This is a genomic window from Streptomyces sp. NPDC005728 (assembly GCF_040630895.1).
Lineage (GTDB): Bacteria > Actinomycetota > Actinomycetes > Streptomycetales > Streptomycetaceae > Streptomyces.
In genome coordinates, this window is sequence record NZ_JBEXYL010000030.1 from 1 (window position 1) to 57,671 (window position 57,671).

A 57,671-nucleotide genomic window follows, 5' to 3' on the forward strand; every position below is an offset into this window, starting at 1 on the left:
CTGGGGGGGGGCGGACGGTACGCGGTGCTGAATCCCACGCAGTTCGCCGAGCGGGAGGTTGATGTGACGACGGTCCAAGTGCATGACCCATGTGCAACCCCTTGACTCCACTGGTCCGGACCTTTAACTTCACGCCTTAAATAAAGACTCCGGATGCACTCAACACCCCGCTGTCACTTCCGTGTTGGGCCCGCGCTCCGGCCACCCCCACGCGAAAGGCCGCCCCGCACATGGCCAGACCACTCCCCGCAGCCGTCTCGCTCGCCGCCCTGTCCCTCGCCACCGGCCTGCTCACCGCCACCCCCGCCGCGGCCGCCACCGGCACCGTCACCGGCCTCGCCGGAAAGTGCCTCGACGTCGCCGGCGCCAACTCCGCCGACGGCACGGCCGTCCAGATCTACGACTGCAACGGCACGTCCGCCCAGCAGTGGACCGTCGGCAGTGACGGCACCATCCGTGCGCTCGGCAAGTGCCTGGACGTGACCGGCAACTCGACCACCGACGGCGCCAAGGTGCAGCTGTGGAGCTGTACCGGCGGTGCGAACCAGAAGTGGACGGTCACCGCCGCCCACGACATCGTCAACCCGCAGGCGAACAAGTGCCTGGACGTCACCGGCAACACCTCCGCCAACGGCACCCGGAGCCAGATCTGGAGCTGCGGCGGCGGCGCCAACCAGAAGTGGAACGCGCCCGCGGCGGACGGCGGCACCACCCCCTCCGCACCGATGGCCGTGGCGCCCTACCTCTACAACGGCTGGGGCAGCCCGCCCAGCCCCGCCACGATCACCAACGCCACCGGGGTCAAGTACTTCACCCTCGCCTTCGTCCTCAGCAACGGCTACTGCAACCCCCAGTGGGACGGCAGCCGCCCGCTGACCGGCGGCGTCGACCAGCAGACCGTCAACACCGTCCGGGCGGGCGGCGGTGACGTCATCCCGTCCTTCGGCGGCTACAGCGGCAACAAGCTGGAGAGCTCCTGCTCCAGCGCGGGCGAACTCGCCGCCGCCTACCAGAAGGTGATCAACACCTACGGCCTCAAGGCGATCGACATCGACCTCGAGGCCGACGCCTACAGCAACCCCACCGTGCAGCAGCGCACGGTGGACGCACTCAAGAGCGTGAAGGCCGACAACCCCGGCCTGAAGGTGTACATCACCATCGGCACCGGGCAGAGCGGACCCGACACCGGCCTCATCAACCGGGCCGCCTCCTCCGGCCTGACCGCCGACGCCTGGGCGATCATGCCGTTCGACTTCGGCGGCGCCGGACAGAACATGGGCAACCTCACCGCGCAGGCCGCCGAAGGCCTGAAGAACGCGCTGAAGAACGCGTATCACTACAGCGACGACCAGGCCTACCGGGACATGGGCATCTCGTCCATGAACGGCATCACCGACAACAACGAGACCGTCACGGTGAACGACTTCCGGACCATCCTGGCCTACGCCCAGCAGCACCACCTGGCCCGGCTCACCTTCTGGTCGGCCAACCGCGACCGGCCCTGCACAGGCGGCCCCGCCGACAGCTGCTCGGGTGTCTCCCAGTCCGACTGGGACTACACCCGCGTCTTCGCCGGCTACACCGGCTGACCCCCCCACACTCCCGGTACCCCTGCAAGGAGAACCCGTGCCTCGCCTCTCCCGCCGCGGCAGATCCACCGCGGCCGCGCTGGTCGCCGTAGCGGCCGCGTCCCTGCTCACCGGCGCACCCGTGCGCGCCGCGACCTCCGCCCTGCCCACCGGCCTCGCCACCGTCATGAACGCCGCGAGCGGCAGGTGCCTGGACGCCAAGGCGGCCGGCACCGCCAACGGCACCGTCGTGCAGCAGTACGCCTGCAACGGCACCACGGCACAGCAGTGGAGCCTCACCGCGACCAGCGACGGTTACGTCCGTATCGGCAACGGCAACAGCACCGATCAGGTCGTGGACGTCGCCGACGTCTCCACCGCCGACAACGCCCAGGTCCACCTGTGGACCTACGGCGGCGGCGCCAACCAGCAGTGGCTGCCCGTGGACGACGGCGGCGGCGCCTACCACCTCGTCAACCGGGGCAGCGGCAAGTGCCTGGACGATCCGGGCGCCTCGCTCGCGGACAGCGTGCAGTTCGTGCAGTACACCTGCAACGGCTCCGCCGCCCAGCGCTTCCAGGTGGTCCCGGTGACCCAGTCCACGAGCGACCCCGACCTCGGCCCCGACGTCGTCGTGTTCGATCCGTCGATGTCGCCCTCGACCATCCGGAGCAGACTGAACTCGATCTTCCAGCAGCAGGAGACCAACCAGTTCGGCTCCCAGCGCTACGCCGTGCTGTTCAAGCCCGGCTCCTACAGCGCGGACGTCAACGTCGGCTTCTACACCCAGGTCGCGGGTCTCGGCCTGACCCCGGACGCGGTGACGGTCAACGGTGCGGTGCACGCGGAGGCCGACTGGTTCCAGGGCAACGCGACGCAGAACTTCTGGCGCGGCGCCGAGAACCTGTCGGTCAACCCCACGGGCGGCAGCGACCGCTGGGCGGTCTCGCAGGCGGCGGCGTACCGTCGGATGCATCTGCGCGGCAACCTCGCCCTGGACGACGGCGGCTGGTCCAGCGGCGGTCTCCTCGCCGACAGCAGGATCGACGGGCAGGTCAACTCCGGCAGCCAGCAGCAGTGGCTGACCCGCAACTCGCAGCTCGGCAGCTGGACCGGCTCCAACTGGAACATGGTCTTCGCCGGCAGCCAGGGCGTCCCGGGCACCAGCTTCCCCAACCCGCCCTACACGACGGTCGCCCGGACCCCGGTCAGCCGGGAGAAGCCGTTCCTGTACGTCGACGGCTCGGGCGCCTACCAGGTGTTCGTGCCGTCCCTGCGCTCCGACTCCAGCGGCACCAGCTGGGCGAACGGGGTCTCGGGCAGCTCGCTGCCGCTGAGCCGGTTCTACGTCGTGAAGCCGGGTGCCACCGCCGCGCAGATCAACGCGGCGCTGGCCGCGGGCCAGAACCTGCTGGTCACGCCGGGCGTCTACCATCTCGACCAGACGCTGAACGTGAACCGGGCCGACACCGTCGTCCTCGGTCTGGGCCTCGCCACGTTCGTCCCGGACAACGGCATCACCGCCATGAAGGTGGCCGACGTCGACGGAGTCAAGATCGCCGGCCTGCTCTTCGACGCCGGCACGACCAACTCCACCACCCTGGTGGAGGTCGGCCCCGGCAGCTCCTCCGCCTCCCACGCCTCGGACCCGACCTCCCTGCACGACGTGTACTTCCGCGTCGGCGGCGCGGGCGTCGGAAAGGCGACCACCAGCCTCGTCGTCAACAGCGACAACGTCATCGGCGACCACATGTGGATCTGGCGCGCCGACCACGGCAGCGGCGTCGGCTGGACCAGCAACACCGCGGACACCGGACTCGTCGTCAACGGCGACAACGTCACCATGTACGGCCTGTTCGTGGAGCACTTCCAGAAGTACCAGACCATCTGGAACGGCAACGGCGGCCGCACGTACTTCTACCAGAACGAGATGCCGTACGACCCGCCCAACCAGTCGGCCTGGATGAACGGCTCCACCCAGGGCTACGCCGCCTACAAGGTCGCCGACTCCGTCACCAGCCACCAGGCCTACGGCCTCGGCAGCTACTGCTACTTCAACGTCAACCCGGGCGTGACCGCCGCGCACGCCGTCGAGGCACCGAACAACGCGAACGTCCGCTTCACCAGCATGCTGACCGTCTCCCTCGGCGGCACCGGAACGATCAGCCACGTCATCAACAACACCGGAGGACCCTCGAACTCGTCCACCAACGTGGCCAACCTCGTCAGCTACCCCTGAGCGGAGCGACGGGCGGGGACACGACGTCCCCGTCCGTCGTCCCCCTCCGCAGGCCGATCTCCCGACATCGGGGCAGACTGGACCGAGGAGGACGGGAGGCCGCACCGGTGACGGGTCTGCTGTGGGAGTACGACGGATACGACCCTGCGGAGGAGCGCCTGCGGGAGTCCCTGTGCACCCTGGGCAACGGCTGCTTCGCCTCCCGCGGAGCGCTGCCCGAGTGCACCGCGGACGCCGTGCACTACCCCGGCACCTATGCGGCCGGCTGCTACAACCGGCTCACCTCCGAGATCGCCGGGCGCCGGGTCGAGAACGAGGACATGGTCAACCTCCCCGACTGGCTGCCGCTCCGCTTCCGCCCCGCGGGCCACGACTGGCTCACCCCCGACACCGCCCCGGTCACCGAGCACCACCTGGCCCTCCACCTGGACCCGGGCGTCCTGGAACGCCGCACCCGTTACCGGCTAGGCAACGGCGGCACGCTCCTCGTCCGCCAGCTCCGCCTCGTCCACATGGCCGACCCGCATCTCGCCGCGCTGCGCACCGACTTCACCACCGAGGGCGCCGGCGCCGAGCTGGACGTCGAGGCCGCGCTCGACGGGCGCGTCACCAACTCGGGGGTGGCCCGGTACCGGGACCTGGACGGACGGCACCTCACCCACGTCGAGACGGGCGGCGCCGCACCCGGCACGGCATGGCTGCGCTGCCGTACCCGTACCTCCGACATCGTCGTCGGGCTCGCCTCGCGGCTCACCGCCGGCGCCCCGGTGTCCGACGCGCACGAGGCGCAGCGGGCCGTACAGCGCCTTCGTCTCTCCCTGACGCCGGGCCGCACGGCGACCGTCGACAAGACCGTCGCCCTGCACACCTCCCACGACCCCGCCATCAGCGACCCGCTGTGCGCGGCCGTCGACCGCGTCACCGACGCGCCCGGCTTCGACGACCTGCTCGCCTCGCACGTCACGGCCTGGGAGCAGCTGTGGCGGCGGGCCGAACTCGACGTCCCCGGAGATCCCGGCCGCATCCTGCGCCTGCACCTCTTCCACGTGCTGCAGACCCTGTCCCCGCACACGGCGGACCTCGACGTCGGCGTGCCCGCGCGCGGACTGCACGGCGAGGCGTACCGGGGACACGTCTTCTGGGACGAGCTGTTCGTCCTGCCCTACCTCAACCTCCACCTGCCCGAGGTCTCCCGCGCCCTGCTCCACTACCGCCACCGCCGCCTGGACGCGGCCCGGCACGCCGCCCGCGAGGCCGGCCGGCGCGGTGCCCTGTACCCGTGGCAGAGCGGCAGCGACGGCCGCGAGGAGACCCAGGAACTGCACCTCAACCCCCGCTCGGGCCGCTGGCTGCCCGACCACTCGCGGCTCCAGCGGCACGTCGGCTCGGCGGTGGCGTACAACGTGTGGCAGTACTGCGAGGCCGGCGGCGACACCGACTTCCTGCACACCGAGGGCGCCGAGATGCTGCTGGAGATCGCCCGCTTCTGGGCCGACTCGGCCGGCTACGACGAGCATCTCGGCCGGCACCGCATCCGGGGCGTGGTCGGGCCCGACGAGTACCACGACGGCTACCCCGACGCGCCCGGACCCGGACTGGACGACAACGCGTACACCAACGTCACCGCCGCCTGGGTGCTCACTCGCACCCTCGGCCTGCTGCGCACCCTGCCCGAGCCGCGCCGGCGCGAACTCACCGAGAGCACGGGCCTCACGGAGGACGAGCTCGCCCGCTGGGAGGAGGTCTCCCGCACCCTCCACGTGCCCTTCCACGACGGCGTGATCAGCCAGTTCGAGGGGTACGGCGATCTCGCCGAGCTGGACTGGCACGGCTACCGCGAGCGGTACGGCGACATCCGCCGCCTGGACCGGATCCTGGAGGCGGAGGGCGACACCGTCAACCGCTACAAGGCGTCCAAACAGGCCGACGTCCTGATGCTCGGCTACCTCTTCTCACCGGCCGAACTCCACGCGCTCTTCGCCCGGTTGGGCCACCGCCTCGACGAGGACACGTGGACCGCGACGGTCGACCACTACCTGCACCGCACCACCCACGGTTCCACCCTCAGCGGCCTGGTCCACGGCTGGATCCTGGCCCGCGCCCGCCGCGCCGACGCCTGGACCTTCGTCCAGGAGGCCCTGCGCGGTGACATCGCCGACGTCCAGGGCGGCACCACCGGCGAGGGCATCCACCTCGGCGCCATGGCCGGCACCCTCGACCTCGTCCAGCGCTGCCTCACCGGCCTGGAGACCCGCGAGGGCGAGCTGTGGCTCGACCCGGTCCCGCTCCCGGAACTCTCCTCCTACGGCTTCTCCCTGCGCTACCAGGGCCACTGGGGCGTACGCCTGCGCCTGCGCTCCGGCCAGCTGGAGGCCGCCATGCCGAAGGCCTCCGGCCCCACGCCCATCGACATCCGGCTGCCGGACCGCGTGGTACGCGTCGGGCCGGGCGAGAGGGTACGCATGCGGCTGCCGGACTGACACCCTGGGTGTGCGCAGGAAAGCGGAGACGAGGAGTTTGCCGGAGATGTTGCGCGTACTGGCGGTGGACGACGAGGAACCCGCGCTCGAGGAACTGCTGTACCTCCTGGGCGAGGACCCGCGGGTCGGCACCGTCGTGCCCGCCCTGGACGCCACGGAGGCGCTGCGCCTGCTCGAACGGGCCGGGGCGGCGGGGCCGGACGGGCCCGAGGCCTTCGACGTCGTCTTCCTCGACATCAACATGCCCGGCCCCGGCGGCCTCGGCATGGCGGAGCTGCTCGGCCGCTTCGCCGCACCGCCGCTGATCGTCTTCGTCACCGCCCACGAGGACTTCGCGCTCCGCGCGTTCGACCTCAAGGCCGTGGACTACCTGCTCAAGCCCCTGCGCAAGGAGCGCTTCTCGGAGGCCGTACGGCGCGTCGCCGAGCTGACCCGGGCCGTGCAGGGCCCGGCCCATGCCCTCGGTGACCAGGTCCCCGTGGAACTGGGCGGCGTGACACGGTTCGTCCCCATCGCCGACATCACCTATGTCGAGGCGCAGGGTGACTACGCGCGCCTGCACACCCCGCACGGCAGTCACCTGGTGCGGATCCCGCTGTCCGCCCTGGAGGAACAGTGGCGCTCGCGCGGGTTCGTCCGTATCCACCGCAGCCGTCTCGTCGCCCTCGGCCGCATCGAGGAACTGCGCCTGGACGGTGGCAACCTGACCGTCCGGATCGGCGACCGGATCCTCACCGTGAGCCGCCGCAACGCCCGGGAACTACGGGATCTGCTGGCCCGGCAGGCCCAGGGCGCGGTGGGGCGGTCGCGCTGACCGGAGGCGGCCGTGGTGAGCGGGTGCCGAACCTCGTCCGCCGTCTACCTCACCGATCGTGCGCTGCGTACACTCGCCGCAACAAGGTGATCACCGCGGCCTCGGGGAGTGCGTCATGGGTGCGGAATCCGTCCCTCGCAGAGAGGTGGTCACCGGACGGCCCCGCACCGACCTCGCCGGCCTCCCGCAGCCCCGCCCGGCGAGCGCCCCCGGCACCGACGACACCGCCGTGACCGCGCTGATGCGCCGTCAGCTGCGCGCCGCCCTCACGGCGACGGCCCTGCTCGCGGTCTCGCTCGGCCTGCTCCCCGTGCTCCTGCGCGTCCTTCCGCTCGCGCGCACCTGGCCGAGCGTCCCGCTCGCCGTCTGGCTCGTCCTGGGCGTCGCACCGTATCCGGCCCTGCTGTGCACGGGAGCCTGGTACGTCCGCCGCGCCGAGCGCAACGAGGGTGACGTGACCGCGCGTTGAACCAGACGTACGGAATAGCCGGTGTGTCGGCCGTGGTCCTCGCCACGGTGCTCGTCGGCGCGCTGGGCCTGCGCGTCTCCCGGACCACCTCCGACTTCTACGTCGCCTCGCGCAGCGTTCCGCCGCGGCTCAACGCGTTCGCGGTCAGCGGCGAGTACCTGTCCGCCGCCTCCTTCCTCGGCGTCGCCGGCCTCGTCCTCGCCCAGGGCGTCGACATGCTGTGGTTCCCCATCGGCTACACCGCCGGGTTCCTCGTCCTGCTGGCCTTCGTCGCCGCCCCGCTGCGCCGGTCCGGCGCCTACACCCTGCCCGACTTCGCCGAGGCACGACTGGAGTCGCGGGCCGTCCGGCGGATCGCGAGCGTGCTCGTCGTCGGCGTCGGCTGGCTCTACCTGCTGCCCCAGCTGCGCGGTGCCGGACTGACGCTGCGGCTGCTCACCGGCGCGCCCAGCTGGTTCGGCGGCCTGGTCGTCGCGGGCGTGGTGACCTTGGCGGTGGCCGCCGGAGGCATGCGCAGCATCACCTTCGTCCAGGCGTTCCAGTACTGGCTGAAGCTCACCGCCCTGCTGGTGCCCGCCGTGTTCCTGCTGCTCGCCTGGCGCGCGGACCACACACCGGCCCCGGCCTGGGACGAACGGCCCGTCTTCCAGCGCTCCACCCAGGTGCGCGTCGACAGCCCGCTCACCGTCACCGTGCACGAACCGGTCCGCGTCACCGCGACCGGAACGGTCGACGGACAGGACCTGCGCGGCGGCCCGTTCACCCTGGACACCGGCACCCACCGGATCGGCGCCGACACCACCGTGCGCTTCCCGCCCGGCGCCCGCGTACCCGTACCCCACGAGGGCGGCCACCACACGGCCCCGTCGAGCTGGGCCAAGCCCCTGTCGGCCGGCCGCGAACAGCACAGCCTGTACTCCACCTACGGGCTGATCCTCGCCACCTTCCTCGGCACCATGGGGCTGCCGCACGTCGTCGTGCGCTTCTACACCAACCCCGACGGACGCGCCGCCCGCCGCACCACCGTCGTCGTACTCGGCCTGCTCGGCGCCTTCTACCTGCTGATCCCCCTCTACGGCGCGCTCGGTCGGCTCTACGCCCCCGACCTGCTGCTCACCGGCGACACGGACGCGGCGGTCCTCGTCCTGCCGCAGCGGCTGATCGGCGGAGCCGGCGGCGACCTGCTCGGCGCCCTGGTCGCGGGCGGTGCCTGCGCGGCGTTCCTGTCCACCGTCTCCGGACTCACCATGTCCGTCGCCGGCGTTCTCGCCCAGGATGTGCTGCCGACCCTCGGCGTGCGGCACTTCAGATGGGCGACGCTGCCGGCGATCGCGGTGCCCACCGCCGCCAACACCGTCGTCAGCAACCTGCCCGTGGCCGACGCGGTCGGCCTCGCCTTCGCCGTGTCCGCCTCCTCGTTCTGCCCGCTGCTCCTCCTCGGCATCTGGTGGCGCGGCCTCACGCCGCCCGGCGCGGTCGCCGGCCTGCTCCTCGGCGGCGGCTCGGCGCTCACCGCGGTGACGGTGACCATCGCGGGCGGGGCCCGCTCCGGCCGGCTGCACACCCTGCTGGCCTGGCCCGCGGTCTGGTCGGTGCCGGTGGGCTTCGCCGCGATGGTGCTGATCTCCCTGGCCACCCGGGACCGCGTCCCCGCGAGCGCCGCCGCCACGATGGCCCGGCTCCATCTGCCCGAGGCGCTGCCCGGCGGGGCCGCGCCGCAGGCCACGGGCCTGGAGCGAGCCCGGGAGCGCCGCCCGTGACCGCACTCGGCACCGTGGTCCTGGCTGTCGCCGCGCTCGCCCTGTTCGCTCTCGGCGCCGCCCTCGGACATGCCGGCGCCCGCCGGCAGCAGGAGAACCCGGCCGGGCCCGGCACGCCCGTCGAACGGGCCACCTTCCACACCCTGCACACGGCCTCGCTCGCCGCCCCGCCCCTGCGGGCGGGCCTCACCCCCGACACGGCCCGCAAGGCGGCCCGGCGGCTGCGCCCCCTGCTCGGCACGGTCGCCCTCGCCCTCACCGACGAGGAGTCCGTGCTCGCCTGGGACGGTGTCGGCGACCACCACCGAGCCGAGGCCGAGGCACAGCTCGCCCACGCCCTGCGCACCGGCCGCACCCGGACCTTCACGCTGACCTGCGGCAACGACACCTGTCCGGTGCGCTGGGGGGTCGCGGCACCGCTCGGCGTCGACGGCCGGACCCCCGGCACGCTCGCCGCGTTCGGCGACCAGGAGTCCGCCGGTGTGGTGCGGGCCGCCGAAGAGGTGGCCCGGTGGGTGACCGTGCAGCTCGAACTGGCCGAGCTGGACCGGGCCCGCTCCAGCGTGATCGAGGCCGAGATCCGGGCCCTGCGCGCCCAGATCTCCCCGCACTTCGTCTACAACTCGCTGGCCAGCATCGCCTCGTTCGTCCGCACCGACCCCGAGCGGGCCCGCGAACTCCTCCTGGAGTTCGCCGACTTCACCCGCTACTCGTTCCGGCGGGGCGGCGACTTCACCACCCTGGCCGAGGAGCTGCGCTCCATCGAGCAGTACCTCGAACTCGCCCGCGCCCGTTTCGGCAGACGCCTCGAGGTGACCCTGCGGATCGCCCCCGAGGTGCTGCCGGTCACCCTGCCCTTCCTCTGCCTCCAGCCGCTCGTGGAGAACGCGCTCAAACACGGTCTGGAGGAGTCCGTCGAGCGCAGCCGCATCACGATCATCGCCGAGGACGAGGGCACCGAGGCCCGGGTCGTCGTCGAGGACAACGGCGTCGGCATGGACCCGCAGCGGCTGCGCGACCTCCTGCGCGGCAGCGGCGGCCCGTCCGCCGGCATCGGGCTGAGCAACGTGGACATGCGACTGCGCCAGGTCTACGGCGACAAACACGGCCTGGTGATCGAGACCGGCGTCGGGGCGGGTACGAAGATCACCGTGCGCGTCCCCAAGTTCCGCCCCGGCATCCCGCCGGCATGAAACGAAGCGAGGCCGGTCTGTGGCGACGTGACGCCGGCCCGAAACGACGTGAAAGGACGAAGCACCGCATGGACCCGAACACCGAGCCTGCGTCCCGCGCCGCCGACCGCGCGGTGGCCCTCCTGCGGGAGCTGGGCGCCGACGGCATCACGCACCCCGGCGGGACCCTGCTCGCCCACCTGGGCCGCGTGAGGGACCGGCTCGCGCTGTGGCGGGCGCGCCCCGCCCTCCAGCTCGCCGGTCTCTGCCACGCGTTCTACGGCACCGACGGCTTCCCCACCGGACTGCTGCCCCTGGACCGCCGTACGGACCTGGCGGCGGTGATCGGTGCCGAGGCCGAGGAGATCGTCTACGCGTACGCCTCCTGCGACCGGACGGCCACCTACCCGGACCTCGCCCGGCCCGACGCCCCCTTCCACGACCGCTTCACCGGCCGCTCCCGCGTTCCGGAACCACGACTGCGCCGCGACTTCGCCGAACTGTCGGCCGCGAACGAACTCGACCTCGCCCGCATCGACCCCGCCTTCCGCGACCGGTGGGGCCCCGAACTCCTCTCCCTGTTCACCCGCGTCCAGGACCTGCTGACCACCGACGCATGGCTGGACTGCCGTACGGTCCTCGCTGCGCCCGCGGGGTGACCCCCTGTCTTGCCGCCGCCGCGCGCCCGGCGCACGCTGGTCGTATGGCCGCTCCGGAGGGCCCCACGCTCATCACGTCCGTGCAGCGGGCTTTCCGCCTGCTGGAGGCGGTGAGCGCGCACGAGAACGGCGCGCCGGCGAAGCAGCTGGCACGCGAGACCGGGCTGCCCCTGGCCACCGCCTACCACCTGCTGCGGACGCTGGTCCACGACGGCTATCTGCGCAAACTGGACGACGGCGGCTTCGTCCTGGGCGACAAACTGCGGTCGCTGCACGCGGCGGGCAACGTGCAGACGCTGCTCAGCCGCGTCCGCCCGACACTCGCCGCGCTGCGGGACGAGCTGGGCGGCGCCGCCTACCTCACCTTCTACGAGGAGGGCGAGATCAGGGTCGCCGAGATCGTCGACAGCCCCCGGACGCCACGGGTGGACCTCTGGGTGGGGATGGAGGACGCCGGACATGCCACCGCGCTGGGCAAGTCCGTGCTGCGCGAACTGGACGTCGAGTCCCGCCGGGACTACCTGTCCAGGCACCACCTGGCCGATCTCACGCCACGGACCATCACCAGCACCCCGGAACTGCTCCGCAGACTGGAGGAGTCCCCGCTGGCACCGGCCGTCACGGACCTGGAGGAGTACTCGCTCGGTACGGTGTGCGTCGCCGTGCCCGTCTACTGCGGGGACATGCTCGGCTCGCTCGGCGTCTCGCTGCCGGTGGAGCGGCGGTCCCGGCTCGAGGAGGTCCGGGAGCGCCTGCTCCCGACCGCGAGCCGTGTGACCAGGGGCCTCTCGCTCACTATCTGAAAATCCGCTCCTTGTGGCCGCCTACGAGCAGCCCGTTTCCTAGATGAAACGGACATTCCGGGTGTGTATCCCCTGACAGGCGAGGAGTGCGGACGACACATGATCCAGGCCCGAGACTGCCGGCAGACGCGGCTGTTCAGTGACCGAGTGGTCCGTCCGTGGGCCTCGGCCCCCCGGCGTGCCGCCGGGCAGTTGGCCGCCGCCATGCCGGTGCTGGTCGTCGTGGGCATCGTCCTCGTCGACGTCGCCGGGGTGTCGGGGATGATCTGTCTGCCGCTGCTGGCGGCCGCACCCGCACTGGCCGCCGCCACCAACGGGTCGCGTGGCGTGCTCTGCGTCGGCCTCCTGGCCGCCGTGCTGGGCGCGGTGCTGGGCACCGGCGAGGGGGTTCCCGCTCGCGAGCTGGCGGCCGTGCTGTGCGCCCTGCTGGCCGTCACCGCGGCGAGCGCCCTGGCCAGTGCGCTGCGGAGCCGTCGGGAGCGGGTCCTCGCGGCCGTCCGCTCGGTCGCCGAGGCCGCCCAGCACGCCCTTCTCCAGCCCGTACCGGAGACCGTCGGCCCGTTCCAGGTCGCCGTCCGCTACAGCGCAGCCGCGGCAGAGGCCCGTATCGGCGGGGATCTCTACGCCCTGGTGTCCACCCCGCACGGTGTCCGGCTGATCGTCGGCGACGTGCGCGGCAAGGGCCTGCCGGCCGTGAGCACCGCCGCACTCGTGCTCGGTGTCTTCCGCGAGGCCGCCTACGACGAACCCGACCTCCTCGCCGTCGTCGGCCGGATCGAGCGGAGCCTGGCCCGCAACCTCGGCAGCGACGACTTCGTCACCGCCGTGGTCGCCGGATACCCGCGGCCCGGGCTCCTGGAGGTGGTCAACTGCGGGCACGCCCCTCCGCTGCTGATATCCGCGTCCGGCGACGTCGTCGCCGTGGAGCCGACCCATCCCGCTCCGCCCCTCGGACTGCGCGCCCTGTCGGGCCAGACCCCGCGCCTGCAGCCTCTTCCCTTCGCCGACGGAGACCAGCTGCTGCTCTACACCGACGGGGTCACCGAGGCCCGCGATCACACGCGAGCGTTCTATCCGCTGGCGGAGGGGGTCGCCCGCCACGTGTCGGACGATCCGGCGCACACGCTCACCGCGCTCCACGACGAACTGCTGGCCCATGTGGGCGGCCGGCTGCACGACGACGCCGCGTTGCTCCTGGTGCGCAAGCAGGATGTGGACGAGCCGGTCGCCGTGGCGCCCCGGTCAACGCTCCCGGGTCACAGCGTGACGAGGTCGGCCCACCGGGTGACCCCGCCGGAGTGCACCCGTATGCCGTGACGGTCTGCGAGGGCGTGCACGATCATCTCGCCCCGGCCGTGCTCGCACGGGTCGATCCCCACACGGGACGCTCCGGCCGGGAGCGCGGATCCCGCGTCGGTGACCTCGATGTGCAGGGTGCAGCGGTCCTCGACCCGGACCCACGACAGCCGCAGCATCGCCGGCGGCAGGGCGTGCACGATCGCGTTGGTGACCAGCTCCGACACCATCAGCAGTGCGTCCTCGACGATCTCCGGGGACACCTGCCAGTCGGCGAGGGTCGCCCGCACCCGTCGGCGTACGGCGGGGACGGCGCCGGCGACAGGAGGCAGCGGGCACACGTGCTCGTATGCCTCCCGAAGCAGCGTGTTGAGCTGTGCCGCCATGTTCTCTCCTCCCACGTGCCTGCCGACGGGCGCCCTTTCCGGGGCGCTTCCCGGCCTCGGAAAGACGTTAAGGAGACAAACGGGGCAGGTCAATGAACATCGGTCGGCATTACCGAACGGTCGGGCTCCGTCCGAGGCCGGAGCCCCTGCCCGCCCGTGGAGCGAAGCATCCCCGGCGGTAATAGGCTCGCCTCATGGCCGGCCCAGTCCAGTCGATCGAACGGGCGGCGGCGATCCTGCGGCTGCTCGCCGCCGGGCCCCGTCGGCTCGGGCTCGGCGAGGTGGCCGCCTCGCTCGGACTGGCGAAGGGCACCGCCCACGGCATCCTGCGCACCCTCCAGCACGTGGACTTCGTGGAGCAGGACGCGGCGACCGGGAAGTACCAGCTCGGGGCCGCTCTGCTGCACCTCGGCACGAGCTACCTGGACGTCAACGAGTTGCGGTCGCGCTCCCTCAACTGGGCCGATGCCCTGGCCGCCCGCAGCGGGGAATCGGTGCGCCTGGGCACCCCCCTGGAGGGCATGGTGCTCGTCGTCCACCACGTGTTCCGGCCGGACGACACGTTCCAGACTCTGGACGTGGGCTCGCTGCTGCCGCTGCACGCCTCCTCGCTGGGCAAGGTGCTGCTGGCCTACGGGGCCGCGTCCCCGGAGCCGGCCCGGCAGGAGGGCCTGGAGGCGTACACGCGGCACACCCTGGTCGAGCCCGAGCAGCTCTCCCGGGCACTCGCCGAGGTCCGGGAACTCGGCTGGGCCGCCGAGATCCAGGAAATGAGCATGGGAGAGGCCGGCATCGCCGCGCCGATCCGGGGGCACGGCGGTCTCGTCGTCGGCGCTGTCGGTCTCTCCGGGCCGATCGAGCGGATCTGTGACAGCCAGGGCCACCCCCGCCCCAGTCTGATCACCCTGATCCGTGAGGCCTCGCGGGCGATCTCCAGAGACCTGGGCGCCACGCGCTGGTAGGTCACCGGTCCCCGAACCGTCGGAAGGCAGACCCGGTCATGGCTGAACGGTACGTAATGTCCATCGATCAGGGCACCAACTCCACCCGATGCATTCTGTTCGACCACCGAGGACGGTTGGTGTCGGTCGCACAGAGGGAGCACCAGCAGCACTTCCCCAGGCCCGGCTGGGTCGAGCACGACGCCGTCGAGATCTGGCACAACCTGCAGCGCATCGTCCCCGAGGCCCTGTCCGACGTGGGCCTGGACGCGGCACAGATCGCTGCCGTCGGCCTGGCGAACCAGCGGGAGACGACGGTGCTCTGGGACCGACGGACGGGCGCGCCGCTGGGCCGGGCGATCGTCTGGCAGGACACCCGCACGGCGCCGATGGTGGAGGAGTTCGGGCAGCGGCCCGGCGAGGAGTTCTTCCTCGAACGGTGCGGTCTGCCGCCCTCGACCTACTTCTCGGCGCTGCGGATCCGCTGGCTGTTCGACCACGTCAAGGGGCTGGAACAGCGCGCGAGGGACGGAGAGGTGCTGTTCGGGACGATGGAGAGCTGGCTGATCTGGAACCTCACCGGAGGCGCCGACGGCGGCCTGCACATCACCGACGCCACCAACGCCAGCCGCACGATGTTGATGAACATCCGCTCGCTCACCTGGGACGAGGAACTGCTCGCCTTCTTCGGTGTGCCCCGCACGATGCTGCCCGAGATCAGATCGTCCGCCGAGCCGTACGACGACGCCCGCGCGCTCCTGCCGGGGGTCCGCATCACGGCCGCCCTGGGCGACCAGCAGGCCGCCCTCTTCGGCCAGACGTGCTTCTCTCCGGGCGAGGCGAAGTGCACGTACGGAACGGGCAGCTTCCTGCTGCTCAACACCGGCACCGACCTCGTACGCTCCCGGCACGGACTCCTGACGACCGTCGCCTACAAGATCGGGGACCAGCAGCCGGTCTACGCCCTGGAAGGCTCGATCGCCGTCACCGGCGCACTCGTCCAGTGGTTCCGCGACCGCCTGGGACTGATCAGCACCGCCCCGGAGATCGAGACCCTCGCGCGGTCGGTGGAGGACAACGGCGGCTGCTACATCGTTCCCGCCTTCTCGGGACTGTTCGCACCCCGCTGGCGCAGCGACGCACGCGGTGTCATCGTCGGCCTCACCTCGTACATCACCCGCGGCCACCTGGCGCGTGCCGTGCTGGAGGCCACCGGCTGGCAGACACGCGAGGTCGTCGACGCCATGAACGCCGACTCCTCGGTGGCCCTCACCCAGCTCAAGGTGGACGGCGGCATGACGGCGGACAACCTGCTCATGCAGTTCGTGGCCGACGTGCTCGACGTGCCCGTGGTGCGGCCCATGGTTGCCGAGACCGTCTCCCTCGGCGCCGCCTACGCGGCCGGACTCGCCGCCGGCTACTGGCCCGACCTGGAGGTCCTGCGCCGCAACTGGCACCGGGCCGGCCAGTGGCTGCCCGACATGGACCCCGGACACCGGGAGGCGGAGTACGAGAACTGGCAGCGGGCCGTCGAACGCTCCCTGGGGTGGGTCAGACCGCCGCACGGGTAGGCGCACGGTCGTGGGAGAGGCCGGGCGATCACCGACCTCGGCAAGCGATCGCACCCGCCTGCCTGCTCACCGGCAGGAAAGGCCGTGGGCAGGGAGGGGTTGTTCCGCCCAGATGACCTTTCCCTCGCGGCTGTGCCGCGTGCCCCAGCGCTCGGTGAGCTGGGCGACCAGCAGCAGCCCGCGGCCGCCCTCGTCGAAGACCCGGGCCCGGCGCAGGTGCGGAGCCGTGCTGCTGGCGTCGAAAACCTCGCAGGTCAGATTGGACTGGAGGATCATCCGCAGCTGGATGGGGCTCTTGCCGTAGCGGATCGCGTTCGTCACCAGTTCGCTGACCACGATCTCCGTGGTGAAGGCCAGTTCTTCCAGTCCCCAAGCGGCCAACGTGTCGGATGCGTAGCCGCGGGCCCCGGAGACGGCCGCCGGGTCGGAGGGGAGGTCGAGCGTGGCGACGTGGCCGGGGTCGAGCGCCCGGGTGCGCGCCACCAGAAGGGCGACGTCGTCGGAAGGACGGCCGGGCAGGAGCGCGGCCAGCAGACGGTCGCAGATCTCGTCCGGCGACTGCGGAGCCAGGGCGAGGACGTCGCACAGCAACGCGCGGGCGGTGTCCACGTCACGCGTGCGGCTCTCGATGAGTCCGTCGGTGTAAAAGGTCAGAAAACTGCCCTCCGGCAGTTCGAACTGGGCGGTTTCGAAGGGGAGTCCGCCCAGACCCAGGGGTGGGCCGATCGGCAGCTGGAGGAAGTCGACCACGCGGGCGGCCGTGGCGTCGCCGTCGGCGGCCGAGGGCGTCGCCACGGCCGGCAGGACATGTCCGGCGCTGGCCAGGGTGCACAGGCGGTGGACGGGGTCGTAGACCGCGTACAGGCAGGTGGCGCTGATCTCGCCCCCGTCCTGCATCTCCTCGCGCTGCAGGCGGATGACCGCGTCGTCCAGATGCGTGAGCAGCTCGTCGGGCATGAGATCGATGTCGGCGAAGGCGCGGACGGCCGTCCGCAGGCGGCCCATGGTGGCGGAGGCGTGGAGGCCGCGGCCGACGACGTCGCCCACGACGAGGGCGACGCGGGCTCCGGAGAGCGGTATCACGTCGTACCAGTCACCGCCCACGCCCGCGCGGGATCCCGCGGGCAGGTACCGGGCGGCCGTCTCCACGGCGGACTGTGCCACCGCACGCTGCGGCAGCAGACTGCGCTGGAGGGTCAGCGCGATGGAACGCTCGTGGGTGTAACAGCGGGCGTTGTCGATGTACACCGCTGCTCTGGCCGCGATCTCCCGAGCCAGGAGAAGGTCGTCCTCGTCGAAAGGGGCTGCGGTTCGATGACGGAAGAACTGGGCGAGGCCCAGGGTGATTCCGCGGGCCTGCAGAGGCACCAGCAGCATCGAGTGGAAGCCATGGACGGGCAGGGCGCTTCTGCTGTCCGGGGACGGCCCCCACCACGCGGGCACGTCGGAGGCCGTGATGCGGTGCAGGAAGGACTGCCCCGTGACCAGTGCGCGAGCAGGCTCCGACCCCGCAGGGTATGTGTGCGTGTCACCGGTGGCGACCAGGCGGTCCGGACATCCGTCCAGGACCGAGCGCTGGGCTATGCGGCGCAGCACCGGTGCACTGGCCGGCGGATACGTGCCCTCTTCGCGGAGAACGGAGTCGAGTAGGTCGACGGTGACGAGGTCGGCGAAGTCGTCGGTGCCGACGTCTGCCAGTTCCTGAGCGGTGCGGGCGGTGTCGAGGGTGGTCCCGATGCGCCTGCTCGCCTCGTTGGTCACCATGAGCCGCCGCTGCAACCGGCGGTCGCGCTCCTCCTGGTAGGCGGCCACGACTTGTTCCGAACCGCGGTCGACGTACGCGAAGGCCGTCGCGATGAGTCTGGTCGTCGCCTCGTTGACGAGGAGCGGGTCGCTGGTGAGACGGGCGGCCTCTTGCTGTATCAGCTGGAGCAGGCTCATGTGGCCGAGCCGGTAGGCACGCAGGAGGCTGCCGATCGGTACCCCTCTTCGAGCGAACCTGCGTCCGACCTCCAGTGCCTCAGAAGGTGCCCTGACCTCGGTCAGGTCGAGGCCGTGCTCCAGCACATCCAGGAAGGTGGCGACGTGCAGGGCTGTCTCCTGCACCGCCAGAGCGGCGATGTCCTCGTACTGCCACAGCTCGGGAAGTTCGCTGCGCATGCGCTGCAGCAACACGTCGACCGACTGGCTCGCCCGTGGCCTGAGCTGTTGAGCCAGACGGCGAAGGAACACATCGACATCGGTTCCCATAGGGGGATCTTACGGAAGGACCCGTACGTCTGCCTGCGCGCGGCCCCCTGTCAGGTGCACCGCGGGCTGCGCTCATCGGGGCAGCCCGCCCGGACCCCGCAGCAACGGGTTCCTACGGTAGGGCCAGCTCGGCCCAGATCGTCTTCCCGGACGCGGTGTACCGCGTGCCCCAGCGCTGGGACATCTGGGCGACGAGGAACAGGCCGCGGCCTCCCTCGTCGTCCCGACGCGCCCGCCGCAGGTGGGGTGCGGTGTGCGCGTTGTCGGAGACCTCGCACAGCAGGCAGCGGTCCCTGATCAGCCTCAGCATGACGGGCCCGCTGGCGTACCGGATGCCGTTGGTGACCAGCTCGCTCACCACGAGTGCGGCGGTGAACGACAGGTCGGACAGGTCCCAGGTCGCCAACTGGCGCTCGGTGACGGTGCGGGCGTGAGCCACCATGGTGGGGTCGGGCGGCAGCTCCAGGTCCGCCACCTGGTCGGCGTCGAGCCGCCGGGTGCGGACGAGCATCAGCGTGGCATCGTCCGCCTGTGGTCCGGGCGGCAACGCCGAAAGCGCCCGGTCGCACAGCTCCTCCAGCGGGCATCGTTGCCAGGTGAGCACCTGGGCCAGACGGTCGATACCGCTGTCGATGTCGGTACGCCGGTCCTCCACGACCCCGTCGGTGAAGAACGCCACCACGCTGCTGCTGGACAGGTTCAGATCGACGTTCTCGTAGGGCAGGCCCCCCAGCCCCAGGGGCGGCCCCGGCGCCAGCGCGGACAAGGCCACCGAGCCGTTCGCATCGGCCACGATCGGCGGGGGATGGCCCGCGCTCGCCCAGACACACCGGCCGCTGACCGGGTCGTAGATCGCGTACAGGCAGGTCACCCCGAGCGCCTCGTCGATCGGCCCGTCATCCGCCTGGGATTCCGAGTCCTGCGCGACCAGGTCGTCCAGCCGGGTGAGCAGCTCGGCCGGATCCAGGTCCAGCAGGGCCAGGGTCCGTACGGTGGCGCGGAGCCGGCCCATGGTCGCGGCCGCGTGCACACCGTGGCCCACCACGTCGCCGACGGTCAGGCCCACTCTGGCACCGGACAGCGGGATGACGTCGAACCAGTCGCCACCCACGCCCACGCGGCTGTCGGCAGGCAGGTAGCGGTACGCCACGTCGACCGCGCTCTGCTCGGGCAGGTGCTGCGGCAGCAGGCTTCGCTGCAGTACGAGGGCTGCCGCGTGCTGGCTGGTGTAGCGGCGGGCGTTGTCGATGCCGACGGCGGCTCGCTCGGCCAGTTCGACGGCGAGCGTCTGCTCCTCGGGGCCGAAGGGGTCGGGGTTGCTGCTGCGCCGGAAGGTGGCAAGGCCCAGGATCGCGTCGCGGGTGAGCAGCGGGACGAACAGGCACGAGTGCGAGGCGGCCGGTCCCGCCTGGCCCGGTGCCCCCTCGGGCGGGACGGCGTCGACGACGGGTCGGCTGGTGGCCAGGCTCAGAGCCTGCGGTGACGAGGGCGGGTAGGAGACGGGACTGGTCCGGAACTCCTCCGGGGTCCGGCCGTGCATCCGCAGCAGACTGTGCCCCGGCGCCGAGCCCGTCGGCGGATGCCGTCCCTCGATGACCGCCGGCGGCAGGTCCACCAGCACCTCGTCGGCGAGCTGCGGTACCGCGACGTCGGCCAGCTCCGCGGCCGTACGGCGCACGTCCAGCGAGGCACCGATGCGCTTTCCCGCCCGCACCAGCAGCGACAGGCGTTCCTGGGCGCGGTAGCGGTCCGTGATGTCCAGGGACTCCTCGAACAGCCCCAGCGGTTCGCCCCGGGCGTCCACCAGCCGGTGGTACGAGCAGGACCAGACGTGCTCGCGCACCGGGTCGGCGGGGGCGCGCCCGCGATAGTGCATGCCCATGATCGGTTCCCCCGTCGTCAGCACGTGCTCCATGATCTGGTCTTCGTCCGGGGGGTGGTGACGGGAGATGAATTCGCCTTCAGGAAAGAGATCCGCGGCCGGACGGCCGATGTACTGGGCGACCCCCGCGAGCTCCAGGTCGGTGGAGACGTTCCCCCAGACGACGCGCATGTCGGTGTCGAAGATCGTCAGGCCCACGGAGGACTCGGTCGCCAGTCCCTGCATCATCGCCAGCTGCGCCTCCCAGCTGCGGAGCGCCTCCAGCTCGGCCGCGACCACGACGGTCGCAGCGACGCCCCGGTGCGCGAGCGGGCTGAACGTCACGGCCGCACGCAGGGTGCGTCCGTCCCGGCAGGAGAGGTCCAGGACGGTACTGCGGGGCCTGGGCGCCTTGCAGAGGGCGGACAACCGCTGCCCCGGGTCTGCGGCCAGCAGCCGGGCGGCCGACTGGCCGAGCACGTCCTCGGGCGCATGTCCGAGGAGGCGCTGGGCCGAGGATCCCCATCCGGAAATGCGGCCATCGTCGTCCAGCACCGCGGCGGCGGCCTTGGAGAGGTCCAGAGGACTGTGAAAATCGACGTTGGCCGCATGCGGAAAACGATCCATGGCACCGCTTCCCTTCGTGCTCCCTCAGCATCCCGTGCCGCACGACGGACGACAACCGCACGCGCGATCGCCACCTGCTCACACCGGGGCGACCGCCGATGGCCTGCCGGACGCGGACGGCGACTGTGCCGAGCCGACCCGCTGCCCTGTGCGCGAGAGGTCGTGCCGGCACTTCCCGCTGCTCCCCGGGGTTACCCGTCCTGGGGAGGGAGGGGGGAACGCGGAGGGAACTCCCGCGCTGATCCTGCTGATCAAGTCGAAGACCGGCTCCGAGTGTCGCCGGTCCGCAGATCCTCGGGAGCCACCGCGTGACCACGATCGTCCTTGTCTCGGGAAGCCTTCGCCGGGACTCGGTGAACGGTGCCCTGCCGGCGACTGTCCGGGAGATCCTCGGGCGTCGGCGAGGAGCCGTCGGTACCCCTCTCATGACTCCGGCCGGGATCCCGTTGTTCGACGAGGACGTCGAAGGGCGCTGTGTCCCGGAGCCCGTCGTAGCGGCTCGGAACCTCGTGGGGGCTGCTCATGCCGTGGTCATCAGCAGCCCCAGCTACAACGGCTCGATGCCGGGCGGACTGAAGAACGTCCTCGACTGGCTCTGCCGCCCCTGGGGAGAGTGCGTCCTGACCGGCAAGCCTGTCGCGCTGGCGACCGCATCGACCGGGAAGCGGGGCGGGGTCGAGGCCCAGCCCGAGCTCCGGCGGGTGCTGGAGCGCGCCGGGGCCGTCGTCGTGGACCATGCCCAGGTTGCGGTCGGCAACGCAGCGGCCCGCCTGTCGCCTCGGGGGGTTTCGCGGACCCGACCGTGATCGCCCCACTGGACGGGCTGGTCGACGCCACGCTCGCAGCCGCCGCACACGCCGTACCCGTGCCGAACGGTGCGGCGTCGTCATCTGTTCCTCAGGCATCCGCTACGACGCGAAGAGAGATCTGGCATGCGCAAGCCCCACGACGGCCTTGCTGAATCCTGCACGGTGCGTACCCGGGTGCGTATCCCGGCCGGTCCTTCGACGTTGGCGTCGCCTCGGCGCTGCAGTCCCTGCCGGTGCTGGTCCTCGGCCTGGTCGGAGGCGTTGCGGCCGACCGGTACGCCAAGCGCCGCCTCCTCGTCATCTGCCAGGTCCTGATGGGACGGTGCGCCACCGCGCTCGCCGTACGCACGCTGTCGGGATCGGTGACGCAGTACGACGTCTTCGCGATGGCCCTGCTGACCGGTTCGGTGAGCGCCTTCTCCGCCCCGGCCCTGCAGTCCTTCGTGGCAGAGGTGGTCGGGCCGGAGCATCTGCGCAACGCAGTGAGCCTGGGCGCGCTCAACTACCAGAGCGCACGGTTGGTCGGGCCTTCCGTCGCGGGTGGGCTCATCCTGCTGACAGGCATCGGCTGGGCATTCGCCGTGAACGCGGCCTCGTACGCGGTGGTGGTCGGATCGCTGCTGGCCCTGCGCCGGAGCGGCGAGCGGGCCCCGGCGCCGCAGCCGCGGTCCAAGGGCCAGATCCGGGAAGGGCTGCGTCATGTGGGGACGCGACCGGAACTGCTCCGGCCCATCGTGCTGGTCGGTTTCGTCTGCACCTTCGGCTACAACTTCCCCACGCTGCTTACAGGGTTCACCGACACCTTTCACGCCGGCGCCCAGGAGTACTCCTTCATGACCACCGCGCTGGGACTGGGCGCTGTGGTGGGGGCACTGGTCACCGCATGGCGTGGCAACCGTGGCACAGGGGGGCTGATCGCCTGCGCGCTCGGATTCGCAGGCGCCGAAGCTCTGGCCGCGCTGGCGCCGGGCTACGCGGTCTTCGTGACGGTGATGGTGGCCCTGGGACTGGCCGGCATCGCCTTCAACACGACGGCCGACTCAACCGTGCAGCTTGCCGTGCAGCCCGAGACGAGGGGACGGGTCATGGGCCTGTACTCGCTCGTGTACTCGGGCGGCACCACACTCGGCGGTCCCCCTGTGGGCTGGACCGTCGACACATGGGGAGCCCGGACGGCCATGGCCTCGAGCGCCGGTGTCGCCCTGGCGGGCACGCTGGTCGTGGCGGTCGCACGCCGACGCAACCCGCACGAGAGCCCGGCGTCCTGACGCGATTTCGTGCGCTCCGCCTTTGGGGGGTTTTCCCCAGTGAGGGCGGGAGAGCGGCTGCGTAGGATCGTGATGACTGATCACCGATTCAACTCGCTCCACACGGGGGACTTTCATGCGACGCCGACAGACGCGCATTCTCACCACAGTGGCTCTGGCCGCTCTCACCGTCAGCGCGCTCTCCGCGTGCTCGGCCCTCAGCCAGAAGACCTTCGAGGACGACGCCAAGGTGCCTCAGAGAGTCACCTCGATCCGTCTCGACAACAGGAACGGAAATGTGAAGGTGGACGCTTCGGCCGACGCCTCCACGATCTCCGTGCACCGCAGGGTCAACTACCGCGGTGACAAGCCGAGTGGCACGTCCTTCCACGTCAGGAACGGCGTCCTGACGCTGTCCGGCTGCGGCAGGAAGTGCGGCGTCGACTACGTCGTCAAAGTGCCTGCCGGTCTTCCGGTGACGGGAGGCACGTCCAACGGCAGCCTCACACTGACCGATGTCGGCACGGTCGACGTACATACGAGCAACGGCGAGATTGCAGTGAACAGCGCGACAGGCCCGGTGAACCTGCGCACGTCCAACGGCGGCGTCGACGTCAAGAATGTCAAGGGCGGCGACATCGACACGCAGACATCGAACGGCGAGGTGACGATCCAGACGGCCACCCCGCAGAACATCAGGGCTCGCACGACCAGCGGCAACCTCACGGTCACCGCACCGCCTGCCAAGTACCGGATCTCGGCGAACGACTCCAACGGCGACAAGAAGCTGGCGTTCAAGAATGACCCGGCAGGCAAGTACCGCCTGGATCTGTCGACAACCAACGGCGACCTGACCGTGAAGTCGGCAGCCTAGGAGTTCTCCCGTATTCCCAGGCCGCCGCCCACTGGAAGAAGATCGTGCGCCTCGCCTTTAGCGGCGGGCGCCGACAGGCGAAACCGACACGCGCCAAGGTGGCGTCAGGCGGGCTGCGGGGCGGGCGTTGCCGGAGCGGCTGCGACCTTGAGGGTCTCGCGCATGATCAGCAGGCCGTTGACCACCATCAGTGTCGCGGTCAGGCCGTGGACGCCGAGCGCGGTGGCCACGGAGCCGTGGTGGGCCAGCACGGTGGCCATGTCGCCGTACGCGGCGAGGGCCTCCACCAGCAGCACCCAGCCCAGCGCCCGGCGATGGCCCGTCACCAGCAGGATGCCCAGGACCAGGGCCAAGACGACGTCGCGGATTCCCTTGATGATCAGGAAGCCGTCGCCGTCGCCCGGCGGCCAGGTTGCTTCCGGTCGGCGGGCCGGTTGTCAGGGGTCGACGTCTTGCCACGGTTGTCGATCGGGACCAGCAGCAGGATCGACATGATCACGCTGAGGATCAGCAGCGCGCCGGCGGTGACGACGAGGCCGGGACGAACTGGTCGCTGGAGCGCCCGTTACGCCCGTGGACGTGACAGAAGAGCCGCTCCGCCGAGCACGGCGCGTCCGAGCGCAGCCACGGTGACACGCCGACGGCCAGGACCAGCCGGCCGTCCGGAGAGCGCGGCAGTGGCAGCCCGGCCGGCAGCACACGCAGCCGGTCGACGTCGATGCAGCCCCGGTTGAGATCGCCGTAGGGCCCGCCGTGCCCCCGTCGGTGTTCGGGCAGCAGCGTCAGGTCGACCGGTGACGTCACCGGACCGTCCGCGCACATCACCGCGTCGGTCGCGACTACGAACGCGATCCCTCCACCGGCGAAGCCATGATCCGCTGGGCCGCCATCGGCCTCACGACCCGGCGCCGCCCGGGGTGAGGATTTCCATGAGATGTCCGTCGGGGTCGTGGAAGTAGGTGCCCTTGCGGCCTTTGGTGTGCTCACTGTGATAGATCTGCCCAATTTCTTGGCATGCGGGATCGCCGTAGTGGGTGATTCCGCCGTGCTGGATGCGGGCGAGGGCGGCGTCGAACTCCTGCTCGCTGACCATGAACGCGTAGTGGTGTGGCTCGAAGTCGTCCAGCTGGTCGTAGTCCAGGCTGACCTGGTTGGCCAGCGTGACCGGCGTGAAGTGCGCCACCGGCGGATCGACACTCAGGCCGAGGATTTCTGCCAGGAACTGCGCCGAGGCTTGCGGGTCACGGGCGGGGACGACGGTGTGATTCAGTTCCACGGTCATAGTGACTCCTCTTCAGGGACGGGGCTACGCGTGGTGGCGGCCTCGGCGACCCGGCACGGTGCATGGATGCGTGACTTCCCGGGGGAAGGCAGGGCTTCTCCGGCCGTCCTCCCCCGGCTGCAACTGCCGTGTCATACGTCGATCTGCTCGAAGATGTGCGGGTACGACATGATGTCGTCAGGGAACTCGGCCGCCATGCGCTGGAACTCCGGGCTGCCGAACGCCGTGGCGAGAGCCTCGGTCGACTCCCAGACCGCGACGTTCATCAGAAGTTGACTGTCCGCCGTTCCCTTGTGCATCTGCAGGGAGACGAATCCCGGCTGAGCCTTCATGAACTCCGCCTGCCTCCGAAAGAGGGCCAGGAACGCTTCAGCCCTCTCCTTCGGAACGAAGAAGGTGTTGGCCAGGACGATGGGCCCGGTCTTCTCCTTGAACTGCGCAAACATCGGCGTATTCGGGTCCAGGCTCTGCAGCTTGGCCATTCTCGGCACTTCCTCTCGCTATCGGTCAGTGGGTGTCGCCGGCGCCCGCGTCCTGGGGATACCAGCGGAGTTCGAGGGTGCTGGTGTCCGGGTCCTGGATGTAGTTGGAGGTGGCGGTGCCGCACTTCGGGCGCACGGCCGAGCGGTTGCGGCTGACGACCGGGCGGGTGAGTACGTGGGCTCAGGTCAGGGCGATGACCAGCAGGGTGAAGGCGGCGATGATGACGGCGACGCGGACGTAGTGGAAGCGGTCCCAGCGGTTCAGCTGCTGCTTCCAGTCGGCGGGCCGGTTGTCAGGGGTCCACGTCTTGTTCCGGTTGTTGATCGGGACGAGCAGCAGGATCGACATGATCACGCTGAGGATCAGCAGCGCGCCGGAGATGACGACGAGACCGGTGCCGTCGTGGTGCCGTCCGGCGATGGCCCAGACCGCGACGAGGACGAGCGAGCCGATGTACCAGACCGGCATCACGGCGCCGAGCATCCGGCCCCCGTGGGCGTGGCCGAGTTGGCCGCTGTCCTCCGGGAGGGCGTTGAGGATCGGGTTGATGACGAAGGCGACGGAGAACTCCACCCCCACCATCACGCCGACGACCACGGTGGTGACGACCTCGAGTGCGTTGAGCATGATGACCCTCTTCGCATCTAGTGTTGCTAGCTGACGAGGCAACGCTAGTACTGCTGCCGCTCGCCTGTCTAGCGATGCTAGGATCGAATCATGTCGGTACAGGAACGCAAGCAGCGCGAACGGGCGGAGCGCGAGCGCCTCATCGTGGCGACAGCCCGCGAACTCGCCGAGCAGCAGGGCTGGGACGCGGTCACCACCCGCCGGCTCGCCGAGCGTATCGAGTACAGTCAGCCCGTCCTCTACAGCCACTTCCGCGGCAAGCGCGAGATCATCGGCGCCGTCGCCATCGAGGGCGCCGCCGAGATGGCCGTGGCGGTGCGTGCTGCGGCCTCCAGAGCGAACAGCCCGCGCGAGCGGGTCGCCGCCCTCGCCCGTGCCTACCTCGACTTCGCCGCACGCAACCCGGCGGTCTACGACGCCTTGTTCCAGCTCGACGGCGGCCTGGCCTTCGCGGACGAGGACACCCCGGAGCCTCTGAAGGACGCCTTCGCCGCGCTGCTGGAGAGCCTGGGCGAGGTCGCAGGGGACGGCGTCGACCCGGGGCTGTTCACCGAGGTGTTCTGGGCGTCCCTGCACGGCCTGGCGACCCTGACCCGGGCGGGACGGCTGCCGCCGGAGGACATCGAGCCGAGGGTGGAGCTGCTGGTGGACCGGCTCGCCATGGTCTGACACACCGTCCCGGCGGGCACGCGGCCGGGGCCCTCGGGCCCCGCCGCTGCCTGCCTGCGGCAACGCTTCCGGTCACTCGCGTCCACCGGGCGCGGCCGCAGATCGCCGGGCCCCGTACCCCGGACGGGCACCCGCCCCGGAAGCTGCGGGACGACGAACCGCAGCCCGTCGGCCGCGGCCCGCAGGCCCTCACCCCAGAACTTCACGGTCGGCACCTGCGCCTGCGCCTCGATCACCTTCGCGTTCGCCGCGGCGATGGTGTCCACCTCTTCGCGCCACCGACCAGCTCGGACGGAGGCCGGCCACCGCAACGACGGTGTCGGTGTCGGACCCGCCACCAGATCGGGATTCGAAGACCTGCCGCCGATCCCGCGGCCGCCGGCCGGGTCAGCTCCTTGCGGCGTTCTCGCGCACGAAGGTTCAGGCTACGAGAAGGCGCAGGCCGAGTTCTGCCGCGTCGAGGGCGACGAGTTCGCGGTTGCGCTCGGTCCACCGGCCTGAGGAAAGTTCGTCGCGAAGCCGGTCCACCGCCCGCTGCTCGGCCTGCGGCCCGACTCGGGTCCATATGGATATCGCGCGGCGCACCTGTTCGTCCAGGTACGCCTCGGGCCGGCGCCAGTAGGCCTCGAAGAAGCCGTCGGCGCAGTCCCACGGGATGAGCACCGGTTCCATGCGGGCCCCGATCGCGGCGGCCAGCTGGTCCACCGAGGGCCGGCCGGCGACCAGGTCGGCGACCTCAGGCAGGTAGTCGCGGGTGAGCCAGAACCGGTGACGCCAGCCGGTGTCACTGGCGTCGTGCGTGAACACCACCACGCGCCGGGCCACTCGCCGCATCTCGCGCATCCCGGCGATCGGGTCCTGCCAGTGATGAACGGTGCTGAAGGCCATCGCGGCGTCGAAGGACTGGTCCTCGAACGGGAGGTTCTCCGCGGCGGCGGCCACGCACGGGGCCGCGCTCGCGGGACGCTGCGCACGCATGACCGCCGACGGTTCCACCGCGGTCACGTCACGGTCCGGGGGTTCGTAGGAGCCGGTGCCGGCGCCCACGTTCAGTACCGTCCGTGCGTCCCCGAGCGCATCCCAGACCCTCGCGGCGATCCGCGGCTCGGTGCGTCGCGTCGCCGGGTAAGCGGAGCCGATGGCTTCGTACAACTGCGCGCCGAATACTTTCAGTTGTTCCTCCGGCGTCGTCCTGATCCCCATTGCCCGGGCCTCCAGTTCCCTGTCTATGGCCGTCACCATGGCGGCAGCGCGGTCGCGCTGGTCCAGCAGCAGGCCGCGCAGCCGATGCAGGTGCGCGACCGCGTCGGTGGCCGGGTCGTCGACGAGATCCGCGATGTCGCGCAATCCGAAGCCCAGCCGCCGGTAGGCGAGCACCTCCCGCAGTCGCTCCACGTCGCCCGCCGAGTAGGCCCGGTATCCGGCCGAGGTCCGCGCGGACGGCTGCACGAGGCCGATCTCGTCGTAGTGATGCAGTGTGCGGACGCTCACGCCGGCCAGCTCGGCCACGCGTCCCACGGTCAGGTGTTCCTCCACGCCACCGACGATGCGGCATGACGCCACGTGAGGGTCAAGCACTTTGCTCCTGGTACTGCGCGTGGCTCCACCGCCGCGCCGGCCAGTGGCTTCAGGCCGTCGAGCGGTCATGACCGCAGCCGGACAACCAGCGGCGCTGCGGTCACCGTTCCCGGGAGGACGTAGCCGCGTCTGCGCGCTGTCCCGCGGTGACGAGCAGGGGCAGGGGGCGGCAGCGCCCGTCGGCACGCGCAGCGGGCCCCGTTTGACCTTGACACGGTGACAAGGCCTTCACTGCTTGCCGAGGAGGTGGTCCCGATGACCATGACGAGACAGGACACGGATGCGGAACTGGCGCTGCAGGGGCTGGAGGACGGCCGTTCGTCCGTGCGACTGCGGGCGGCTCTGGCGCTCGGCACGACGCCTGACCCGCGCTTCGTCGACAAGCTCGTCGAGCGATGCGCGATCGAGCCCGAGTTCTTCGTCCGCGACATGCTGACCTGGGCACTCACCCGCCACCCGGTGCCCATGACGCTCCCCGGGCTGCTGCGCGCAGTCCGCTCGGAGCGTGCGCAGGCACGGAGCCAGGCGCTGCACACGCTGTCCAAGATCGGGGACCGGCAGGCGTGGCCGACGATCACACGGGCGCTCCTGTCCGACGCCGACGACGAGGTGGCGCGGAGCGCCTGGCGGGCCGCGGTCGTGCTCGTGCCGCAAGGCGAGGAGTCCGCCTTGGCCGCGGTGCTCGCGACACAGCTCGGGCGCGGTGAGCGGGAGACACAGCTGAGTCTCAGCCGGGCGCTGGTCGCGCTGGGTGAAGTCGTTCTGCCGGCTCTGCGTCCCGCGACGACGGCTCCTGACCCGCGCGTGCGCGCGCACGCGCTCGCCACGGAACGGCTACTGCGCGACCCGGACGCCGGATTCGAGTTCGCGATCGAGGAGGCGAAGCGCATCCTTGCCCTCGGCGGCTCCGACCAGGAGGGACGATAGGAAGTGTTGATCGGTGAGGTGGCGCGACGGTCCGGGGTCAGTGCCCGCATGCTCAGGCATTACGAGTCGCTCGGCCTGGTGCGGCCTTCGGGTCGTAGGGGCTCCGGCTATCGGGAGTACTCCGGCGAGGACATCCGGCGGATCTTCCATATCGAGAGCCTGCGGTCGCTGGGGCTGTCGCTGCGTGAGATCGGGCGCGCGCTCGACGATCCCGACTTCACGCCCTCGGCGCTCGTCGACGACCTCATCCGTCAGACGCGCGAACGCCTCGCGGCCGAGACCGAGTTGCTCACGCGGCTCCGCCGGATCGATGCCGCGGAACCCGCCGGCTGGGAGGACGTCCTCCAGGTCGTTGCGCTCCTGCAGGCACTCGGATCGAAGAGCGCCGACGCGCGCCAGCGCGCGGCCCTTTCCTCGGTCGACGAGGTTCCGGTGCCGGTGGAGGCCCTGGTCGAGGCGGCGCTGAACGAGACGGAGCCGAACGTCGCCGGAGCCCTTCGATGGGCGCTGGCGCGAGCGGGCGACGGCGCCCCGGCACTGCTCGCGGAGGGCCTCGGCTCACCGGTGGCCGCGGTACGGGAACGTGCCGTTCGGTCCCTCGCCGAGATGCCCGGTGACGAGGCCACCGCGCGGCTGCGGGACGCCCTCGCGAGCCCCGATGTCGCGGTCCGCGGGTATGCGGCTCTGGCGCTCGGGACACGTGGAGTGGCCGAGGCGGTCCCGACGCTCATCGACATGATCGTGGAGGGAAGGAACGACACCGATGCAGCCGATGCGCTGAGCGTGCTGGCGAGCGACACCGCGACGGCGGATCAGATCGCGACCGGGCTCGTCGACCGTCTCGCCCACGACACCACTGAAGCGCCTGCACGTGGACGGCTGACCCAGGCGCTGGCGGACATCCCGGGGACCACGGCGTCACGTGCCCTCGTGGAGCTGTCGCATGACGGGGACCGTGCCGTTGCGCTGACTGCGGCGTACCTTCTTCAGCTGCGCGACGCACGATGACGGATCTCCAGTCCCGACACCGTGCGTCCCTGGAGTTGCTCGGCGAGGTCGAGTTCCTCCTCGACTGACGGGGCACAACCTGTCCCACCCCATCCGTCAAGTCACGTCATTGGGCAAGCGGTCCCAGGATCTCCTGGGACTCGATGAGCCCCTGGTCGCTGGGGGCCACGCCGTCGCCGAAGACGCGGGCGGACTGCCGGGCCCGGAATTCGAGATGGGCCTCGGCGGGCCTGGCGTAGCCGTGGCGGGCGCGGGCTTCCGCCGGGGTCAGTACTTCCTCGTTGCGGGGAGGAATGCCGAGCTTCATCGGCGCGATCACCGCAACCGTGGAGGGGGACAGCCGTGCCAACAGGTGCAGTTCGACCTTGGGGTTGAGGTGGACGAGTGCGAAGGCCGTCTTCATGACGGGCACGATGAGGGTGTCGAGGAGGCGTGACTGCCGGATCCCGGCCATCTCGCGCATCCAGCGTGGCATGGTGGCGATGGTGGCGATTCGCTGTGCCTTCGCGACCGCCAGGCTCGCCGGCTTGGCCCAGCGCGGTGTCGGCGGCAGTACGAGTTCGCTCCTGAGCAGGTGGTTCATGGCCTGCCGGGCGATCGGGCTGGCGGACAGCTGGGGGCGCATCCGTTCGAAGTACGCCCGGACGCCGTCACGGCTGCGGGGAATGTCGTCCGGGGAGCACGTCTGCAGTTCCGCGGCGACGGCGCATGCCTCCCAGTACTCCTTCTCCTCCTGCGCGGTGAGCTTGCCGGGTCCGTACTTCTCGTAGGCGTAGAGGATCGAGTGCCAGCCGGTGAGCTGTATCCACAGCTGCGAGGCGGGGTCGTTGGCGTCGTAGGTCCCGCCGCCGTAGGGCAGCGTGCCGATCGCCTTGGAATGGACCTTGACCAGTACGTCCGCGGCCTTGCACACCTGTCGTGAACCGGCGAAGGCCACCATCGCGAAATAGCGCAGGGTCCGGTCGTAGCGGGTGCGGGAGCGCCGGTAGATGCCCTGGGTTCCGTGGACGGCGGCCACCAGCGGCGGGTCGAGTTCCTCCACCACCACGGAGCGCTGGAAGCCCACCGTGGGCGCCGTCGGATAGCTCCAGACCTTCCACACCACCGAGCCCGGGCCGAAGAAGCCGTAGTCCTCGTGCGGTTCGACCTCGCTGCGCTTCGGCTTCGCCATGGAGCCGCTCCCTCTGCATCCGCGGCGTATGCCGCCCGTCAATTACGACACTGCTGTCTTAAATTAAGACACGCCTGTCGTAAACTGCCAAGGTGTCAGTGTCCACAGCTTCGGAAGACAGGCCACGCAGGCGGCGCCCCTACGCCCCACGCGTCCCCATCGAGCAACGCCGCGAGCAACTGCTCGACGCGGCCCTCGCCGTGATCGTCAGTGACGGCTACGACCGGATCTCCATCGATGCCATCGCGAAGAGGGCCGATGTCGCCCGGTCGGTGGTCTACGGCGCCTTCGAGAGCCTCGGCCTCCTGCTGACCGCCCTGCTCGACCGGCAGCAGGCACGTGCCTTCGAACGACTGCTTGAAACGATTCCCGACACCGCGGACCTGCGCGACCCCGGCGCGTTCGCCGCCGAGACCGTGCGTGGGATGTCCGCGATGCTTCACCAGGACCCGGACACCTGGCGGCTGATCCTGCTGCCCCCCGGCAACATGCCCACGGTCGTCCGCGACCGCATCGAGGCGGACAGGGAACGATTCCGGCTCCGGGTCGAAGCATGGCTCTCCCTCGCCCTGGCCGGGCGGAGCGCCCCGGAACTCGACCCGCAAGTCCTCGCACACGCACTCGTCGCCTGCGCGGAACACTTCGGCCGCCTCGCCCTCACCGATCCCGGGAAGTTCGACCCGGCACGCCTGATCAGCCAGGTACGGCTGATCCTCGGCGCCATCTGGCCACCGCCGTGCTGAGGGGTGAGTGGTGCTTCACGCGGCCCGGGACGGCGGGCCGTGACTGGTCGTGGGGACCTCCGCAGGGCATACGCGCGACGGGCCCCGAAAGGAAGCGGCAGGCGATGCCCGGCGTATCAGGCCACGTTCGCGAGCTTCTGGCGCACGACGATCGCGTTGAGCCGCACCGCGAACGGTGCGGTGTCGGTGAGGCCCAGGGTTCCCACACGGGACTTGCCGAAGCCGATGGTGACGTCGGTGCAGAAGGCAACGGCGTACAGGTGCGGGCCGGCTTCCTCGTCCTGGAGGGCGAAGAACAGATCGCGGTAGTAGCTCGTGCGGTCCGGCCCGACTTCGTAGTACGCCAGTCCCGGTTCGCCCTCCTGCGCCGCGAGACCGGTGAAGGCATCCACGAGGTCGCGCTCGACGATGTCCCAGAACGAAGCCTGAGCCGCCTCGGGCGGGAGCGCCTGGCGGACCGCCTCCTTGAGGGAGAGCGCCATCACGGCGATCGGCGCCTCCTCCTGGAGCCCCCAACCACGGACCATCGTGACGATGTCGCTGTCAGGAAGCATGGCGGCGGCATCGCGGATATGTCCGAAGTCGTAGTTGACGGTGGCGGGCGCGATTGCCTCCTGGAAGGCACGCCCCAGGGCCTCCGCTTGGACAAGATGAGCCTCTCCCACCGCGGTGGCTGTCTTGAAACAGGCTGCCAACTTTCCCTCCTTAAACATTTTGTTGCACTGGTGAGGCGTCAGTATGCCGCAGCGGTGCGCCACCACGACCGGCAGGGCACCGGTGCGGCAGGCGCCCGTGTTCGATACGTGGCCCGGTCGCAACGACCGGACGTCCTCCGCCTGCCGCCCGGGCGCGCCCGGGGCGACGTCAGGTGCTCGTGCCGCTGATGCCGGATCGTCATGGACGCGACGACCGTGACGCACGACGAGCGACTTCGCTTCCAGGGCGCACAGGACGCGGAAGGCCTCGCCCACACGCTCCAGGCGGTTGAGTGTCATCCGTGTCTGCGCCCTGGACCGTCTGCGTGCATCCGGCGAGCTGCACGCCACCCTGCGCCTGGCGCTCGCGTGGCTGACCGAACTGACCGAACTGACCGAACTGACCGAGCGGGACCGCGGGGACGTGTTCGCCGACCAGGCCGCCAGCCCGCTGACGGCGGAGCGGGACGATCTCGCCTCGGTGCTGTCCCGCAGCGCCGGCCACGGCGATGCCGTACCGGTGCGGCTGGCAGTCCGGAGAAAATGCCTGGCGGGCCCGGGCCACGAACTGGGGAAAACTGTCGTGGTCGGTGCGAAGCCAGGATTCTCCTAACCCAGGTGAGCCGGGTCACCTATTCAGTGTCGTAAATCATCAAGGTCGGGGTGAGGGCGAAGAAGGGTGAGTTCTTCTGCTTTGCCTTTCAATCTGTGAAGTATATCGCCACCAGGGACGACAAGTATTTTCTTTACGGGCCTTCTCGGATTTCGGTGCACGGTGTGACCGGTGAATGTCGACTGCTCAGCATTCAGGAATCATTCGCAGGGGATCCTTTCAGTCGTCGCTCACGCCGATGACGCCGAACCGCTTTCGGGCGACGTGACGGGGATCTCGATGCGAGTCCCGGCTGACGGTCCCTATTCTGGTCGCCGTTGATAGGGTGTGAGAACAGCCCTTGACCTGCAAAAACGCAGGCAGGGAGCCAAGATTCGGGAGTACCTAGATGCTGCGCACCATGTTCAAGTCGAAGATCCACCGCGCCACCGTCACCCAGGCCGACCTGCACTACGTGGGATCGGTGACCATCGACGCCGACCTGCTGGACGCCGCCGACCTGCTGCCGGGCGAGCTGGTGCACATCGTCGACATCACCAACGGCGCCCGCCTGGAGACGTACGTCATCGAAGGCGAACGCGGCTCCGGGGTCGTGGGCATCAACGGGGCGGCCGCCCACCTCGTCCATCCCGGAGATCTGGTGATCATCATCAGTTACGCTCAGGTCACCGACGCCGAGGCGCGGGCGCTCCGGCCCCGGGTCGTGCACGTCGACGCCGGCAACCGGATCGTGGCCCTCGGCGCCGACCCGTCCGAGCCGGTGCCCGGCTCGGACCAGGAGCGCAGCCCGCAGGCCGTAGGGGCCTGACCGGCGGACGACGACCAGGAGCGTGCGTGCCCATGAGTGACATCGAGATCCGTGACGACCGGGCGGCGGGCCGTCTGGAAGCCGTCGGCGACGGCGAAGTCGCCGGTCACATCGAGTACTTCGTCCTCGAGTCACCCGCGCGCGCCCTGGTTCCGGTCCACACCATCGTGGAGCCGGCCCACGAGGGCAAGGGCATCGCCGGCTCCCTGGCCCGCGAGCTGTACGCCACGGCCGAGCGCGAGGGCATCCCGGTCGCCCCGCTGTGCCCGTACGTCGTCAAGTGGGCCGAACGCCACCCCGAGGCGGCCCCGCCGGCCGACCCGGAACTGCTCGAGGCCGCGAAGGACTGGCTGCGGGCCCACCCGGGACGGTTCTGACCCTCGTCCCGGGACCGGCTGCGGGGCCGGTGGGTGCAAACAGGTGAGTGGCCGCGCGGCACTCGGGTACGCGGGGGAGTAGTCCAGAGGCGACGTCCAGCGACCGCCCGGAGGCCCCCCATGACGACCCCATACCCCGACCCCGCCTCCCCGGGCCCGCCCCCGGCCCCGGGCCCCACCCCACCGGACCCCTACCCCAGTCCGGTCCCGCCCCCGGAACCAGGACCGGGCCCCGGCCCGGGTCCGGCACCGGAACCCCCGCCACTTCCACCGCCGCCGGCCCCACCCCCGGCCCCACCGGAGCCGTCACCCTCTCCGATACCGCCGGGCCCCGAGCCCGTACCGAACCCGGAACCGGGCCCACCCCTCACCTGAAATCCGAAGGGGGCGCGGGGAACTGCGCGACCGGCCACGACACACCCGCACCCGCGACACGGCAGTTCCCCCGCCCCCTGGGCGCACCCGAGCCCCCTAGGCCCGAGCCCCCTGGGCGCACCCGAGCCCCCTAGGCCCGAGCCCCCTAGGCCCGAGCCCCCTGGGCGCACGGAACACCCCTACGCAGAAACCTCACTCCGGTCCCCGCCCCACAGCGTGTGGAACGAGCCCTCCCGGTCCACCCGCCGATACGTGTGCGCACCGAAGAAGTCCCGCTGCCCCTGTGTGAGCGCCGCAGGCAACCGCTCGGCCCGCAGCGCGTCGTAGTACGCCAGCGCCGCCGCGAAGCCCGGCGTCGGCACCCCCTGCCGGGTCGCCGCGACCAGCACCTCACGCCAGTCGTCCTGCGCTGCGGCGATCTCCTGCGCGAACGTCTCGTCCGACAGCAGGCTCGGCAGGTCGGCGCGAGCGTCGTAGGCGGCGCGGATGCGGTCCAGGAAGGCCGCGCGGATGATGCAGCCCCCGCGCCAGATCGCGGAGACGGCTCCGAGGTCGATGTCCCAGGCGTACTCCTCGCTGCCCGCGGCGATCTCGTGGAAGCCCTGCGTGTACGACACGATCTTCGACGCGTACAGCGCCTGCTCCACCCGGTCCGCGAACGCGGCGGCCTCCGCCTCGCCCAGAGCCTCGGGCTTCGGGCCCGCCAGGTCCCGCGAGGCGGCCCGCAGCGCCGCGTGTCCGGACAGCGACCGGGCGAACACGGCCTCGGCGATTCCGGACACCGGCACGCCCAGGTCCAGCGCGATCTGCACCGTCCAGCGGCCGGTGCCCTTCTGCTCGGCCTGGTCGACCACCAGGTCCACGAACGGCCTGCCGGTCGCCGCGTCCACGTGGGACAGCACCTCGGCGGTGATCTCGATCAGGTACGAGTCCAGACGGCCCGTGTTCCAGGTGCGGAAGATGTCCGCGATCTGCGCGGGGGAGTACCCGGCGACGTCCCGCAGCAGCTGGTAGGCCTCACCGATCAGCTGCATGTCGGCGTACTCGATGCCGTTGTGCACCATCTTCACGAAGTGCCCGGCACCGTCCGGGCCGACGTGCGTCACGCAGGGCGCCCCGTCCGCCGCCTTCGCCGAGATCTTCTCCAGCATCGGACCGAGGGAGTCGTAGGACTCCTTCGGTCCGCCCGGCATGATGCTCGGCCCGTGCAGAGCGCCCTCCTCGCCGCCGGAGACGCCCATGCCGACGAAGTGGATGCCCTGCTCGCGCAGCGCCTTCTCACGGCGGCGGGTGTCCGCGAAGTGCGCGTTGCCCCCGTCGATGATCATGTCGCCGGGCTCCAGGAGCGGGGCGAACTCCTCGATCACCGCGTCCGTCGGGCCGCCGGCCTTGACCATGATGACCAGCCGGCGCGGCCGCTCCAGCGCCGCCACGAACTCCTCGGCGGTCTCGGCCGCGATGAAGTCCCCCTCGTTCCCGAACTCCTCCACCAGCGCCTTCGTCCGCGAGACCGTACGGTTGTGCACGGCGACCGTGTAGCCGTTGCGCGCGAAGTTCCGGGCGAGGTTGCGGCCCATGACCGCAAGACCCGTGACGCCGATCTGCGCTGAAGTGCTCATATCGCCTGCTCCCTAGCTGCCTCGTGACTACGGCTCCGTCAGTACGGGCCCTCGCCCATCCTGACGTGCCGTTCCGGCGAGCGCACATCCGACCCGCCACGCATGTTTACGGACGGAAGGCGCCCGTCGCCTCAGCGTGGCCGCCGCTCGCGGCCGATCCCGCCAAGGAGGGCCGGTTCCCGGCCACTTGGTGACGGCATGCGGCCGATTTTCCGTCTTGTCATGGCCTGTTCGCGGCGCTTACTTTTGCCGCTCCTGACGCATGCCGAGGGGATTTCGGACATGGCCGTACGCGGCCGGCATCGCCGGTACCAGCCGAGCAGGATCAACCGCGCCTCACTCACCGTCACGGCGGGCGGCGCCGGCCTCGCGATCCCGCTGGTCGCCGCGGGCACCGCCGACGCGGCCGACGCGGCCACCTGGAACAAGGTCGCCGCCTGCGAGTCCAGCGGAAATTGGAGCATCAACACCGGCAACGGCTACTACGGCGGACTGCAGTTCACCCAGTCCACCTGGGAGGCGTACGGCGGCACCCGGTACGCGCCGCGCGCCGACCTCGCCGGCCGGGACCAGCAGATCGCCGTGGCCGAGAAGGTCCTCGACGGACAGGGCCCCGGCGCCTGGCCGGTCTGCTCGGTACGGGCCGGGCTGACCTCCACCAGTGGCGCACCCGACCTGCACACCGAGAGTGCCGCGACCCGTCCCGCCAGGACCGGTTCGGTACGGGACGTGCAGCCGCAGACGACCCCGCAGTCCCGCGCGGGCAGGGCGGAGATGTACACGGTGGTGCACGGCGACACGCTCTCGGGCATCGCCGGCGAACACCACGTCCAGGGCGGCTGGCGCCGGCTGTACGCGGGCAACCGTGCCGCCATCGGCTCCGATCCGGACCTGATCCTGCCGGGCCAGCGGCTGAGCCTGCGCGCCGCCGCCTCCCCGGCATCCGACACGCACACCGAGAGCAAGCCGAAGGCCCCGAAGAAGAAAGCTCCTTCGCAGAGGAAAGCCCCTTCGGAGAAGAAGACCTCCCAGCGCCCGGCGTCCCACGGCAGCCACTCGCTCGTCGCCCCGGTCAGCGCGACCATCGGCACCGGGTACCACGTCGCCGGTTCGCACTGGTCGAAGGGTTACCACACCGGGGTCGACTTCCTCGTGCCGACCGGCACCTCCGTCCGGGCCGCGGCGGCCGGCCACGTGGTCGCCGCGGGCTGGGGCGGATCCTACGGCTACCAGGTGGTCATCCGGCACGCCGACGGGCGCTACACCCAGTACGGCCACCTGTCCGCCATCTCCGTGCGCGCCGGGCAGAGCGTGTCCGCGGGGCAGCGCATCGGCAGGTCCGGGTCCACCGGAAACGTCACGGGCCCGCATCTGCACTTCGAGGTGCGGACGGGGCCCGGTTTCGGTACGGACATCGACCCGGTCGCCTATCTCCGGGCCGGCGGCGTCAGGATCTGACTCGCGTACGGTGCGGGACCGGGAACGGCACGAAGTAGCTCGCGGACAGCGGGGTGTAGAACGTCTGGAGAGCGGGGGCGGCCGACGGGGCGCCGCCGCTCTCGCCGTTGCCGTCCGGGGCCGCCACGATCACGTCCTCGAGGGCGGGCACGTCCGGGAGACCTGAGCCGTCGGGAACGGGCACGCCCGGGAGGCCGGGGCCGTGGAGGCCCGAGCCGTCGGGAGCGGGCACGTGCGGCAGGCCGGAGCCGCCCGGCACGCGCAGGTCCTGCGGCACGGGGCCGGCCACGACCTGCCCGGACTTCTCCGGAACCGCCTCGTCGAGGACCGTCTCCTGCGGCTCTGTCTGCGCCGCCGAACGCTGCCGCGGCACTCTCCCGAGCAGCTCGTCGCCCTCGGACACGGCCGACGCGGTCGACGCGCCCTCCGGCACCGGCTCCGCAGCCGGGACACGCTCCAGCCGCTCCGTCGTCAGCAGGATCAGGCCGCCCGCGGCCACCACGCCGCAGCCCAGGGCGAGCACGGTGCCCGTGGTGCCGTAGCGGAACGTCTCTCCGAACATCAGGATGCCGACCGCGGCGGCCAGCACCGGGTTCACCACCGTCAGCGTGGCCAGCGGTGCGGCGAGGCCGCCGCCCCGGTAGGAGAGCTGGGACAGCAGGACGCCGGCGGTCGCGAACACGCCGATCACCGCGAGGGACCACAGGTCGCCGAGGCTGATCCCGCTGTCCCAGTCGACCGCGACGGTCTTGGTGAACACCGACGACATGCCGAACGCCATGCCGGAGGCGGTGGCGAGCAGCACGCTGCGCACGGCCGGATGCCGGTGCACCGCCAGGCCCGCGCACATCAGCGCCGTGACCGCCCCGCCGGTGACCAGCGCGAGGGCCAGACGCTGGGCCGCGTCGAGGGAGTGCGTGTCGGCCGAGCCGACCAGGGACAGCAGGCCGGCGAGGCCCATCGTGGCCATGATCGCGCCCCGCCAGGCGGCCGCCCCGGCCCTGCGGCCGACGAACAGCGCCGCCATGGGCAGGGCGAAGACGATGGTCAGCGCGCCCAGTGGCTGCACCAGGCTGAGCGGGCCGCAGGCGAGCGCCACGACGTGCAGCACGCCGCCGAGACCGTTCAGCGCCAGCGACGCCCACCAGCCGGCCCGGCGCAGCGGCATGTACGAACCGTCGGGAGAGGACACCGCGACCTGCTCCTGCACGATCGCTCCGCCGGCGTAGGCGACGGCGGAGACGAACGACAGGAGCACGGACAACGCGAGTGCGCTCATGGACGGCTCCTCTGCGTGAGGCGGGACCCCTGGGCCCGGAGCGTACGGTCGGCTTCCATGGTCAACACTCTGCCCGGTCGGGCTCTTCCCGTCGTCGTACCTGAGCACGCAATGGGTCCTACTGCCGATGGAGTACGCAGACCGTGCGATCATCCCCAAGGGGGGTGACCGTGGGTGGAGATCCCGGTTCCCGCGCCACGACCGGGCCTGGTACTAGTGCTCCTCGTGGACCTCGACCTCGACCCCGATCTCACCGCCCTCCGCCGGCTCGGCGGCTTCTTCGTCCTGCGCACCGTCCGAGGGGGATCAGGGCCGGTTTCCGAGTCGTTGCCGACGCTCGCCGAGACCTACGCAACGGCAACGCCGGATGTCCACCGGAACGCGCTCACCTTCCGTGTCGACACCGTCGGGCACCGCCTCCGCACCACTGAACCGCGTGTCGCCGCCTCCATCGCGCACCAGGGCCTCGCCGCCCGCCTGTGGTCCGCGGCGCTGGCCTGCGCCGCCCTGTACGGCCGGCTGCCCGACCTCGACCCCGGGCTGCTGCGCTGGGACGCCGCCGCCGGCGCCCCCGACGACCTGTGGCTGACCGAGGTGCGCCCGGTGCCCGGGGACGCGGCGACGCTCGCGGACTCCGTGCTGCACGGTCACCTCGAACCCCTGGGGGAGACCCTGACGGCCCGCTACGGCGTCGCGACCGGCCTGCTGTGGGGCAACACCGGCTCGGCGCTCGCCGGCGCGTACCGCGAACTGGACCGCTGGGCACGCGCGGGGGGCCGTGACGAGGTGGCGGACCGGGCCCGCGGTCTCACGGACGCACTCTTCGCCCACCCCCTCCTGCGCACCACCGGCACCCGCACCGGCACGGCCTTCCGTCGTCGCAGCTGCTGTCTGTACTACCGCGTCCCCGGCGGCGGAGTCTGCGGCGACTGCTGCTTCACCCGGCCTCCGCGCTCTTCCCCGCGCGGCGCATCTGGGTGACCATGAGGGGAACCTGCCGCCGGTACAAGGGGGTTGTCGGGTGCGTGTGGGACTGCTGACCCGGGAGTACCCCCCGGACGTGTACGGCGGCGCGGGCGTCCATGTGGAGTTCCTCGCCCGGGAGCTGGCCTCCCTGGTGGACCTGGAGGTGCACTGCTGGGGCGAGGGACGCGGCGTCGGCGTAGTACGCCACCGCCCCTGGCCCGCCCTCGACGGCTCCAACGACGCGCTGCGCACCTTCTCCGTGGACCTGTCCGTCGCCGCCGCCCTCGAAGGCCGCGAACTCGTCCACTCCCACACCTGGTACGCCAATCTCGCCGGCCACCTCGCCAAGCTCCTGCACGGCGTCCCGCACGTGGTGACCGCCCACTCGCTGGAGCCGCTGCGCCCCTGGAAGGCCGAGCAACTGGGCGGCGGATAGGCCCTGTCGAGCTGGGCCGAGCGCACCGCGGTCGAGGCCGCGGACGCCGTGGTCGCCGTTTCCGGGGCCATGCGGGAGGACGTCCTCGCCTGCTACCCGGCGCTGGACCCGGCGAAGGTGCACGTCGTGCACAACGGCATCGACACCACCCTCTACCGGCCCCACCGAGGCACCGACGCCCTCACCCGCACCGGCCTCGACCCCGCCCGCCCGTACGTCCTGTTCGTCGGCCGGATCACCCGCCAGAAGGGCGTGCCCCATCTGCTGCGCGCGGTACGGGACATCGACCCCGGCGCCCAGGTCGTGCTGTGCGCGGGAGCCCCCGACACCCCGGAGATCGACCGCGAGTTCCGGGAGCTGTACCGGGAGCTGAGCCGGGTCCGCAAGGGAGTGTTCTGGATCCCGCAGATGCTGCCGCGCACGGACGTGATCCAACTTCTCACGCACGCCGCCGTGTTCGTCTGCCCGTCGGTGTACGAGCCGCTGGGCATCGTCAACCTGGAGGCGATGGCCTGCGGCACGCCCGTGGTGGCCTCCCGGGTCGGCGGCATCCCCGAGGTGGTGGAGGACGGCGGCACCGGCCTCCTCGTCGACGTGGACGACGGTTTCGAGGAGAGTCTCGCGCGGGCGCTGGACACCGTCCTCGGTGACCGGGAGACGGCACGCCGGATGGGGGAGGCCGGACGGGAGCGCGCGGTCCGCGAATTCGGCTGGGACGCGGTGGCCCGGCGCACCGCCGGACTGTACGAGGAGATTCTCAAGCAGGCTTAGTCCGGTCTGCTCGGGGCAGCCATGGTTCAAGCAGGGTGAGGGGAGCGGCCATGCGTCGTGGGGGACCTTCGGTGCTCGGAATCGTACTGGCGGGCGGGGAGGGCAAACGCCTGATGCCCCTGACCACGGATCGAGCCAAACCGGCGGTGACCTTCGGCGGCACCTACCGGCTCGTCGACTTCGTCCTGTCCAACCTCGTCAACGCCGACGTCCTGCGCATCTGCGTGCTGACCCAGTACAAGTCCCACTCCCTGGACCGGCACATCACCACCACCTGGCGGATGTCCAGCCTGCTCGGCAACTACGTCACCCCGGTCCCGGCCCAGCAGCGCCTCGGCCCGCGCTGGTACCTGGGCAGCGCCGACGCGATCCTGCAGTCCCTGAACCTGGTGTACGACGAACAGCCCGAGTACGTGGCCGTGTTCGGCGCCGACCACGTCTACCGCATGGACCCGCGGCAGATGCTCCAGCAGCACATCGAGGGCGGTGCGGGCGTGACGGTGGCCGGCATCCGCGTGCCGCGCGCGGAGTCCTCCTCCTTCGGAGTGATCACGCCGGGCTCGGACGGCCGCAGTGTCGAGCGCTTCCTGGAGAAGCCCGCGGACCCTCCCGGGCTGCCGGACGACCCCGAGCGCGTGTTCGCCTCGATGGGCAACTACGTCTTCACCACCAAGGCCCTCATCGAGGCGCTGCACCGCGACGCCGAGGACGGGCAGTCCGTGCACGACATGGGCGGCTCGATCCTGCCCCAGCTCACCGGCCGCGGCGAGGCGCAGCTGTACGACTTCAGCGACAACCACGTGCCCGGCGAGACCACCCGCGACCAGGGCTACTGGCGTGACGTCGGCACCCTGGACGCCTACTACGAGGCCCACATGGACCTGATCGCCGAGCGCCCCGCCTTCAACCTGTACAACCGCCAGTGGCCCGTCTACACCCACTCCAACCAGCTCTCCCCGGCCCGCTTCAGCGCGGGCGGCATCGCGAGCGAGTCCATCATCAGCGCAGGCTGCCTGATCCGCGGTCAGGTCACCGGGTCCGTCCTGTCGCCCGGCGTACGGGTCGACCCGGGCGCGGTCGTACAGGGATCGGTGCTCCACGACAACGTGCGCATCGGCCGGGGCGCGGTCGTCCGCAGCGCCGTCCTGGACAAGAACGTCGAGGTGCCGCCGGGTGCGACGATCGGCGTCAACCCGGAGCGGGACGCCGAGCTGTACACCGTCTCCGAGGGCGGGGTGATCGCCCTGGGAAAGGGGCAGCGGGTCTCCTGACGGACGCGCCGTCAGACCGCTTCCGTGCGCGACGCGTTTGGCGTCACCCTCCCGGAATGCCCGGGTTCGCCTCGTTCGGCCTTCACGATGCTGGCAACGATGTCGAACCTTCGGAGGTCATCCGACATGAGAGGGACCCGGCGTACACGGCTGTGCCTGGCCGGGGTGCTGGCAGCGTCCACGCTGATCGCCACCCCCGCCGCACGGTCCGCCGAGCGGACCGACGGCCACCTCACCGACCTGGTCAACCCGTTCATCGGGACCCAGAACGAGGGCAACACCTTCCCCGGCGCCGCCGTGCCCTTCGGCATGGTGCAGTTCTCCCCGGACACCGGGCACAACACCGGCTACGACTACACGCAGAACCGTATCCGCGGCTTCTCGCTGGTCCATCTGTCGGGCGTCGGCTGCCGGATCGGCGGCGACCTGCCGGTGCTGCCCACCACGGGCGAGGTCACACAGACGGACTACGCCAAGTACGCCGCGGGATTCTCGCACTCCGGCGAGGAGGCGAGCCCCGGCTACTACCGCGTCGGCCTGGACTCCGGCGTCCGCGCCGAGCTGACCGCGACCGAGCGCACAGGAGTGCAGCGCTACACCTTCCCGGCCACCGACAAGGCCAACGTCCTGCTGAACGCGGCCCAGTCGCTGCACCAGCCGGCCGGCGCCGCGGTCGAGATCCTCGACGACCACACCGTGCGCACCGAGATCACGGGCCACGGCTTCTGCCGGGACACCGGCCCCTACACCGTCTACACGATCACCCGCTTCAGCCGGCCCTTCACCGCGTACGGCACCTGGAACGGCTCGACGGTCGCCCCGGGCGCCCGCACCGGAAGCGGCGGTGCCTACGTCCGCTTCGACGCGACGAAGGACCGTACGGTCGAGGCGACCACCGCCCTGTCGTACGTCGACGCGCGCGGCGCCGCCGTCAACCTGCGGGCCGAGGGCGGCCGGTCCTTCGACGCCGTGCGGAACCGGGCCCGCGAGGAGTGGGAGCGGCGGCTGGCGGCCGTGAGCGTCCCAGGCGGCGACCCGGCCCTGCGCCGCACCTTCTACTCGTCGCTGTACCGCTCGTTCCTCGCACCGAACATCGGCAGCGACGCCGACGGCCGCTACATCGGCTGGGACCGCCGCATCCGCCACGCGGACCGGTTCACGTACTACCAGAACTGGTCGCTGTGGGACACCTACCGCACCCAGGCCCAGCTCCTCGGCCTGCTCGCGCCCCGCGAGGCGCGCGACATGGCCCTGTCGGTGGTGAAGGTCGACGAGGACGGCGGCTGGCTGCCCAAGTGGGGCTACGGACCGGTCGAGACGAATGTCATGAGCGGCGACCCGGTCACCCCGTTCCTGACCACCGCCTACCAGATGGGCCTGCTCAAGGGCTTCGAGGAACGGGCCTACCGGGCGCTCAGGAAGAACGCCGACGAGGTGCCGCCCACCGCCTACCCGGGCGTCGGCCGCGAGGCCAACGCCGAGTACATCGCGCACGGCTTCGCGCCCTACATCAAGGGCCGTCCCCTGGCCAAGATGGGCGACTCGGACTACCACCACGGCGCCTCCGTCACCCTGGAGTACGCCCTCGCCGACGCCGTGCTCGCCCAGATGGCCCGCGGTCTCGGCCACACCGAGGACGCCGCCCGCTACGCCGCCCGGGCGCAGAACTACCGGAACATCTTCGACCCCTCCACCGGCTTCTTCCGCGCCCGGGACGCCGCCGGCACCTTCACCGGGGAGGCCGACCCGGCCCGCGGCATCGGCTTCCACGAGGGCACGGCCTGGCAGTACCAGTGGCTGGTGCCGCAGGACCTGCCCGGCATGATCGGCCTGATCGGCGGCGCGCGCGCGGCCAACGCCCGCCTCGACTCCTTCTTCGCCTACGACCGGCTGCTGGCCGACCCCGCGAAGACGGCACGCGAGGTGTGGGTGCACGGGAACGCGTACGACTACTACAACGCCGACAAGTACAACCCGATGAACGAGCCCGACCTCATCGCGCCGTACACCTACCTGTCCACCGGTCAGCCGTGGAAGGCCACGGACGTGGTCCACGGGGCGCTGACGCTCTTCACCGACGGCCCCACCGGCATGACCGGCAACGACGACCTCGGCACCATGTCCGCCTGGAACGTGCTGTCGTCGATCGGGCTCTTCCCGATCCAGCCCGGCTCCGACACCTGGGGCCTCTCCACCCCGGTCTTCGACCGCGTCGACCTCACCCTGGACCGCCGTTTCTGGCCCGGTGGGCAGCTCACGGTCACCGCGCCCGGCACCTCGGCGAGCGACCGCTACGTCCAGTCCGTCCGCACGGACGGGACACCGCACACGCGGACCTATCTGACGACGGATGCACTGCGTTCCGTGCGCTCGCTCGCGTTCACGGTCGGCCCGCGCCCGTCCGAGTGGGGTACGTCACCCCAGGCGGCACCACCGGTACTGAAGTGACCTCAGGAGTCTCCTGAGTCCCGCCCCTTTCGGAGGGGCGGGACTTAATCTGCAGTTAACTGAGCGTAGCCTGATCGTACTTGACCGTAATCGGCTGACGCGTTTTGACTGTTTCCCTGCACCTCCCCCCGTCGTCGACGCGAGGCAAGCCCTTGACTTCCGACCTGCTCGCTCCCCTCGACCTGGCGTTCTGGAACATGGAGTCCGAACGGCATCCGATGCACCTCGGCGCGCTCGGTGTCTTCGGCGCGCACTCGCCCACCGCGGGCGCCCACGCCGCCGACCTGCTCGCCGCGCGTGCCGCCGCCGTGCCCGGCCTGCGCCTGCGCATCCGGGACGTCTGGCAGCCGCTCGCCTTCGGCGGCGCCGCCCGCGAGACCGACCCGGACTTCGACCCCCTCAACCATGTGCGGCTGCACGCCCCGACCGACGACTTCCACGCGGTCGCCGGCCGGCTGATGGAGCGCCCGCTGGAGCGCGAACGGCCACCGTGGGAGGCGCACGTGCTGCCCGGCGAGGACGGCGTCTCCTTCGCCGTGCTGTTCAAGTTCCACCACGCCCTCGCCGACGGACTGCGCGCGCTCAAGCTCGCCGCCGGCGTCCTGGACCCGGTGGACCTGCCCGAGCGCGGCCCGCGCGCCATCGAACCGCCGCGCGGCCTGCTGTCCGACGTGCGCCGGCTGCCCGGGATGGTCCCCGAGCTGGTCAGAGGCGCCTTGTCCGACGTGGGCCGGGCCCTGGACATCGGTGCCTCCCTGGCCCGGTCCACCTTCGGCATGCGACCCACGTCCGCACTGACCTCCGCGCCCAGCGGCACCCGCAGCACGGCCGGCGTCGTCGTGGACATCGACGATGTGCACCGCGTCCGCAAGAGCGTCGGCGGCACCGTCAACGACGTCCTCATCGCCGTCGTCGCCGGCGCCCTGCGCCGCTGGCTGGAGGAACGCGGCGACGGCAGCGACGGCGTGGCGCCCCGGGCCCTCGTCCCCGTCTCCCGGCGCCGTCCGCGCGCCGCCCAGCCACAGGGCAACCGGCTCTCCGGCTACCTGATACGGCTTCCGGTGGACGACCCGGACCCGCTCCGCCGGCTGGACACCGTCCGCACCGCGATGATCCGCAACAAGGACGCGGGACCCGACCGGGGTGCCGGCGCCGTCGCGCTGCTCGCCGACCACGTGCCCGCCCTCGGCCACCGGCTCGGCGGACCGCTGGTCGGCCAGGCCGCGCGGCTCTGGTACGACATCCTCGTCACCAGCGTGCCGCTGCCCGGACTCGGGCTGAAGCTCGGCGGGCACCAGCTCACCGAGGTCTTCCCGTTCGCCCCGCTCGCCCCCGGTCAGTCCCTGGCGGTCGCGATCTCGACCTACCGCGGCCGGGTCCACTACGGACTCGTCGCCGACGCGCAGGCCGTCCCCGACCTCGACGTCTTCGCGCGTGCGGTGACGGACGAGGTGGAGACTCTGATCGCGGTCTGCGACCCCTGACGATCATGGGTTTGGCGGTGTGGCCCGGCGCTCCGTAAAATTCCCCGTTCGAAAGCGGGCGCGACTCGGAGCGCTGCGCGGGTGATCAGGGAAGCGGCAGCGCGATGACGGTGACAGAGGACGGCCCGACGGCCACGGACGAGGTCGTGTACGGCCCCGGCATCGACCCCGAGCGCCTGGCCGTCTGCCTCGGCGTGCTCGAGGAACTCGACAAGCTGGAGGTCGACCACCCCGACGCCATCGCGGTGCGCCGGGCCACGGCGGGCGTCTACCGCACGGTGAAGCAGCGCCGCCGCCAGGAGCGCCGGGCCGCCAAGACCGCCCACGACAAGGCGGTCACGGAGGCCACCGCGACCGGCTCCGCCCAGCGCATCGACGACGAGACCGAGGGCATCCTGCCCTCGTCGGCTACCGGCGCGGGCCAGGTCGCGGGGATACTCCAGCGCCCGCGTTCCTGCTACACCTGCAAGGCGCGGTATGTGGAAGTCGACTACTTCTACCACCAGCTCTGTCCCGACTGCGCCGGTGTGAACCGCGCCAAGCGCGACGCCCGCGCCGACCTCACCGGCAAGCGTGCCCTGCTCACCGGTGGCCGCGCCAAGATCGGCATGTACATCGCGCTGCGGCTGCTGCGCGACGGCGCGCACACGACGATCACCACGCGCTTCCCGAAGGACGCCATCCGCCGCTTCAGGGCCATGGACGACTCGGCGGACTGGATGCACCGCCTGGAGGTCGTCGGGATCGACCTGCGGGACCCGGCGCAGGCCGTGGCCCTCGCGGACCAGGTCGCCGAGGCGGGCCCGCTCGACATCCTCATCAACAACGCGACGCAGACCGTACGCCGCCTGCCCTCCGCCTACGCCGCCCTGGTCGAGGGCGAGAGCGCCCCGCTGCCCGCCGGGGAGCTTCCCGCCCACCACGTCATCGGCGCCTTCAACTCCGGCGCGGTGGATCGTCTGACCGAGCCGGCCGCGCTGCCGGCCGGCACCAGCGGACTCGACGCGCAGCAGGTCGCCGACCTCGCCCTGGTCGCGGGCAACGCCAGCGTCGCCCGGCACCTCGACGGCACGGCCATCGACGCGGGCGGTCTGGTGCCCGACGTCGTCGACACCAACACCTGGGTGCAGACGATCGAGCAGATCTCCCCGGTGGAGCTGCTCGAGACCCAGCTCTGCAACTACACGGCGCCGTTCATCCTGATCAGCAAGCTCCGCCCGGCGATGGCCGATGCCGCGGGGAAGGCGACGAGCGGACGCGCGTACGTCGTGAACGTCTCGGCGATGGAAGGCGTCTTCGGCCGCGGCTACAAGGGCGCGGGCCATCCGAACACCAACGCCGCCAAGGCCGCGATGAACATGGTGACGCGGACCAGCGGCCAGGAGATGTTCCAGACCGACGGCATCCTCATGACTTCGGTCGACACCGGCTGGATCACCGACGAGCGCCCGCACTACGACAAGCTGCGGCTCGCCGAGGCCGGCTTCCACGCACCGCTCGACCTGGTGGACGGCGCGGCCCGCGTCTACGACCCGATCGTGCGCGGTGAGGAGGGCGAGGACCTGTACGGCGTCTTCATGAAGGACTACGCGCCCGGCAAGTGGTAGGCGGAAAAGCGGAAACCGGTGGTCCGACGGGCCGCCGGTGATCTACGCTCCGATGGTCGTGCCGGAGTGCCCGGTGCGCAGGTGACGCGTTCTTCGTGGTTGAACTCCTCTCACAGTCCCCATGGGGCTGTCGGCCCTTCGGGGGCCGGGCCGCGTCACCGACTAGATCTCGGGCACCTGGCGCAGCCGTTCGTGAACGGCGTAGGCGCCCACGGCGGATGCGGCCCGTACCCGGGTTCCGCCGTCGACCAGCAGATCGGCGCCGGTGATCCACTCGGCGGCGTCCGAGACGAGCCACACCACGGCCCGCGCCACGTCCTCCGGCTCCCCGATCCGTCCGAGCGGCAGCCCCGCCGCCACCTCCGCCTCGCCCGGCTCCCACACGAACCGGGCCATCTCGGTGCGGACGAGTCCGGGGGAGACGGAGTTGACCCGCACTCCCGGCGCGAGTTCACCCGCGAGCTGCCGGGTGAGATGCAGGAGTGCCGCCTTGGTGGTGCCGTACGCGCCGACCTGGGGCCCCACATGCCCGGTGCCCTCCGTGCACACGTTGACGACGGCCCCGCCGTGCTCCCGCATCCACCCCCGCCAGGCGCACTGCACCAGTCGCAGGGGTGCCTCGACGTTGATCGCGAACGCTTCCCGCCACACGTCCGCGCCGGCCTCCATCAGCGGACCGTAGGGCCGGTTGGTCGCCGCGTTGTTGACGAGGACGTCCAGTCGCCCGAACTCGCGCAGCGCGAGTTGGATCAGCTCCTCGGGATGCCCCGGGTCGGCCACGCTCCCGGCCAGCCCGATCCCTCCCAGCTCGGCGGCCGTGCGCCGCACCTCGGCGGCATCGCGCGCGGTCACGCACACCAGCGCTCCGGCCGAGGCCAGTGCCCCGGCGACGGCACGCCCGATGCCGCGCGTCCCGCCGGTGACGACGGCGGCCCTGCCCCTGAGCCCGTACGACGAGGTCATCGCCGTACCGTCTCATGACGGACCGTCAGGCGACAGGGGTGTGGCCGTGCCGGCGTGCTCAGTCGACGGCGCCGAGCCGCGAGTTCCGGGCCGCGATCAGCTCCAGCACGGTGCGCCAGTCCTCCAGGATGCCGGCGTCGAAGCCTGCGGTGCGGCCCTCCTCGGCGGCGTGCCGCAGCCGCAGCAGATCGTCGTCGGCGGCGCCGGCGGGATCGCAGTCCCCGCGCACCAGCCGGAACACCCGCTCGCCGAGCAGCGGGCGCACCGCCTCGGCCGCGCCCCGGGCCCGTCCCGCCTCGTCGGCCGGGCCCAGCACCGGCCCGATGCCGTGGACCAGCCCGGCCACCTGGAGCTCCTTGTCGGCGGGGCGGCTGCGACGCAGCAGCGCGGCGGTTCGCAGCGCGTGCTGGTGCCGGCCGGCGTTCAGCAGATCCATCAGCTCCTCGACGCTGCGCAGCTCCATGCGTCAGTCCTTCCGCGGGACAGCCGTTGCCGCTCTTCACCAGATCATGGCGAGCTTGCGACCCGGCCAACGGCACCTGAACTGCGCCGTGTGTACGCCGAGTGGGTGAATCGCTCCGGCGGCCGAGTGATGCACTTTATGACAAATAGCGGCATATTGAGGTGCATTGGGGGGTCACATGACTTCCGATAGTTACACCTTGTTTGCACTCCCTATCGAGCGGACGTCCGCTCATTTGGTTAATCTGGAGGGGACGGGCAGCAGCACGGGGTCCCACCCACACCCCTCGTCCGTACCGGCGCCACCGCGTCCGACTGGCCTTCCATCCAGACCCGAGCGGGCGACGAGTGCCGGAGCGCAGACTGTCCGGTATGCCCCGAGGGTGACCCGACACATAAGGAGTGCGCGGTGACACCGGAGAAGACGAATCGCGACGAACGCCCCAAGGAACGCGCGGAGCGCGGGGGCCGCCGGCCCGGAGAACTCGGCAGCCTCGACGTGTGGGCCCGGTCCGCACCGATCCGCCTCGCGGGGTACGAGGACGACCTCGCCGAACCTCACATCCTGCCCAGCGTGGACTGACCCTCCGGGCCGGACCGTCGCGATCACCGCAGACATGGGCGTGGCAGATCCACGCCCATGCTGATCAGAGAAGCCGCGGCCGAGGACCGGCCGCGGCTCTGGCCTTTCCGGCACCGGATCGTCGCCGCCGCCGAGGTGTGACGGGACGACCACGGCACACGTCGGGATCGCGAGGGCCGCTACCCCTGATCCGCCAGAGGCGCCGTCCGCTGCCACGGCTGCCGGGTCTCCAGTTCCTCCGCCAGGGTCAGCAGGTCGTCCTCCGTGCCCGGGCGCCCGACCAGTTGTACGGCGCAGGGGGCGCCCGAGGGGAGGGCGCCGAAGGGGACCGACATGGCGGGCCAGCCGGTCAGGTTCCACGGCGGGGTGAAGGGTGAATAGGCACTGTTGGCCAGGATGTTGCGCAGCCAGCCGCGCTCGTGCCAGGGGGCGGCCTGGGGGGAGCGGCGGGCGAGGGCCGCGGTGAGCAGGACGTCGTGCTCGGTGAAGAACGGGGTCAGCCGGGCGCGGAGACGGTCGCGCTGGTCGCCGGAGCGCACCGAGGGGAGGAAGCGGCGGCCCACGGCCGCGTGCACCCGGGTCCGCCGGGCCAGCCGCGCCGGGTCCAGGCCCTCCGCGTCCACCGCCGTACCCGCCGTCCAGTGCTGGAGCGAGGTGACGCCCAGCGAGAGCGGATAGGGAGGCTCGGCCCGCCGGACCCGGTGCCCGGCCTTGGTCAGGACCCCGGCCGCCTGCCGGACCGCGGTCGTATACGGCTTGCTCACGCTGACGCCGGTGAGGGGGCTGCGCACGGCGGCGGCGATCCTGAGCGGCGTCCGCTCCTCGCGCCGGACGAACTCGGTGTCCGCCAGGACCGACAGCATCAGGCGCAGGTCCTCGACCGTCGTCGCCAGCGGACCGTTCTCCGACATCCCGAACCAGTCGCCGTTGCCGATCCCCGCCGGCACCACCCCGTGCCCCGGCTTCAGCGTGACCAGCCCGCAGTTGGCCGCCGGGATGCGCAGCGAGCCCATGCCGTCGTTGCCGAGCGCGAGCGGCACCAGACCCGCGGCGACCGCCGCCGCGCTGCCACCGGAGGAGCCGCCCGCCGTGCGCGAGGTGTCCCACGGATTGCGCGCGGTGCCGTACACACCCTCCGTGGTGCCGAAGACGCACAGCTCGGGCACGTTCGTCAGACCCACGACCACGGCACCGGCCGCCCGGAGCCGGGCCACCGTCACATGGTCCTCGGCGGCCGGGGTGTCCGGTGTCGCGGCCGAGCCGTTGCGGTGGGACTCGCCGCGTACCGCCAGATTGTCCTTCACCGCCACCGGCACACCGGCGAGCGGCAGTTCTGCCAGATCGGCGCGGGAGCCGACCGCGTCCGCCTCCGCGAGTGCCGCTTCCGCCCGGACCGTACGGAACGCCCCGACCCGTCCGGCGAGCCGCTCGATCCGCGCGAGGTGTTCCGCCACCACCTCCCGTGGTGTGACCTCTTTCTCGCGTACGGCGGCGGCGATCTCTGCGGCGGTCCGGCCGGCCCAGCTGCTCACGGGCACTCCTTGGCTACTCGTCGGTATCAATCGGGTGCGTACGGAGAACTGTGCACGGTCGGGCGTGGCGCGTCGAGAGGTCGATGTCCGCCGCCCGATCGGTCATCCGATCAATGGCCTGAACGGTGGCGCCTGCAGGCCCGTTGACATGCTCACAGCCTCAGCACAATCATCAGAGGTCCGATGAATCGACGGGTAGGGGAGCCGCTCATGAGCACGTATCCCAGACGACTGGTCCTGGGCGCGGCGGCGGGTGTGACCGCCGCGGCCGCCCTCCCGCTCACCGCAGGCGCCCCCGCACAGGCCGCCGAGCGCCGGGGACCGTGGTCCGCCGTCCCCGACCCGGTGGCCGTCCCGCTGGACGCCTTCCACGACAACGACGGCATCGACACCGCCTCCGCCCGTGGGGGCGACTTCGACGGATCCGGCTACACCTTCCCCGGCGAGGAACTGCCCGCCGGCCGGGTCGAGGTCGACGGCGTGCCCTTCCTCTTCCCCGCCTCGACCGCCGGCGCCCGCAACAACGTCGTCGCCCTCGGCCAGCGCCTCGACCTCCCCCAGGGCCACTACCTGTCGGCGTTCTTCCTCACCGCCGCCAGCTACGGCAACGCCTCCGGCAAGGCCACCGTCCACTACGCCGACGGCACGACCACCACCGCCGGCCTGGGCGGCTCCGACTGGTACGCGGCCGGCGGCCCGCTGTCGGCGCCGTACCGCTACCGGCCGGACGGCAGCAGGGACGAGCACAGCGTCGGCATCGGCGTCGGGGAGGTGTGGCTCGACCCGAGCCGGGAGGCGGTCGCCGTCACACTTCCCGTCACCAACCCGGCCGAGGCGAACAAGGCGTCCCTGCACGTCTTCGCCCTCACCCTTCAACCAGCCGCCACCGGAAGGGCGTTGGCCCTGCGGGCCCCGCACTCCACCCCCTCCCTGCTGGAACCGTCCGGCGCGCAGAGCGTGGAGGCGACCGTCGTCAATGCGGGCACGGTCGCCGTGCTGGCCGCGGACGGCGTCTCGGTGGCGGTCGACGTCCCGGGCGCCCGCACGGTCCAGCCCGCCCGCATCCGCCGCCTCGACCCCGGCGAACAGACCCGCGTCCGCATCGGCATCCGCAACCGCCCGGGCACCCCGCCGGGCACCCGGCGGGACGGCACGGTCACGGTCACCGGCCGAGGCACCCGAGCAGCCTCGGGCAGGGCCCCGCTGGCCCTCGGCACCGCCGACTACGCACCCACCGGGGTCTCCCTCTCCGCCCACCAGGCGCCGTACTGGTTCCAGGGAGCCAAGTTCGGGATCTTCATCCACTGGGGCGTCTACTCGGTGCCCGCCTGGTCGCCGGTCGGCAAGCAGTACGCGGAGTGGTACTGGAACCACATGCAGGACCCCGCCAACGCGGTCCATGCCTACCACCGGGACACCTATGGCGAGGACTTCGCCTACGACGACTTCATCCCCCGCTTCACCGCCGAGCGGTTCGACCCGCGGGCCTGGGTGGAGCTGTTCCGTGACGCGGGCGCCCAGTACCACGTCCTGACCTCCAAGCATCACGAGGGCTTCGCCCTGTGGGACACCAAGGTCTCCGAGCGCAACGCGGTGAAAATGGGCCCTAAACGGGACCTGGTCAAGGACCTCTTCGAGGCGTCCCGCCGCTACGCCCCGGAACTCCACCGCGGTCTCTACTTCTCCATGCCCGAGTGGTTCAACCCGGACGACCCGTGGATGGGCCACGCCCCGCGCAATCCCTACACCCTCCAGCCGGTCTCGTACACCGGCTACGCGGCCGGCAAGGACTACGTCCGCGACTACCAGGCACCGCAGATGCTCGAACTGATCCACGGCTACGACCCCGAGATCATCTGGTGCGACATCGGCGGCGCGAACGACAGCCTCCACGTGCTCGCCGAGTACTTCAACCACGCCAAGAACCGTGCCCGCCCGGTCGACGTCACCGTCAACAACCGCTCCGGCATCGACTTCCACGACTACACGACCCCCGAGTACACGACGTACGACAACACCGTCGTCGCCAAGTGGGAGTCCAGCCGGGGCCTCGACCCCTTCAGCTACGGCTACAACCAGGCCACCCCCGACTCCGCCTACATGACCGCCGAGGAGGTCGTGCACAGCCTGGTCGACATCGTCTCGAAGAACGGCAACTTCCTCCTGGACATCGGCCCGCGCGCGGACGGCACGATCCCCGAGATCATGCAGCGGCGGCTGCGCGAGACGGGCGACTGGCTGAAGGTCAACGGGGAAGCGGTGTACGACACCACGTACTGGTCGCGGACGGCACAGCTCGGGGAGGACCTGCGCTTCACGGTCCGCCCGGACGAGGCCTTCTACATCCACTCCCTCGCCCGGCCCGGCGCGAAGCTGATCGTGGCGGCGCCGGTGCCCGTGCGGCCCGGGGACAAGGTGACCATGCTCGGTCACGACCGTCCTCTGACCTGGACCGTCACGGGCGGATCCCTGGTCGTCGACGTACCGGAGGCGGCCCGGAAGGCGGGCCGGTACGCGTGGGTGTTCAAGGTGGAGTGGCGGTCCTGAACCTCTCGGACGAGCGGTGCGTCCGGGACCTGACGGAGGCTCTGGGCGCACCTCCCGCGCTGGTCGGAAAGATAACCGATTGAAGTAAGCATACGGTCGTGCGTATTCTTGATTCGTGACTCGGGGTCGCTGAGCCAGTGCGCCTTGCCGCGAAAGGGATACCTCACGTGTCGAATGCCAGCCACACACTGAAGGCGGCGCCCAGCGCGCAGCCGGATCCAGGGGATGCGGTGCCTTGGGCCGCGCTGTCGACCGTCATGATCGGTATGTTCATGGCGATCCTGGACTCGTTCATCGTCGTCGTGGCCGGCCCGGCCATCCAGACCGATCTCGAGGCAACGGCGAGCGAGCTCCAATGGGTCCTCGCCGGCTACCAGTTGAGCTACGCGGTCTTCATGATCACCGGCGGCCGGCTCGCGGATCTGTACGGGCGCAAGCGCGTCTTCGTCATCGGGACGGCGGTCTTCACGCTCTCGTCCACCGCCTGTGCCGTGGTGGGCGATCCGGGCGTGCTCATCGGTGCCCGCATCGTCCAGGGCCTCGGCGCGGCCCTGATGGTTCCGCAGGTCTTCGCCGTCATCGCGCTGACGGTCTCGGCGCAGAACCGGCACCGTGTCTTCGGTGTCCTCGGTGTTGTCATGGGCATGGCTTCGGTTGGCGGTCAGCTGGTCGGTGGCCTCCTGATCGGCGCCAACCTCTTCGGTTCCGACTGGCGCTCGGTGTTCTGGGTGAACATCCCCATCGGCATCGTCACGATCCTGCTGGCCCTCAAGTACGTACCGGAGTCGCGGGCCGAGCAGACCCGCAAGCTCGACGTGCCCGGCGTTCTGACCCTCAGTGCGGCCCTGCTGCTGCTCACCTACCCGCTCATCCAGGGGCGGGACGCGGGTTGGCCCTGGTGGACATGGGCGTGTTTCGCGGGCAGCGCGGTGGCGTTCGCGCTCTTCATCGCGCTGGAGCGAGCGGTCGACCGGCGCGGTGGTGAGCCGCTGATCAAGCTGTCGCTCTTCGCGCAGCGCTCGTTCTCGCTCGGCATCGTCCTCGTCCTCGCCGTGTATGCGCTTCTGACCTCGTACTACCTGTCGCTGGCCGTCTCGATGCAGGACGGGCTCGGCATGTCGGCCCTCGGTTCCGGGCTGGTCTACACGCCGGCGGCGGTGACCTTCTTCGTCTGCAGCCTGATCGCCGGACGGATCGTCCCTAAGTACGGACGCCGTGTACTGGAGGTCGGTGCGGTCGTCCTGACGGTCGGCTATCTGACGACCGCTCTGGTTCTGCTGTCCGGGCCGCGTCTGACGCCCCTGGTCGTCATCCCGACCCTGATGCTGCAGTGCGTGGGCGGCGGGTTGCTGATCACTCCGCTGCTCAATACGGTCCTCGCGCGGATCGATCCGCAGTCCGCCGGCATGGCCGCGGGCTCGCTGTCCACCGCCCAGCAGGTCGGCGCGGCGCTGGGCGTGGCGGTCGTCGGAGCGGTGTTCTTCGACTCCTTCCAGACAGGCGCCGCCTCGGGCGACAAGGTGCACGCGGCGGGACACGCTTTCGCGCTGACGTCCCTGACGACCTGCGCCATCGCGGCGCTCGCCACCCTGCTGGTGTTCCTCCTGCCGAAGGCGCCGCCGACGAAGGCGTGACGACGTGCAGCAGGTGCCGGCGCCTCCGGGGAGCGAGTCCCGGGAGGCGCCGGCACCTCTTGCGCCGAACGGCCCGGCGCGTGGGGTGTTCAGGCCGTTTTCAGGAGATTTTCCACGGTGCGGCGAACCTTGGCGATGACGTCTTCGTCTCCGAGGCGCAGAGCCGTGTTGGCCGCGCAGAGGACGGAATCGATCTGGAAGACCGCGAGGTCGACGTCGAGTTCCGCGATCTCGTGGGATTCGACGGCGTTCCGCAATTCCTTCCCGATGGTGTCGAGCCATTCCTGCTGATTGCGGAACAGGGCGTCGCGGATCGCTCCCGGCTTGCTGTCGAAACGGGCGATGTTCGCGACGCGGAAGCAGCCGCCTTCGAACAGCGGGGTTGTGGCGTAATCGATCCAGTGCTCGATCAGAGAGCGCATCCGGTCGACTCCGGGAGCCGCTTCCCTCGCCGGGCGGACGACCGCGTCGATGAACATTTCGCGCGCATAATCGATGGTCGCGAGCTGGAGCACTTCCTTGGACCTGAAGAGGGTCTGGATGCCCGCCTTGCTCATGCCCGTATCGGTCGCGAGACGACCGAAGCTCACGTCGTCCAGCCCGTCGAGGGAGGCGATGTCGACGGCGCGCCGCAGTGCGGTCTCGCGTGCCCGTGCCCCTTTGAGCAGGCGCTTGTCAGTGATCGACACCGCGTCTGCCCGCGTGACGAACGTTCGCGCCCCAGTGACCATACGGTCGATCGTACCTCTTGTATGCGGACGTGCGACGTGCGACGTGCGACGTGCGACGTGCGACGTGCGACGTGCGACGTGCGACGTGCGACGTGCGACGTGCGACGTGCGGCGGAAGACGGCGTTCAGGGCGTGCGGCGGACCAGGTTGGCGGCCAGCGCCCTGACCATCTCGCTCGCCATGACGGCCTGGCCCGACGTGGAGAAGTGGATGCGATCCGCACTCAGCAGGTTCTCCCGGGAGTTGACGGGGTGATCCCACATGTCGACGACGGCGACGTCGTACTCGTCGGCAAGGGTGCGTGTGAGGTCGTTCAGGGTGAGCGCGCGCTCCGTCCAGTCGGGGAAGACCGGCACGACGTAGGAGCGCCCCAGGGTGAACGTCGTGAGCTGCGCACCCGTCTCGGCCGCCAGGTCGTACATCTTGCGCATGTCCTGCTCGATCTTCCCGAAGTCCGGTGAGCGGCGCAGGAGGTCGTTGGCGCCGCACGGGACGTGCAGCAGGTCCGGGGCGAAGTCCCGCATCGCGTCGATCTGGTGGTCGAGGGTGTCGACCGTCGTGGCGCCGGTCACCGCCGTGTTCAGGTAGGCCAGATCGGGCCGCACCTGCCGCAGGATGTGCGCGAATCGATCGGACCAGCCCTGGTTCCCGTAGCCGGCGCTCTTGTCTCCCGTCCCTGCGGAGAGGCTGTCCCCGAT

47 protein-coding genes and 6 pseudogenes (1 of these 53 running past the window's edge) are annotated in these 57,671 nt (G+C 71.1%); 33 read left to right on the forward strand and 20 right to left on the reverse strand.

The window, feature by feature from the left end; translation table 11 throughout:
- Positions 1–230: 230 nt before the first annotated feature.
- The 10 genes from ABZ471_RS21185 to ABZ471_RS21230 all read left to right on the forward strand — a co-directional run bounded on the left by ABZ471_RS21185 (position 231) and on the right by ABZ471_RS21230 (position 13,281).
- On the forward strand, positions 231–1,589 hold the full coding sequence (locus tag ABZ471_RS21185) for a lectin (protein WP_359068320.1): 1,359 nt from the start codon (positions 231–233) through the stop codon (positions 1,587–1,589).
- Positions 1,590–1,626: 37 nt separating this feature from the next.
- The gene (locus ABZ471_RS21190; RefSeq protein ID WP_359068321.1) at positions 1,627–3,807 is read left to right on the forward strand and encodes an RICIN domain-containing protein; all 2,181 of its coding nucleotides are present in this window, start codon (positions 1,627–1,629) and stop codon (positions 3,805–3,807) included.
- Positions 3,808–3,914: 107 nt separating this feature from the next.
- Entirely contained in the window at positions 3,915–6,287 is a 2,373-nt protein-coding gene (locus ABZ471_RS21195) for a glycosyl hydrolase family 65 protein (RefSeq protein WP_359068322.1), read from the forward strand.
- A gap of 46 nt (positions 6,288–6,333) precedes the next feature.
- Positions 6,334–7,101, forward strand: a complete 768-nt coding sequence (locus tag ABZ471_RS21200) for a LytTR family DNA-binding domain-containing protein (protein ID WP_359068323.1) — start codon at positions 6,334–6,336, stop codon at positions 7,099–7,101.
- A 115-nt stretch (positions 7,102–7,216) separates the two neighbouring features.
- Complete coding sequence (locus ABZ471_RS21205; RefSeq protein WP_359068324.1) at positions 7,217–7,570, forward strand: hypothetical protein; 354 nt, start codon at positions 7,217–7,219, stop codon at positions 7,568–7,570.
- Positions 7,567–9,330, forward strand: a complete 1,764-nt coding sequence (locus ABZ471_RS21210; protein WP_359068325.1) for a cation acetate symporter — start codon at positions 7,567–7,569, stop codon at positions 9,328–9,330. Before ABZ471_RS21205 ends, ABZ471_RS21210 begins: the two co-directional genes overlap by 4 nt.
- Positions 9,327–10,523: a histidine kinase gene (locus tag ABZ471_RS21215; protein ID WP_359068326.1), complete on the forward strand. Its 1,197-nt coding sequence runs from the start codon at positions 9,327–9,329 to the stop codon at positions 10,521–10,523. The genes ABZ471_RS21210 and ABZ471_RS21215 overlap by 4 nt, the downstream gene beginning before the upstream one ends.
- A gap of 68 nt (positions 10,524–10,591) precedes the next feature.
- Complete coding sequence (locus ABZ471_RS21220) at positions 10,592–11,161, forward strand: DUF6817 domain-containing protein (RefSeq protein ID WP_359068327.1); 570 nt, start codon at positions 10,592–10,594, stop codon at positions 11,159–11,161.
- A 44-nt stretch (positions 11,162–11,205) separates the two neighbouring features.
- The gene (locus ABZ471_RS21225) at positions 11,206–11,964 is read left to right on the forward strand and encodes an IclR family transcriptional regulator (protein ID WP_359068328.1); all 759 of its coding nucleotides are present in this window, start codon (positions 11,206–11,208) and stop codon (positions 11,962–11,964) included.
- A gap of 204 nt (positions 11,965–12,168) precedes the next feature.
- Positions 12,169–13,281, forward strand: a complete 1,113-nt coding sequence (locus ABZ471_RS21230) for a PP2C family protein-serine/threonine phosphatase (protein WP_359068402.1) — start codon at positions 12,169–12,171, stop codon at positions 13,279–13,281.
- Here the strand turns inward: ABZ471_RS21230 and ABZ471_RS21235 are convergent.
- Entirely contained in the window at positions 13,221–13,646 is a 426-nt protein-coding gene (locus ABZ471_RS21235) for an ATP-binding protein (RefSeq protein ID WP_359068329.1), read from the reverse strand. The genes ABZ471_RS21230 and ABZ471_RS21235 overlap by 61 nt on opposite strands.
- 194 nt (positions 13,647–13,840) lie before the next feature.
- Between ABZ471_RS21235 and ABZ471_RS21240 the strand changes: the two genes are divergently transcribed.
- A complete protein-coding gene (locus ABZ471_RS21240; protein ID WP_359068330.1) occupies positions 13,841–14,608 on the forward strand; it encodes an IclR family transcriptional regulator in 768 nt (255 codons plus the stop codon).
- Between the two features lie 38 nt (positions 14,609–14,646).
- The gene (glpK, locus tag ABZ471_RS21245) at positions 14,647–16,158 is read left to right on the forward strand and encodes a glycerol kinase GlpK (protein WP_359068331.1); all 1,512 of its coding nucleotides are present in this window, start codon (positions 14,647–14,649) and stop codon (positions 16,156–16,158) included.
- A gap of 66 nt (positions 16,159–16,224) precedes the next feature.
- Here glpK and ABZ471_RS21250 read toward each other — a convergent pair whose 3' ends face one another.
- Complete coding sequence (locus ABZ471_RS21250; RefSeq protein ID WP_359068332.1) at positions 16,225–18,408, reverse strand: SpoIIE family protein phosphatase; 2,184 nt, start codon at positions 18,406–18,408, stop codon at positions 16,225–16,227.
- 112 nt (positions 18,409–18,520) lie between these two features.
- Positions 18,521–20,896: a SpoIIE family protein phosphatase gene (locus ABZ471_RS21255; protein ID WP_359068333.1), complete on the reverse strand. Its 2,376-nt coding sequence runs from the start codon at positions 20,894–20,896 to the stop codon at positions 18,521–18,523.
- Between the two features lie 308 nt (positions 20,897–21,204).
- Between ABZ471_RS21255 and ABZ471_RS21260 the strand changes: the two genes are divergently transcribed.
- The 3 genes from ABZ471_RS21260 (at position 21,205) to ABZ471_RS21270 (ending at position 23,826) form a co-directional block, all read left to right on the forward strand.
- The gene (locus tag ABZ471_RS21260; RefSeq protein ID WP_359068334.1) at positions 21,205–21,702 is read left to right on the forward strand and encodes an NAD(P)H-dependent oxidoreductase; all 498 of its coding nucleotides are present in this window, start codon (positions 21,205–21,207) and stop codon (positions 21,700–21,702) included.
- Positions 21,703–21,860: 158 nt separating this feature from the next.
- A complete protein-coding gene (locus ABZ471_RS21265; protein WP_359068403.1) occupies positions 21,861–22,973 on the forward strand; it encodes an MFS transporter in 1,113 nt (370 codons plus the stop codon).
- A gap of 115 nt (positions 22,974–23,088) precedes the next feature.
- Positions 23,089–23,826, forward strand: coding sequence for a DUF4097 family beta strand repeat-containing protein (locus ABZ471_RS21270; protein ID WP_359068335.1), 738 nt, complete (start codon positions 23,089–23,091; stop codon positions 23,824–23,826).
- Between the two features lie 104 nt (positions 23,827–23,930).
- Here ABZ471_RS21270 and ABZ471_RS21275 read toward each other — a convergent pair.
- From ABZ471_RS21275 to ABZ471_RS21300, 6 genes and pseudogenes are all read right to left on the reverse strand, one after another.
- Positions 23,931–24,239 (reverse strand): annotated as a pseudogene (locus ABZ471_RS21275) (DUF4267 domain-containing protein); the annotation flags it as partial.
- Positions 24,239–24,364: pseudogene (locus tag ABZ471_RS21280) on the reverse strand (DUF1772 domain-containing protein); the annotation flags it as partial. The pseudogenes ABZ471_RS21280 and ABZ471_RS21275, both read right to left, overlap by 1 nt.
- Positions 24,364–24,678 (reverse strand): annotated as a pseudogene (locus tag ABZ471_RS21285) (transposase); the annotation flags it as partial. The pseudogenes ABZ471_RS21280 and ABZ471_RS21285, both read right to left, overlap by 1 nt.
- 43 nt (positions 24,679–24,721) lie before the next feature.
- Positions 24,722–25,108, reverse strand: a complete 387-nt coding sequence (locus tag ABZ471_RS21290; protein WP_359068336.1) for a VOC family protein — start codon at positions 25,106–25,108, stop codon at positions 24,722–24,724.
- A gap of 131 nt (positions 25,109–25,239) precedes the next feature.
- Positions 25,240–25,590 (reverse strand): antibiotic biosynthesis monooxygenase family protein, encoded by a 351-nt coding sequence (locus ABZ471_RS21295; RefSeq protein ID WP_359068337.1) that lies wholly within the window; start codon positions 25,588–25,590, stop codon positions 25,240–25,242.
- A gap of 181 nt (positions 25,591–25,771) precedes the next feature.
- Entirely contained in the window at positions 25,772–26,218 is a 447-nt protein-coding gene (locus ABZ471_RS21300) for a DUF1772 domain-containing protein (RefSeq protein ID WP_359068338.1), read from the reverse strand.
- A 90-nt stretch (positions 26,219–26,308) separates the two neighbouring features.
- Here ABZ471_RS21300 and ABZ471_RS21305 point away from each other — a divergent pair, with 90 nt between their 5' ends.
- The gene (locus ABZ471_RS21305) at positions 26,309–26,887 is read left to right on the forward strand and encodes a TetR/AcrR family transcriptional regulator (protein WP_359068339.1); all 579 of its coding nucleotides are present in this window, start codon (positions 26,309–26,311) and stop codon (positions 26,885–26,887) included.
- Positions 26,888–27,045: 158 nt separating this feature from the next.
- Here the strand turns inward: ABZ471_RS21305 and ABZ471_RS21310 are convergent.
- A pseudogene (locus tag ABZ471_RS21310) lies at positions 27,046–27,225 on the reverse strand (Tn3 family transposase); the annotation flags it as partial.
- 82 nt (positions 27,226–27,307) lie between these two features.
- Entirely contained in the window at positions 27,308–28,423 is a 1,116-nt protein-coding gene (locus ABZ471_RS21315; protein WP_359068340.1) for a MerR family transcriptional regulator, read from the reverse strand.
- Positions 28,424–28,720: 297 nt separating this feature from the next.
- Here ABZ471_RS21315 and ABZ471_RS21320 point away from each other — a divergent pair, with 297 nt between their 5' ends.
- Entirely contained in the window at positions 28,721–29,392 is a 672-nt protein-coding gene (locus ABZ471_RS21320; protein ID WP_359068341.1) for a HEAT repeat domain-containing protein, read from the forward strand.
- Between the two features lie 3 nt (positions 29,393–29,395).
- Positions 29,396–30,400 carry a MerR family transcriptional regulator gene (locus ABZ471_RS21325; RefSeq protein WP_359068342.1) on the forward strand — a complete coding sequence of 335 codons (1,005 nt, stop codon included), beginning with the start codon at positions 29,396–29,398 and terminating at the stop codon, positions 30,398–30,400.
- A 106-nt stretch (positions 30,401–30,506) separates the two neighbouring features.
- Here ABZ471_RS21325 and ABZ471_RS21330 read toward each other — a convergent pair whose 3' ends face one another.
- Positions 30,507–31,571: an oxygenase MpaB family protein gene (locus ABZ471_RS21330; protein WP_359068343.1), complete on the reverse strand. Its 1,065-nt coding sequence runs from the start codon at positions 31,569–31,571 to the stop codon at positions 30,507–30,509.
- Between the two features lie 98 nt (positions 31,572–31,669).
- Between ABZ471_RS21330 and ABZ471_RS21335 the strand changes: the two genes are divergently transcribed.
- Positions 31,670–32,314, forward strand: coding sequence for a TetR/AcrR family transcriptional regulator (locus ABZ471_RS21335; protein ID WP_359068344.1), 645 nt, complete (start codon positions 31,670–31,672; stop codon positions 32,312–32,314).
- A 116-nt stretch (positions 32,315–32,430) separates the two neighbouring features.
- On the opposite strand, the gene ABZ471_RS21340 is transcribed toward ABZ471_RS21335, so the two are convergent.
- On the reverse strand, positions 32,431–33,309 hold the full coding sequence (locus ABZ471_RS21340) for a hypothetical protein (protein WP_359068345.1): 879 nt from the start codon (positions 33,307–33,309) through the stop codon (positions 32,431–32,433).
- Between ABZ471_RS21340 and ABZ471_RS21345 the strand changes: the two genes are divergently transcribed.
- The 3 genes from ABZ471_RS21345 (at position 33,299) to ABZ471_RS21355 (ending at position 34,807) form a co-directional block, all read left to right on the forward strand.
- Positions 33,299–33,622 carry a hypothetical protein gene (locus tag ABZ471_RS21345; protein WP_359068346.1) on the forward strand — a complete coding sequence of 108 codons (324 nt, stop codon included), beginning with the start codon at positions 33,299–33,301 and terminating at the stop codon, positions 33,620–33,622. The genes ABZ471_RS21340 and ABZ471_RS21345 overlap by 11 nt on opposite strands.
- 388 nt (positions 33,623–34,010) lie before the next feature.
- Positions 34,011–34,430, forward strand: a complete 420-nt coding sequence (gene panD / locus ABZ471_RS21350) for an aspartate 1-decarboxylase (RefSeq protein ID WP_359068347.1) — start codon at positions 34,011–34,013, stop codon at positions 34,428–34,430.
- Between the two features lie 32 nt (positions 34,431–34,462).
- Entirely contained in the window at positions 34,463–34,807 is a 345-nt protein-coding gene (locus tag ABZ471_RS21355) for a GNAT family N-acetyltransferase (protein ID WP_359068348.1), read from the forward strand.
- A 554-nt stretch (positions 34,808–35,361) separates the two neighbouring features.
- Here the strand turns inward: ABZ471_RS21355 and gndA are convergent.
- Positions 35,362–36,801, reverse strand: a complete 1,440-nt coding sequence (gndA, locus tag ABZ471_RS21360) for an NADP-dependent phosphogluconate dehydrogenase (RefSeq protein ID WP_359068349.1) — start codon at positions 36,799–36,801, stop codon at positions 35,362–35,364.
- 282 nt (positions 36,802–37,083) lie between these two features.
- On the opposite strand from gndA, the gene ABZ471_RS21365 reads away from it, so the two are divergent.
- A complete protein-coding gene (locus ABZ471_RS21365; protein WP_359068350.1) occupies positions 37,084–38,259 on the forward strand; it encodes a transglycosylase family protein in 1,176 nt (391 codons plus the stop codon).
- On the opposite strand, the gene ABZ471_RS21370 is transcribed toward ABZ471_RS21365, so the two are convergent.
- Positions 38,249–39,538, reverse strand: coding sequence for a DMT family transporter (locus ABZ471_RS21370; RefSeq protein ID WP_359068351.1), 1,290 nt, complete (start codon positions 39,536–39,538; stop codon positions 38,249–38,251). The genes ABZ471_RS21365 and ABZ471_RS21370 overlap by 11 nt on opposite strands.
- Positions 39,539–39,712: 174 nt before the next feature.
- Between ABZ471_RS21370 and ABZ471_RS21375 the strand changes: the two genes are divergently transcribed.
- The 6 genes and pseudogenes from ABZ471_RS21375 to ABZ471_RS21400 all read left to right on the forward strand — a co-directional run bounded on the left by ABZ471_RS21375 (position 39,713) and on the right by ABZ471_RS21400 (position 48,521).
- Complete coding sequence (locus tag ABZ471_RS21375; RefSeq protein WP_359068352.1) at positions 39,713–40,519, forward strand: (2Fe-2S)-binding protein; 807 nt, start codon at positions 39,713–39,715, stop codon at positions 40,517–40,519.
- A gap of 40 nt (positions 40,520–40,559) precedes the next feature.
- A pseudogene (gene glgA / locus ABZ471_RS21380) lies at positions 40,560–41,711 on the forward strand (glycogen synthase).
- Between the two features lie 50 nt (positions 41,712–41,761).
- Positions 41,762–42,982 (forward strand): glucose-1-phosphate adenylyltransferase, encoded by a 1,221-nt coding sequence (gene glgC, locus ABZ471_RS21385; RefSeq protein WP_359068353.1) that lies wholly within the window; start codon positions 41,762–41,764, stop codon positions 42,980–42,982.
- A gap of 126 nt (positions 42,983–43,108) precedes the next feature.
- Entirely contained in the window at positions 43,109–45,430 is a 2,322-nt protein-coding gene (locus ABZ471_RS21390; RefSeq protein WP_359068354.1) for a GH92 family glycosyl hydrolase, read from the forward strand.
- Positions 45,431–45,582: 152 nt separating this feature from the next.
- Positions 45,583–46,914, forward strand: a complete 1,332-nt coding sequence (locus ABZ471_RS21395; RefSeq protein WP_359068355.1) for a wax ester/triacylglycerol synthase family O-acyltransferase — start codon at positions 45,583–45,585, stop codon at positions 46,912–46,914.
- 104 nt (positions 46,915–47,018) lie between these two features.
- A complete protein-coding gene (locus ABZ471_RS21400) occupies positions 47,019–48,521 on the forward strand; it encodes an SDR family NAD(P)-dependent oxidoreductase (RefSeq protein ID WP_359068356.1) in 1,503 nt (500 codons plus the stop codon).
- A gap of 162 nt (positions 48,522–48,683) precedes the next feature.
- Here ABZ471_RS21400 and ABZ471_RS21405 read toward each other — a convergent pair whose 3' ends face one another.
- Together ABZ471_RS21405 and ABZ471_RS21410 are read right to left on the reverse strand one after the other, a co-directional pair.
- Positions 48,684–49,484, reverse strand: a complete 801-nt coding sequence (locus tag ABZ471_RS21405) for an SDR family oxidoreductase (protein WP_359068357.1) — start codon at positions 49,482–49,484, stop codon at positions 48,684–48,686.
- Positions 49,485–49,542: 58 nt separating this feature from the next.
- Complete coding sequence (locus tag ABZ471_RS21410; protein ID WP_359068358.1) at positions 49,543–49,947, reverse strand: hypothetical protein; 405 nt, start codon at positions 49,945–49,947, stop codon at positions 49,543–49,545.
- A gap of 408 nt (positions 49,948–50,355) precedes the next feature.
- Between ABZ471_RS21410 and ABZ471_RS21415 the strand changes: the two genes are divergently transcribed.
- Both ABZ471_RS21415 and ABZ471_RS21420 read left to right on the forward strand, forming a co-directional pair.
- Positions 50,356–50,529, forward strand: a complete 174-nt coding sequence (locus ABZ471_RS21415) for a hypothetical protein (protein ID WP_359068359.1) — start codon at positions 50,356–50,358, stop codon at positions 50,527–50,529.
- Positions 50,530–50,586: 57 nt separating this feature from the next.
- A pseudogene (locus tag ABZ471_RS21420) lies at positions 50,587–50,664 on the forward strand (GNAT family N-acetyltransferase); the annotation flags it as partial.
- Positions 50,665–50,708: 44 nt separating this feature from the next.
- Here ABZ471_RS21420 and ABZ471_RS21425 read toward each other — a convergent pair.
- Positions 50,709–52,061, reverse strand: coding sequence for an amidase family protein (locus tag ABZ471_RS21425; protein WP_359068360.1), 1,353 nt, complete (start codon positions 52,059–52,061; stop codon positions 50,709–50,711).
- Positions 52,062–52,271: 210 nt separating this feature from the next.
- On the opposite strand from ABZ471_RS21425, the gene ABZ471_RS21430 reads away from it, so the two are divergent.
- Entirely contained in the window at positions 52,272–54,608 is a 2,337-nt protein-coding gene (locus ABZ471_RS21430) for an alpha-L-fucosidase (RefSeq protein ID WP_359068361.1), read from the forward strand.
- 167 nt (positions 54,609–54,775) lie between these two features.
- Entirely contained in the window at positions 54,776–56,242 is a 1,467-nt protein-coding gene (locus tag ABZ471_RS21435; RefSeq protein WP_359068362.1) for an MFS transporter, read from the forward strand.
- An 89-nt stretch (positions 56,243–56,331) separates the two neighbouring features.
- Here the strand turns inward: ABZ471_RS21435 and ABZ471_RS21440 are convergent, their stop codons facing one another.
- Together ABZ471_RS21440 and ABZ471_RS21445 are read right to left on the reverse strand one after the other, a co-directional pair.
- Entirely contained in the window at positions 56,332–56,973 is a 642-nt protein-coding gene (locus ABZ471_RS21440) for a TetR/AcrR family transcriptional regulator (protein WP_359068363.1), read from the reverse strand.
- 125 nt (positions 56,974–57,098) lie between these two features.
- Positions 57,099–57,671 carry the 3' portion of an SGNH/GDSL hydrolase family protein gene (locus ABZ471_RS21445; protein ID WP_359068364.1) on the reverse strand. Its footprint extends 105 nt past the window's final position, so the window shows 573 of its 678 coding nt (coding positions 106–678); its start codon lies beyond the right edge, outside the window — the gene reads right to left on this strand; the stop codon is at positions 57,099–57,101.

Coding starts and splice junctions, on each gene's coding strand:
- ABZ471_RS21185 (WP_359068320.1), top strand. CDS start 231: ATGGCCAGACCACTCCCCGCAGCCGTCTCGCTCGCCGCCCTGTCCCTC.
- ABZ471_RS21200 (WP_359068323.1), top strand. CDS start 6,334: ATGTTGCGCGTACTGGCGGTGGACGACGAGGAACCCGCGCTCGAGGAA.
- ABZ471_RS21205 (WP_359068324.1), top strand. CDS start 7,217: ATGGGTGCGGAATCCGTCCCTCGCAGAGAGGTGGTCACCGGACGGCCC.
- ABZ471_RS21220 (WP_359068327.1), top strand. CDS start 10,592: ATGGACCCGAACACCGAGCCTGCGTCCCGCGCCGCCGACCGCGCGGTG.
- ABZ471_RS21225 (WP_359068328.1), top strand. CDS start 11,206: ATGGCCGCTCCGGAGGGCCCCACGCTCATCACGTCCGTGCAGCGGGCT.
- ABZ471_RS21230 (WP_359068402.1), top strand. CDS start 12,169: ATGCCGGTGCTGGTCGTCGTGGGCATCGTCCTCGTCGACGTCGCCGGG.
- ABZ471_RS21235 (WP_359068329.1), bottom strand. CDS start 13,646: ATGGCGGCACAGCTCAACACGCTGCTTCGGGAGGCATACGAGCACGTG.
- ABZ471_RS21240 (WP_359068330.1), top strand. CDS start 13,841: ATGGCCGGCCCAGTCCAGTCGATCGAACGGGCGGCGGCGATCCTGCGG.
- glpK (WP_359068331.1), top strand. CDS start 14,647: ATGGCTGAACGGTACGTAATGTCCATCGATCAGGGCACCAACTCCACC.
- ABZ471_RS21250 (WP_359068332.1), bottom strand. CDS start 18,408: ATGGGAACCGATGTCGATGTGTTCCTTCGCCGTCTGGCTCAACAGCTC.
- ABZ471_RS21255 (WP_359068333.1), bottom strand. CDS start 20,896: ATGGATCGTTTTCCGCATGCGGCCAACGTCGATTTTCACAGTCCTCTG.
- ABZ471_RS21270 (WP_359068335.1), top strand. CDS start 23,089: ATGCGACGCCGACAGACGCGCATTCTCACCACAGTGGCTCTGGCCGCT.
- ABZ471_RS21290 (WP_359068336.1), bottom strand. CDS start 25,108: ATGACCGTGGAACTGAATCACACCGTCGTCCCCGCCCGTGACCCGCAA.
- ABZ471_RS21295 (WP_359068337.1), bottom strand. CDS start 25,590: ATGGCCAAGCTGCAGAGCCTGGACCCGAATACGCCGATGTTTGCGCAG.
- ABZ471_RS21300 (WP_359068338.1), bottom strand. CDS start 26,218: ATGCTCAACGCACTCGAGGTCGTCACCACCGTGGTCGTCGGCGTGATG.
- ABZ471_RS21305 (WP_359068339.1), top strand. CDS start 26,309: ATGTCGGTACAGGAACGCAAGCAGCGCGAACGGGCGGAGCGCGAGCGC.
- ABZ471_RS21320 (WP_359068341.1), top strand. CDS start 28,721: ATGACCATGACGAGACAGGACACGGATGCGGAACTGGCGCTGCAGGGG.
- ABZ471_RS21330 (WP_359068343.1), bottom strand. CDS start 31,571: ATGGCGAAGCCGAAGCGCAGCGAGGTCGAACCGCACGAGGACTACGGC.
- ABZ471_RS21340 (WP_359068345.1), bottom strand. CDS start 33,309: ATGACACTCAACCGCCTGGAGCGTGTGGGCGAGGCCTTCCGCGTCCTG.
- panD (WP_359068347.1), top strand. CDS start 34,011: ATGCTGCGCACCATGTTCAAGTCGAAGATCCACCGCGCCACCGTCACC.
- ABZ471_RS21355 (WP_359068348.1), top strand. CDS start 34,463: ATGAGTGACATCGAGATCCGTGACGACCGGGCGGCGGGCCGTCTGGAA.
- gndA (WP_359068349.1), bottom strand. CDS start 36,801: ATGAGCACTTCAGCGCAGATCGGCGTCACGGGTCTTGCGGTCATGGGC.
- ABZ471_RS21365 (WP_359068350.1), top strand. CDS start 37,084: ATGGCCGTACGCGGCCGGCATCGCCGGTACCAGCCGAGCAGGATCAAC.
- ABZ471_RS21370 (WP_359068351.1), bottom strand. CDS start 39,538: ATGAGCGCACTCGCGTTGTCCGTGCTCCTGTCGTTCGTCTCCGCCGTC.
- glgC (WP_359068353.1), top strand. CDS start 41,762: ATGCGTCGTGGGGGACCTTCGGTGCTCGGAATCGTACTGGCGGGCGGG.
- ABZ471_RS21390 (WP_359068354.1), top strand. CDS start 43,109: ATGAGAGGGACCCGGCGTACACGGCTGTGCCTGGCCGGGGTGCTGGCA.
- ABZ471_RS21400 (WP_359068356.1), top strand. CDS start 47,019: ATGACGGTGACAGAGGACGGCCCGACGGCCACGGACGAGGTCGTGTAC.
- ABZ471_RS21405 (WP_359068357.1), bottom strand. CDS start 49,484: ATGACCTCGTCGTACGGGCTCAGGGGCAGGGCCGCCGTCGTCACCGGC.
- ABZ471_RS21410 (WP_359068358.1), bottom strand. CDS start 49,947: ATGGAGCTGCGCAGCGTCGAGGAGCTGATGGATCTGCTGAACGCCGGC.
- ABZ471_RS21430 (WP_359068361.1), top strand. CDS start 52,272: ATGAGCACGTATCCCAGACGACTGGTCCTGGGCGCGGCGGCGGGTGTG.
- ABZ471_RS21440 (WP_359068363.1), bottom strand. CDS start 56,973: ATGGTCACTGGGGCGCGAACGTTCGTCACGCGGGCAGACGCGGTGTCG.